Here is a 57671-nt window from a genome sequence, read left to right on the forward strand (position 1 = left end):
ACACCGTGTTGACCGGGCGCTTGTACGGCGGCAGCCCCGTCACGTCCGCACCACCGATCAGCACCTGACCCGACGACGGCTCCTCCAACCCCGCGATCATCCGCAGCGTCGTCGTCTTCCCGCACCCCGAAGCGCCCAGCAGCGCGAAGAACGAGCCTTCGGGGACGGTCAGATCCATCGGGTGGACGGCGGTGAACGCGCCGAACCGCTTGCTGAGGCCCGCGAGTTCGACCCTGCCCGCGTGCCGCGCCTGTTCGCTCATGCTGATCCTTGGCCTTGGTGGTCCGGGGAGCTGGGCGGGGGCCCGGGTGCGGGCCCCCGCGTGCGTGGTCGGCTCAGGCGCCGGTGAGCTTGCTGAACATCGCCTCGTACCGGCTCTCCTCCTCCTCGGTGAGCGACCGGAAAGCGTGCGCCTTCGCCGTAGTCTCCGCGGAGGGCAGCACGAGCTGGTTGTCCGCCATCGTCGGGTCCAGCTTGAGGAGTTCGTCCCGGACACCGGAGACCGGCGAGATGTAGTTGATCGACGCGGTCAGCTGCGCGGCGATGGCCGGCTGGTAGTAGAAGTTGATGAGCTTCTCGGCGTTCGCCTTGTGCTGCGCCTTGATCGGCACCAGCATCTCGTCGGTCCCGGTGGCGTAACCGTGGTCCGGGATCACGAACTTCACATCCGGCGAGTCCTTGCGGATCTGGATCAGGTCGCCCGACCAGGCCAGGCACGCGGCGATGTCACCGGACTGCAGCTCCTGCGCGTAGTCGTTGCCGGTGAAGCGGCGGATCTGCTGGTTGTCGACGGCCTTCTGGATCTTGTCGATGGCCGCCTTGTAGTCGTCGTCGTTGAACGACTCGGTCTTCTTGCCCATCGAGAGCATCACCATGCCGACGGTGTCGCGCATTTCGGTGAGCAGCGCGACCTTGCCCTTGAGCTGCGGGGCGGTCAGCAGGTCCTCGACCGACTTGGGCTCGTAGCCGTTGGTGGCCTTGGCGTTGTACGCGATCAGGGTGGCGAGCTGCGTCCACGGGTAGGCGTACGACCGGGTCGGGTCCCATGTGTTGCCCATGAACCGCTTGTCGAGGTTCTTCTGCGCGTCGGGCAGGTTGGTGGGGTCGAGCTTCTGCACGTACGCGAGGCGGATCATCTTCGCGGCCAGCCAGTCGGTGAGCACGATCAGGTCGCGCTTGGTGTCCTGGCCCTTGGCCAGCTGCGGCTGGATCTTCGCGAAGAACTCGTTGTTGTCGTTGATGTCTTCGGTGTACTTGACGCTCAGGCCGGTGGCCTTCGTGAACGCGTCGAGGGTCGGGTGCTTGTTCTCGTCCTTCTCGTCGACGTCGATGTAGAGCGGCCAGTTGGAGAAGACGACGTCCGAACCGCCGCCCCCGCCGCTGTCGTCGCCGCACGCCGTCAAAAGCCCGCCGCCCGCGACGACGAGGCCGGCCGCGGCGGTGCCGCGGAGCATCGTGCGGCGCGATATCGCGGACGCCTGCTCCGCCCTCGCCGTGCGGGCGCGGCGCAGCGCGGCACCGCGCCCGGTGGTCATGGTGCGGATCGCGGCGGCGCGTACGTGCGACGGCATCCGCTCCAGGGCGGCCGCGAACTCCGGGCCGAGGTCGGGCGCTTGCCCGCCGGAAAGTGGGCGCTGGAACGGGGAACCGGAGCTGAAGTCCTGGGAGTTCATGCGGCGGACCTCCTGGAAAGCGCGATGCGAGCGCGCGGCGGGGCACAGGGGTGCTGGGCGAAGGGCGTGCGCGGGCGAGACGGGCGAGCGCGGGCAAGGCGGAGGAACGGGAACCGGGTTCGCGGGCCCGACGTCTCGGAAGTGCGGGCCCGGTTCCGCTAGGGCATGAACGATTCCGGCACGGGATCGCACGGGCAATGGACACCTTGTCAATTTCGATCAGGGAAATTGACGATGTGTCACATAAGTCGGCGCAGGTCAGCGCCCATGTAGGGATACATCAGGAAATTCCGACGCCGCTGAAACGGCCTGGTGGGTTGGCCGGCCGCCGGATCGTTATATGACTGATTCGCGTGCGCGTGGGCCCCGCCGGACGACCAAACGGCCGGGCGGGCTAGCCGAGTTCGGCGAGCACGGCGTCGCTGAACGGCGGCCAGTGCTCGACCGCCCACGGCCCGAAGTCGCGGTCGGCCAGCGCGACGGCCGCGGCGCCCGCCGCGGGGTCGACCCACAGGAACGTGCCGCGCTGCCCGAAGTGCCCGAAGGTCGCGGGGGAGTTCTTCAGGCCGGTCCAGTGCGGGGACTTGGTGCAGCGGATCTCGAAGCCGAGGCCCCAGTCGTTGGGGCGCTGCAGCCCGTACCCCGGCACGACGCCGTCGAGACCGGGGAACGCCACCGAGGTCGCCTCCGCGACGGTCTCCGGGGCGAGCAGCTTCGGCGCCATCAGCTCGGCGGCGAACCGGGCGAGGTCGGCGACGGTCGACACGGCGCCGGCGGCGGGCGACTCGTCCCGGTCCAGGCGGGTGTCGGCCATGCCGAGCGGCCGGAAGACCGCCTCGTTGAGGTAGACCGGGAAGGGGATGCCGCAGTTCTCCTCGACGTGCCGGGCGAGCACCTCGAACCCGGCGTTCGAGTAGATGCGCCTCTCGCCCGGACGGGCCATCACCCGCTCGTGGTCGAACGCGTACCCGGCGGTGTGCGCCAGCAGGTGCCGCACCGTCGCGCCCTCGGGCCCGGCCGGCTCGTCGAGCTCGACCCCGCCCTCCTCGACCGCGACCAGCACCGCGTACGCCGTCAGCGGCTTGGTCACGGACGCCAGCCGGAACGGGTGGTCGACCGGCCCCCGGGTGCCGAGGACGGTCCCGTCGGCGCGCACCACCGCGGCGGCGGCGTTCGGGACGGGCCAGGAGTCGATCAGGCGCAGGCTTTCCACGGTGTCGAGCCTACGTGGCGGAGCGGGACGCCTTCCGCCCGGGCCGCGGCCACCGTCTAGCCTTCGGCTATGCCCACCTCGCCGCCCTCGCTGCTGTTCATCTGCACCGGCAACGCCACCCGCTCGGTGCTCGCCGGGGCGCTCGCGTCCGCCGCGCGGCCGGAGTGGCGGGTCCGGACGGCCGGCACCTTCGTCGTCGAGGGGCAGCCGGTCAGCTGGCGCACCCGGGAGGCGTTCACCGCGCTGGGCCTGACGGCGAACGGGCACCGCAGCACCCAGATGACCGCCGACCACGTCGCGGAGGCGGACGTGGTCGTGGCGCTGGCGTGCGAGCACGTCGCGTACGTCCGCCGGAACCACCCCGAGGCCGCCGCGAAGACCGTGACGCTGCACCGGCTCGCGGCGCACCTCCCGCCCGGGCCGCAGCCGCTGGCCGCCCGCGTCGCGGCCCTCGGCCCGGCCGGGGCCGACCTCGACCCGGGCTGGGAGGACGTCGAGGACCCCGGAGGCCACGAGGTCGACGCGTACCTGCGCTGCGCCGACGAGATCGCCGCGCTGATGCTGGTGGCCGTACCGCTGCTGGCCGGCTGAGCGACCTTCCCGGCCCGGCCCGACCGGCCCGACCGGCGCGGGGCATGGAAAACGGGCGTTCTCCCAGGGGGGAACGCCCGCGCCGGCGGTGCGGCGCCGCCGGCTACTTCCAGTCCTTGTCCTCCAGCAGGCAGTCGTTGCTGCCGTCGCAGTACGGCTGGTTACCGCTGCGCCCGCACCGGCACAGCGCCGCACGGATCTCGTGCTTGTGCTTGCCGTCCGGCGTCCGCAGCACCAGGTGCCCGCGGACCACGAACGGTCCGCCCGGCACCGCGGTGACCGTGGTCGGGTGCGTCGGGTCCTCGGGAGGACCGCCGGTCAGGGTGTAGTGCAGCGCCCCGCTGGGGCAGCGTGAGATCACCTCGGCGATCTCCTCCGGCGTGGCGCCCTGCGGGTCCACCCACGGCTTGCGGCTGGTGTCGAACACCTTGGGCAGCCCGCGGACGCACTCGCCGGAGTGCATGCAGCGGTGCGCGTCGAACGTCACGGTGACGTCCGTCGACTCGTAGACCTTGGGGTGCGATTCGCTCATGGCCGTGTCTCCGTCCTCGGCATCCCGTCGTCCGCGGTGCCTCCGGGGGCGCCGCCGGGCGGCCGGTCCGCGAACCGGCTGGGTTCGTCCGTGTGGGTGAACGCGGTCACCTGTTCGCCGACCATGTACTCGGCGTACCCGGACGTCCCGCCGTCCATTCGACCCCACCGGTCCGGTCCGCGCACCCCGACGCTTGACCTCGCAGGCCCCTCCGATAAACATGCCTGTATCTGACGGGTCGTCATATTCGGAGGCGATGGAGAGTGCTGAACCCGGAACCGCTGGCCGGCCGTGTCGCGATCGTCACGGGGGGTGGCGCGGGCATCGGGGGCGGCGTCTCCCGGCTGCTGGCCCGCGCGGGAGCGGTCGTCGTCCTCAACGACATCGACGCGGGATACGCCGAGGCCGCCGCGAAGGACATCGCCGAGGCGGGCGGCCGCGCGGTCACCGTGGTCGGCGACATCCGCGAGCCCGAGACCGTCGCCCGGCTGCGTGACGCGGCGCTCGCCGCCACCCCCGAGGGGCGCGTCGACGTGCTGGTCAACAACGTCGGCGACTACCGGCCCTCGTCGACCTTCCTGCGCAGCACCGAGGAGGACTGGGCCGCGTCGCACGCGATCAACTTCGAGCACGTGCTGCGCGTGACCCACGCGATCCTGCCGACCATGATCGAGGGAGGGGCCGGCAGCATCGTCAACGTCTCGACGGTCGAGGCGCTGCGCGGCATCCCCGGCTGCCCGGTGTACTCGGCGTACAACGCGGCGATCATCGCGTTCACCAAGAGCCTCGCCGTCGACGTCGGCCGCAAGGGCGTCCGGGTCAACTGCATCGCCCCGGACCTGGCGCAGACCCTCCAGACCCCGTACGAGGCCATGCTGCGCGGCCGCGACCCGAAGCTGATCGGCTCCTGGGTGCCGCTCGGCCGGTTCGGGGAGCCTGAGGACTACGCGCGCGTCGTGCTGTTCCTGGCCTCCGACGACTCGGCGTTCGTCACCGGGCACCTGATCCCCGTCGACGGCGGCACCACTGCGGCGAGCGGCTGGTACGGCAAGGCCGACGGGCGCGGGTGGACGAACCTGCCCGACCAGGCGTGAGCCCGCCCACGTTCCGGAAGTAAGGGAACCACCGGGCGATTTCGATCGTCAGGGCGGGTACAGACGGCGGTGACGGGCGCCGGCGCGGACGGGCCGTGCCGTCGGGCTCCCGCCGAAGGCGCGACCTAGGGGGCGGCAGGCATGGCACGGGGTGGCGACGGCACAGCGCGCGACGCGAGCGGGCGGTGGCGGTCGCCGGCCGGGCTGGTCCTGCTCGTGGCCGGCGTCGAGTTGCTCGTGTACGGCCTGTGGGCGGTGCTCAAGGGCGCCAAGGTGTCGCAGGACCCGTACGACCTCCGGCTGTGCGCAGGCGGCGGCGTGCTGCTCGCGGTGCTCGTGTGGTGGCTCGTGTACCGCCGGCCGCGCGGCGCGGCCCGCCCGTCGCGCGCGGTCGGCGACCGGGCGGCCCGGGTCGCGCTCCAGCGCCTCGACCGCATGGACCCGGCGCGGCTCGCCGAGCACGTCGCCGAGCTGTGCCGGCGGGACGCGGCGAGCGAGGTGGCCACCTCCCGCGTCCAGGACGACGCCTACTCCGTCGACGTCACGGCCTCGTCGGCGACCGGCACCCGCCTGGTCGTGCGCTGCCGGAGCGTGTCCGGCGCCTCGACGGTCACCGGCGACGCCGTCGAGCGCTTCGCCGAGGCGGAGGAGCACGCCGACCGGGTCCGCATACTGGCGACCACCGGAGGCACGTTCTCGCCGCGGGCCCGCGACCGCGCCGCCGACGCGGTGACGCTGCTCGACCGCCGCGCGCTGGCCCGCTGGGACCTGGCGGAGGAGATCCCGGACGCGCTGGCCGCCGAGGCCGTGGACTCGGCCGCCCGCTGACGTCGGCCGAGCGGGCCCCGGTGCGGAACCGCCGTTAACCCTTGCTTCTGTCAAGCACATCGGTAGGGTGTGCGGCGGAACCGGCGATCGTGGGGAAGCCAGGGGGTGGGCATGACGGCCGACACGCTCGAGGGCGCGACGGACGGCACCGTCGAACTCGACGCGATGCTGCAGGACTGCGTCGCCCAGGGCACCGCGTCCGCAGTGCGCGCGCGATACGCGGTCAACGCCCCCATGCTCGACATCTGGGCCGACGCGCTCGGCGACCCCAACCCGGTCTACCGCGACCCGGCCGCCGCCGAGGCGACCGGCCGCCCCGGCGTCGTCGCCCCGCCGACCATGGTGCAGGCCTGGACGATGCCGCAACTCCCGGCGCTGGCAGCCACGTTGCCCCAGGTGCCGGGGTACGCGCCGTACCTGGGCGGCGCCACGGCCTCCGCGAAGGACGGCGACGCGCCCGTCAACCCGGCTGCGGCCGTCCACCGCCTGCTCACCGCCCACGGCTACACGGCACGCGCGGCGACCCACTGCCGCCAGCAGTACCACCGCGAGGCCGTGCTCGGCGACACGCTCAGCTGCGAGACCGTGCTCAGTACGGTGTCCCCGTGCAAGCGGACCGCGCTGGGGTACGGCTACTTCGTCACCACCCGCATGACGTTCCGCGACCAGCACGAGCGGAACGTGGCGACCGTCGACTGGACGGTGCTCTGCTTCCGGACCCCGGAAGCGGCCGCGGCCCCGGACGCGCCCGCCGCGACGGCTTCCGCGCGCGCCCAGGCGGCGCCGACCCCCGCGAGCGGCCGGACCTGCGCCCCGCGCGCCGAGGCGCCGCGGGTGGGCGACCGTACGGACGTGACCACGATCCCGATCACGCCGACGTTCGTGATCGCCACGGCGTTCGCGACCCAGGACTTCTACGCCGCGCACCACGACGCGGACTGGACGCGGTCGTCGCTCGGCCGCCCCGGCATCTTCACCAACATCCTGGCCACCACCGGCCTCGTCGGCGGCGTGGTCACCGACTGGGGCGGCCCGGCGACCCGGCTGCTGGAGGTCGACCTGCGCCTCCTCGCGCCGAACCACACGGGGGACACGCTCACCCTCACGGGCGAGGTCACCGCGGTGGACGGCGACGAGGTCACGCTCTCGGTCACGGGGACCAACGCGCTCGGCCCGCACGTCATCGCGACGGCGCGTGCCCAGGTGCCGGCCGCCGGATAAGGAGCGCGCCGCCGCGCCTCAGCCCGTCTCGGCGGCGGTCAGCCGCAGCAGCCGCCCCCGCAGCATCCCCCGCCGCCGCCCGCGGCCGGGCGCGGCGCGCTGATCGGGGCGGCACCGCCCGCGCGGGCGATGCCCACGGCCGACAGGAGCTTGACCGTGTCCTCGTGCCCGGCCGGGCACACGGCCGGGGCACCCGACTCGGACATCGGGCGGGAGACCGTGAAGGTGTCGCCACAGGCGCGGCAGCGGAACTCGTAGTTGGGCATGTCGCGAAGCGTACCCAGCGCCCGACGCGGCCGACAGGCGCGGGGCGGGCGTGCCCGGGCGCGTGTCCCGCGGATCAGTGCGCCCCGACAGCTGGTGTGATCACGTGACTACTACTAGTTTCGAGCAGGTATCTGAGGGTCGGTCACCGCCCTTGTGCGGTACGGCCTTTCGTGCGCGCCGAGGAGGTCACATGGTGTACCAGCGGCCGGGTCAGCCCGGGAGCCTCGTCAACTTCCAGGACAGGTACGACAACTTCATCGGCGGCAAGCAGGTGCCGCCGGTGCGTGGGCAGTACTTCCCCAACGTCTCGCCGGTGACCGGCCAGGTCTACTGCGAGGTGGCGCGGTCCACCGCCGAGGACATCGAGCTGGCGCTGGACGCGGCGCACGCCGCCGCCGACGGCTGGGGCCGCACCAGCACCACCGAGCGCTCGAACATCCTGCTGAAGATCGCCGACCGGATCGAGCGCAACCTCGAGAAGCTCGCGGTCGTCGAGACGTGGGACAACGGCAAGCCGATCCGCGAGACGCTGGCCGCCGACCTGCCGCTCGCGGTCGACCACTTCCGCTACTTCGCGGGTGCGATCCGGGCGCAGGAGGGATCGATCGCGCAGATAGACGACGACACGGTCGCCTACCACTTCCACGAGCCGCTCGGCGTCGTCGGGCAGATCATCCCGTGGAACTTCCCGATCCTGATGGCGGTGTGGAAGCTCGCGCCCGCGCTGGCGGCCGGCAACTGCGTGGTCCTCAAGCCGGCCGAGCAGACGCCGGTGGGGATCCTCGTCCTCATGGAGATGATCGCCGACCTGCTGCCGCCGGGCGTCGTCAACATCGTCAACGGCTTCGGCTTCGAGGCCGGCAAGCCGCTGGCGAGCAGCAAGCGGGTCGCGAAGGTCGCGTTCACCGGCGAGACCACGACCGGCCGGCTGATCATGCAGTACGCGAGCGAGAACATCATCCCGGTGACGCTCGAACTCGGCGGCAAGAGCCCGAACATCTTCTGCTCCGACGTGCTCGCGGCCGACGACGACTTCCTGGACAAGGCGGTCGAGGGCTTCGTGATGTTCGCGCTCAACCAGGGCGAGGTGTGCACCTGCCCGTCGCGCGCGCTCATCCAGGAGTCGATCTACGACGCGTTCATCGAGAAGGCCGTCGCGCGCACGCGGGCGATCGTGCAGGGCGACCCGCTGGACCCGGCGACGATGGTCGGCGCCCAGGCGTCCAACGACCAGCTGGAGAAGATCCTCTCCTACCTCGACATCGGCCGGCAGGAAGGCGCCGAGGTGCTCGTCGGCGGCAACCGGAAGACCGTGCCGGGCCTGGAGGAGGGCTACTACGTCGAGCCGACGATCTTCCGGGGCACGAACGAGATGCGGATCTTCCAGGAGGAGATCTTCGGCCCCGTGGTGTCGGTGACGACGTTCCGGGACGACGCCGAGGCGCTGCGCATCGCCAACGACACGCTGTACGGGCTCGGCGCGGGCGTCTGGACGCGCGACGCCACGCGCGCGTACCGCATGGGCCGCGAGATCAAGGCCGGCCGCGTGTGGACGAACTGCTACCACGCGTACCCCGCGCACGCGGCGTTCGGCGGCTACAAGGCGTCGGGCATCGGGCGCGAGACGCACAAGATGATGCTCGACCACTACCAGCAGACCAAAAACCTGCTGGTGAGCTACAGCGCCAAGAAGCTCGGCTTCTTCTAGGCCGGGGAGCGCCGATGGTCGAGAAGGTCGCCATCACCGCGGGTGCCGCCCGACTGGTGGACGAACTGGCGGAGCAGCACGGGCCGCTGATGTTCCATCAGAGCGGCGGGTGCTGTGACGGGTCGTCGCCCATGTGCTACCCGCGCGGCGAGTTCCGGGTGTCGGACGCGGACGTCTACCTGGGCGACGTGGCCGGCACGCCGTTCTACATCAGTGCCGCGCAGTACGCGTACTGGCGGCACACGCACCTGACGGTGGACGTGGTACCGGGCCGCGGCGGCGGGTTCTCGGTCGAGGCGCCGACCGGGTTCCGGTTCCTGATCCGGTCGAGGGTCTTCACCGACGCGGAGGCCGAGGAACTGGAGCGCGAGCCGGTGCGGACCGGTCCCGCCGGGTGACAGAGGTCATAGCCGGTCCGACGAGGGGTCGGACGGGGGCGTCGCGCGGTGCCGCGCGGCGCCCCCGTCCGGGTGCGGACTCCGGTGCGGTGAAACGTTTCTGACGGTGGTTCACGCCGACTGTGAAATGCCGCAAAACATGTCTTAGGGTCGGCTGACAGTCCGAAATGTTCCGTTATGTACGTGACTGTTTGGAGCATGTCAACCTCTTGTGCGGGTCCTCGGCGCGGGGTTAGAAACCCTCCACGACGAAAGGACCTGTCATGGCTGAACCCGTCATCGTTGAGGCAGTGCGGACGCCGATCGGCAAGCGGGGCGGCGCGCTGTCGGAACTGCACCCGACCGAGCTGCTGGGACAGACCTACCGCGAGCTGCTGGACCGCTCCGGCGCCCACGACGACCTCGTCGAGCAGGTCGTCGGCGGCTGCGTCACCCAGGCGGGGGAGCAGGCCGCCAACGTCACGCGCACCGCGTGGCTGGCGGCGGGCCTGCCGTACGACACCGGCGCCACCACCGTCGACGCCCAGTGCGGCTCCGGCCAGCAGGCCGCGCATCTGGTCGCCGGGCTCGTCGCGGGCGGCACGATCGACGTCGGAATCTCGTGCGGCGTCGAGTCCATGAGCCGCGTCCCGCTCGGCTCCGCGACGCAGGGGCCCGGCAGCCCCTACCCCGCGACGTGGGACATCGACCTGCCGACGCAGTACGAGGCCGCCGAGCGCATCGCCCGCAAGTACGGCGTCTCCCGCGAGGCCGCCGACGGGCTCGGCCTGCTCTCCCAGGAGCGGGCCCGCCAGGCCTGGAACAACCACCGCTTCAAGCACGAGACGTTCGGTGTCAAGGTCCCGGCCGGCGACGACGCCTTCCGCCTGGTCGAGGAGGACGAGGGGGTGCGCGGCACCTCCTTCGAGGCCCTCGCCGCGCTGCGCCCGGTCCTGCCCGGCGGCATCCACACGGCCGGCACCACGTCGCAGGTCTCCGACGGCGCGGCGGCGATCCTGTGGGCGTCGAAGAAGTCGGCGACGGCACTCGGCATGAGGCCGCGCGCCCGCGTCGTCGCCCAGGCCCTGGTCGGCTCCGACCCGTCCCTCAACCTGGACGGAGCCATTACGGCCACCCGCGCGGTCCTCGGCCGTGCGGGCATGAGCCTCGACGACATCGACCTGGTCGAGGTCAACGAGGCCTTCGCCGCGGTGGTGCTGGCCTGGACGAAGGCGTTCGCCGCGGACATGTCGAAGGTGAACGTCAACGGCGGCGCGCTGTCCCTCGGCCACCCGGTCGGCGCGACCGGCACCCGCCTGCTGGTCTCCGCGCTCCACGAACTCGAACGCAGCGACAAGGAGTTCGCCCTCATCGCCATGTGCGGCGGAGGCGGCCAGGCCACGGGCACGATCATCCAACGCCTGTAACCGAGCCGCGGGAGCGGACCCCAGGGCAGGCCCGCTCCCGCGCTCCCGCGCTCCCGCGCTCCCGCGCTCCCGCGCTCCCGCGCTCCCGCGCTCCCGCGCTCCCGCGCTCCCGCGCTCCCGCGCTCCCGCGCTCCCGCGCTCCCGCGCTCCCGCGCTCCCGCGCGGAGCGCGGGAGGCGGGGCCGCAGCGTGCTTTTGGCGGTGGGTAGTTGCGCTTTCGGGGTGGTGCGCGGCGCGCTGGCGCGCTCGCGCACTGTCGTTCCCCTCGCGGAGTGCGCCCTCGCTATGCCGTCGCGCCGTAGCGGATCGGGTCGTCGGTCGAGACCGCTCCCGCCTGGCCGCGTTTGACCAGGTGTCGGAGGTGGGCGGCGGCTTCGCTCAGGGCTATTTGGCGGTTCTGGACGCCCAGTTCGGACCAGGGGCGGTTCCAGTCCATGCCGACGGCGATCTCCCACAGCGTCAGCGGGGTCGCGGCCAGGCGTGCGTGGAGGGCGACGAGGCGCTCCTCGTGCAGTGCGGTGATCTCGGCGACGCGGGTGGGGGCGTCGGTGAAGATGTGCTGGTGGGCCGGCAGTACCTCGGTGATCGGCATCGCGGCGACCTTGGCCAGGGAGGCGAGGAAGTCGCCGAGCGGGTCGGCCTCGTCGGTGTCGTCGTACAGGCCGATGTGCGGTGTGATGCCGGGCAGCAGGTGGTCGCCGGACAGCAGACGTCCGGCGCGGTCGGGGCCGGTGCCGACGCCTTCCTCGAGGAACAGGCAGACGTGGCCCGGGGTGTGCCCGGGCGTCCACACGATCCGTACGTCGCGCCCGGCCACGTCGGCGAGTTCGCCGTGGACGAGGTTCCGGTCGGGGGTGGCCAGCCGGAACCGCGGCGAGACGACGCCGGAGGCCTTGCGGGTCGAGGTGAGCGCGTCCAGCGCCTCCTGCGGCGCGCCGGCCGCGCGCAGGACCTCGAGGTGGTGCTCCAGCCACCGCGACCGCGGCGAGGTGTTGATGAGCTCGACGTGCGCCGCGTCGGCCTCGTGCATCGCGACCCACGCGCCCGACGCCTCCACGACGGCGTAGGTGAGCCCGTGGTGGTCGGGGTGGTTGTGCGTCGCGATGACGCCGTGCACGTCGGCGAGCGAGGTGCCCATCGCGGTGAGCCCGGAGGTCAGCGCGGCGAGCGAGCGCGGGTCGTCCCAGCCGGCGTCGACCAGGACGGGGCCGCGGTCGCTCTCCAGGACGTAGACGAGCGTGTTCCCGAGCGGGTTGTCGGGGATCGGTACGGGGATCGTCCACACCCCGCCGCCGAGGTCCGTGACGGCGCTGTCGATTGACGTCTCGTCAGGTTCCGTGGCCGTCATCGCGCCCTCCCGGATCGGTGCACTGTGCACGGTTCGCCCTCGCAATATAATTGACGAGGTCTAGTAAAAGTCGACGGGGTGTCGGGCGTCATTCTCCCGGGACGTCCGTCCGGAGCGGGACTCCGGGTGAGACTCCAGTCTCATCCGGGGCCCGAATCCGTTGTTCCCGCACTCCGGAACTGATATCTGTTCTACTGCGGAGGCGTGGTCGGAAACGCCCGGCGGACAACGAGGAGGACCAGGTGACGGACGTCCTGGAGTACGGCCAACTGTTCATCGACGGGCACCTCGTCGACCCGGCCGGGTCGGACGTGATCGAGGTCGTCTCGCCCCACACCGAGCAGGTCATCGGGCGCGTGCCGCACGCCGCCAAGGAAGACGTCGACCGCGCCGTCGCCGCCGCGCGCCGCGCCTTCGACGAGGGCCCCTGGCCGCGCATGGCGCTCGAGGAGCGCCTGGAGATCGTCGGGCGCATCAAGGACGCGTTCATGACGCGTTACGACGAGATCGCGCGCCTGATCAGCTCCGAGAACGGCTCGCCGTACTCGTGGAGCATCTTCGCCCAGTCGATGGGCGCCGGCATGCTGTACGACTCGGCCATCAACGCGGCCCGCGCCTTCCCGTTCGAGGAGAAGCGCGCCGGCGTGCTCAACCCGCTGCTGGTCCGCAAGGAGGCGGTCGGCGTCGTCGCGGCCGTCGTGCCGTGGAACGTCCCGCAGTTCGTGACGGCCGCCAAGCTCGGCCCGGCGTTCGCGTCCGGCTGCACCGTGGTGCTCAAGCCGTCCCCCGAGACGCCGCTCGACGCCTACCTCCTCGCGGACATATGCAAGGAGGCCGGCCTCCCGGACGGCGTCCTCAACATCGTCCCGGCCGACCGCGAGGTCAGCGAGTACCTCGTCGGCCACCCGGACATCGACAAGGTCGCGTTCACCGGCTCGGTCAACGCCGGCAAGCGCATCATGGAGGTCGCGGCCCGCAACCTCACGCGCGTCACGCTCGAACTCGGCGGCAAGTCCGCGGCGATCATCCTCCCGGACGCCGACCTCGAGCACACCGTCACGACGCTCATGCCGAACTCGTTCATGAACAACGGCCAGGCGTGCGTCGCGCAGACCCGCATCCTGGTGCCGCGCGGCCGCTACGACGAGATCTCCGAGCGCATCGCCGCCTGGGTCTCCGAACTGGTCGTCGGCGACCCGCTGGACGCCGCCACCCAGGTCGGCCCGCTGGTCGCGCGCCGCCAGCAGCAGCGCTCGCTCGACTACATCCGCATCGGCCAGGACGAGGGCGCCAAGGTGCTCACCGGCGGCGGCCGCCCCGAGTCGCAGCCCACCGGCTGGTACGTCGAGCCCACGCTGTTCGGCGACGTCGACAACTCCATGCGGATCGCGCAGGAGGAGATCTTCGGCCCGGTCGTGTGCCTGCTGCCGTACGGCGACGAGGCGGACGCCGTGAAGATCGCCAACGACTCGGAGTTCGGCCTGTCCGGCAGCGTCTGGACGCAGGACGTCGAGCGCGGCATCGACATCGCGCGCCAGGTCCGCACCGGCACGTACTCGGTCAACACGTACGGTGTGGACTTCAACGGCCCGTTCGGCGGGTTCAAGAACTCCGGCATCGGCCGCGAGTTCGGCCCCGAGGGCCTGGCCGCCTACCTGGAGAGCAAGTCGATCGCGCTCCCGAAGGACTACCAGGCCTGACCGCGGGCAGCCCGCACCCGTACGGCACGATCCGCACGACCGGAACGACGGCATCGCGCAAGAACGAGCATGACGACCCAGAACGAAGAGGTGGCAACTCCCATGGCCGACAAGTGGCGCGTCGAGGTCGACCGCAGCGTCTGCATCGGATCGGGCATGTGCATCGGCAGCGCGCCCGATGACTTCAAGCTCGACGCCGCCCGGCAGTCGCACCCGCGCCTGGAGATCCTGGACGCGTCCGACGGCATCATGGAGGCCGCCGAGAGCTGCCCCGTCGAGGCGATCAGCATCGTGAACGCGGAGACCGGCGAGACGCTGTTCCCGCCCGCCTGACGGCCCCCGCGGCCGTGCAACGGCGCTGAACGAGGGGCGGGTTCCGGGCTGTGGTCGCCCGGGGCCCGCCTCCGCCGTGTGCCCGCCGGGGCGCCTGGCCGCGCCCCGGTCGACACGTGTCACTCGCCGCGCGTGTCCTCCGCGGCGGCCCGCGCCGCGGCCGCGGCCGGCTCCTCGTCGGGGATCAGCCGGGCGACGGTCTCGATGTCCAGGCGCACCTGGGCGATCGACGCGCGGCCGTTGAGCCACGAGATCAGCGACGAGTGCCAGGTGTGCGTGATCACCCGGATCACCGCCAGCTCCTCGGTGCTGGGCTCGACCGACAGGTCCTCGTGGATGGCGTCGAGGATCATCTCGGTGGTGATCCGGCTCACCCCGTCGACCTCGGCGGACACCGAGCGGTCGGCGAACTGCAGCGCGCGCATCATCGCCTCGGTCAGGTGCGGCTCGCGCTGCATGCCGCGGAACGCGCGCAGCAGCGTGTCGACGACGCGGTCGCGCGGCGGCAGGCCCTTGTTGGGCTTGCGGCGCAGCTGGCCGCCGAGTTGCTCGAGCTGGTCGTACATCGTCGCGACCAGCAGGTGCACCTTCGAGGGGAAGTACCGGTACAGCGTTCCGAGGGCGACCTCGGACAGCTCGGCGACCTCCCGCATCTGCACCGCGTCGTAGCCGCCCTGCGCGGCGAGCCGGGTCGTGGCGCGCAGGATCCTGCGTCTGCGGGCCTCCTGGCGCTCGGTGAGCGGCGCGCCCGCTGCCTTCGTGTACGTCGTCATCATCCGCCCGTCTGTCGTCGTCCTGGGCATGCCGGACACTGGTGTTCACCTGACTGCACTTCAGATACGGCCGTGGCGTGTGTTACGGGTCACGCCGTGGCCTGTGTGGCCGGTGCCCGGCGGTATCTTGCAGGTTCCGACGGGCCAATATTGAAACTCGTTCTAGATTACGCGACTACTATGCTCCGCCAAGAGCGTCGAAGGGGGCCATTCGTGATACGGGAGACCGTGGCGGCCGCGCAGACCCCGGCCACCGCCGTGCCTTCCGCAGCGGATCGGCCGCTCAGAATCGCCCTTCTGGCGTACCGGGGCGACCCGTTCTGCGGCGGCCAGGGCGTGTACGTGCGCCACCTGTCGCGGGAGCTCGCCCGGCTCGGCCACCACGTCGAGGTGATCACCGGACCGCCGTACGCCGTCGTCGACGACGTCCCCGGCAACCCGGTCAAGCTCACCAAGCTGCCGAGCCTGGACCTGTACCGCGAGCCCGACCCGTTCCGGATGCCCGCGCTGCGCGAGTACCGCGACTGGATCGACGTCCTCGAGGTCGGCGGCATGCTCGCGGCCGGCTTCCCCGAGCCGCTGACGTTCTCCCTGCGCGCCGCCCGCCACCTGCGCGGCCGCCGCGACGAGTTCGACGTCGTGCACGACAACCAGACCCTCGGCTACGGCCAGCTGGCGCTGCCCCGCATGGGCTTCCCGCTCGTCACCACGATCCACCACCCCATCACCGTGGACCGCGGCCTCGAACTCGCCGAGGCCACCACGCTGCGCCGCAAGATCACGCTGCGCCGCTGGTACGGCTTCACCACGATGCAGAAGCGCGTCTCGGCCCGCCTCCCCGAGGTGGTCACCGTCTCCGGCTCCTCGAAGGCCGAGATCGTCGAGCACCTGGGCGTCTCGCCGTCCCGGGTCAAGGTCATCCACGTCGGCGCCGACACCGAGCTGTTCTCGCCGAGCGACGCGGTCGCCAAGGTGCCCGGCCGCATCGTCACCACGGCGAGCGCCGACGTGCCGCTCAAGGGCCTCATCTACCTCGTCGAGGCACTCGCCAAGCTGCGCACCGAGCGCGACGCCGAACTGGTCGTCGTCGGCAAGCCGCGCCCGGACGGGCCGGTCATGAAGGCCATCGACCGGCTCGGCCTCACCGGCGCCGTGCGCTTTGTGAGCGACCTCACCGACGCCGAACTGGTCGACCTGGTCCGCAGCGCCGAGGTGGCGTGCGTACCCTCGCTGTACGAAGGCTTCTCGCTGCCCGCCGCCGAGGCCATGAGCTGCGGCACCGCGCTGGTGGCCAGCACCGGCGGGGCGATCCCCGAGGTGGCCGGCCCGGACGGCGAGACGTGTCTCGCGGTGCCGCCCGGCGACGCCGAGGCACTGCGCGTCGCGCTCGGCCGGCTGCTCGACGACGCCGACCTGAGAGCCCGGCTGGCCGCCGCCGGCCGCGCCCGCGTCCTCGAGCACTTCACGTGGCGCAACGCGGCCGCCAGGACCGCAGAGCGCTACCGCGCGGCCATCGAGGCGGCCGGCGCCAAGCGCGGCGCCTGACCGGCCGGCACCGCCGACCCCCACCGCATCGCACCACCCGCAGCAGCACGCGCTGTACCCCCGCAGTACCGCAGCAGTACCGCACAGGAGACGGAGCCGCCGACTTGCTCACCGTGGATTTCTCACGCTTTCCGCTAGCGCCGGGGGACCGGGTCCTGGACCTCGGCGCCGGCGGCGGCCGTCACTCCTTCGAGGCGTTCCGGCGCGGCGCCGACGTCGTCGCGCTGGACCGCAACCAGAAGGACGTGCGCGAGGTCAACGCGCTGTTCGCGGCCATGGCCGAGGCGGGCGAGGCGCCCGAGGGCGCCAACGCGATCGCGATAGAGGGCGACGCCCTCGCGCTGCCGTTCCCGGACGACAGCTTCGACCGCGTCATCATCTCCGAGGTCCTCGAGCACATCCCCGACGACAAGGGCGTGCTCGCCGAGATCTTCCGGGTCCTCAAGCCCGGCGGGCTCGCCGCGATGACCGTGCCGCGCTACGGGCCCGAGAAGGTGTGCTGGGCGCTCTCCGACGCCTACCACGAGGTCGAGGGCGGCCACATCCGCATCTACCGCGGCCACGAGCTCGTCGAGCGCGTCGAGGCGGCCGGCTTCGAGCAGTACGCGGAGCACTTCACGCACGCGCTGCACTCGCCGTACTGGTGGATCAAGTGCGCGGTGGGCGTCGACAACGACAAGGCGCTGCCGGTGCGGGCGTACCACAAGCTCCTGGTGTGGGACATCATGAAGGCTCCCAAGGCCACCCGCTGGGCCGAGAAGGCGCTCAACCCGCTCATCGGCAAGAGCTACGTCGTGTACGCCGTCAAGCCGCGCGACCGTGCGGACGCCAAGTCAGAGGTGGCGGCGTGAGCCGCCGCGGGGCCCACGGGGGCACGGGCCGGGAGTCACTCGAACTCCTCGCCCTGGACGGGGTCCTGACGGTTGATCAGATCGCCCGCACGGTCGACGGCATCGCCTCGGTCCAGCGGCCGGACGGATCGATCCCGTGGTTCGTCGGCGGGCACCTGGACCCGTGGGACCACACCGAGGCGGCGATGGCCCTCGACCTGGCCGGGCGCCACGACCTCGCCGAACGCGCGTACCGCTGGCTGGCGTCGCGGCAGAACCCCGACGGGTCCTGGTACGCCGCGTACACCGACGGCCTGGTGACGGACCACAACAAGGAGGCCAACTTCACCGCGTACCTCGCGGTCGGCCTGTGGCACCACCATCTGCTCACCGGCGACGAGGAGTTCCTCGTTCGCATGTGGCCGCACCTGAAGTCGGCCACCCAGTTCATCCTCGACCTCCAGGCGCCCGGCGGCGAGATCCGCTGGAAGCGCGAGGCCGACGGCACGCCGGTCAACGACGCGCTGCTGACCGGCTCGTCGAGCATGTACCAGGCGCTGCGCTGCGCGCTGGCGGTCGCCGACCACCTCGGCGAACCGCAGCCCGACTGGGAGCTCGCCACCGGCCGGCTCGGCCACGCCGTCGTCGCGCACCCGGAGCGGTTCCTCGACAAGAACCGCTACTCGATGGACTGGTACTACCCGGTCCTCGGCACCGCGCTGCGCGGCGAGGCCGCCGAGGCGCGCATCGCCGAGCACTGGGACACCTTCGTCGTCCCGGGCCTCGGCGCGCGGTGCGTCTCCGACCGCCCGTGGGTCACCGGTGCCGAGAGCTGCGAACTGGCCATCGCCCTGTGGGCGTTGGGGCAGAGCGACCGCGCCGTCGAGATCGTCTCGTGGATGCAGCGGCTGCGGCACGAGGACGGCCTCTACTGGACGGGCTACGTCTTCGAGGACGACGCGATCTGGCCCGAGGAGCGCACCGCGTGGACGGCCGGCGCGATGATCCTGGCCACCGCCGTCCTGGGCGGCGAGCCGGCCACCACCACGGTGTTCGGCGGCGAGGACGGCGGCTACGGCGAGACGGGCCTGCCGATCGGCCTCGCCCCGGGCGAGGTGCGCTGCGGTTCGGAGCTGTGCGTCGAGTCGGGCTGACGCCGACGCCGGCGTGAACGGGTGGGGCGGGCCGTGCGGCCCGCCCTTTTCCGTCGGCGCGGCACACGGAGACCTCGCAGGTGGGGGCGGGTCGGATTGTGCGTATCCCACGTTTGCGAACCGGTCGGTGGTGATCGTTCGCACGGGGTCGGAATCCGCGTTTCCTGGCGCTACGGTGATCGGGCCCTGCCGGTTCGTCCGGCTCACACGGAGGACGGGGACACGCCATGGCCGACCCGCATTACGCGTGGGACCACGCGACGTACTGCGGCCTGTTCGTCGAACAGGCCGCCCGCATCGCCGAGATCGCGGCGGACACCGACCTCGACACACCCGTGCCCAGCTGTCCGGGATGGACGCTCGCCAAGCTGGTGAAGCACGTCGCCATCGCACACGCGTGGGCGGCCGCCAACGCCGTCGCCGCCTCGCCGGCCGCGCCCGTCGACCCCCGTTCCGTGGATATCGGGCTGCCTGCCGACCGGGCCGAGTACCCGGCGTGGCTCGTCGCGGGCGCGGAGCGCGCCGCCAAGACGCTGTGGGAGGCCGGGGCGGACGCGGAGGCGTGGACGTTCGGGGGAGCGCCGCACGTGCGCTTCTGGAGCCGCCGGATGTTCCACGAGACGCTGATGCACCGCGTCGACGCCGAACTCGCGGCCGGCGTCGAGCCGGAGATCACGCCGGCCGCCGCCGTGGACTGCATCGACGAGCTGTTCGCCGTCATGCCCGGCGCGGGGCCGCGCCCGGTCGACCAGCGGCCGCACGGCAACGGCGAGACCCTGCACTTCCACACCTCCGGCGGGGTCGCGGGGGAGTGGACGGTGACGCTCACGCCGGACGGCTACACCTGGGAGCGCGGGCACGCCAAGGGCGACGTCGCGCTGCGCGGCGACAGCCGGGCGGTGCTCGAAGTGCTGTACCGGCGCGGCGGACTGGACGGCGCGTTGGCGGACGCGAAGGTCGAGGTGTTCGGCGACCGGGCCCTGCTCGACCGGTGGTTGGCGTTGTCGGCGCTCTAGTCACGGGCGCCCCGGAAGACGCGCGAGGGGCGGGCCGCCGCGGGCGGCCCCCCCCTCGTCGTCCGCGTCCTGCCGGACCGCCGTGCCGCGGTCAGCCGTTCGCGAGGTCCGCGAGCAGCTTGAGCGCGGCCGGGTCGCGCGTCGTCACGATCATGTCGGTGACGTGCTCGTCGGCCTCCCACGCCGCGAACCGCTCGCGGATCCGGTCCGCCGGCCCGACGAGCGCGATCTCGTCGACGAACGCGCTCGGCACCGCGGCGATCGCCTCGTCGCGCCGGCCCTCGAAGAACAGCTCCTGGATGCGGTCGGCCTCCTCCGCGTATCCGAAGCGGCGCATCAGGTCGGCGTGGAAGTTCTTGGACTTCGCGCCCATGCCGCCGACGTAGAAGCCCATCGCGGCCTTGATCGGGAACATCGCCTGCTCGACGTCGTCGGCCATCGACACCTGCACCATGGGCGCGATGCGGAAGCCCTCGGGCTTGTCGCGCAGCGACTCGCCGTACACGGCGGGGTTGTAGGGCGACCAGTGCAGCGGCAGCCAGCCGTCCGCGATCTGGGTCGTCAGGTGGACGTTCTTCGGGCCCTCGGCGCCGAGGAACACCGGCAGGTCGGCGCGCAGCGGGTGGGTGATGGGCTTGAGCGGCTTGCCGAGGCCGGAGCCGTCCTCGCCGCGGTACGGGTGCTGCGCGTAGCGGCCCTCGAGCGCGACGGGGCCCTCGCGGCGCAGCACCTGGCGGATCACGTCGACGTACTCGCGCGTGAAGGTGAGCGGGCTCTTGGGGAACGGCCGCCCGTACCAGCCCTCGACGACCTGCGGGCCGGACAGCCCGAGGCCGAGGATCACACGGCCGCCGGAGAGGTGGTCGAGGGTGAGCGCGTGCATCGCGGTCGCGGTGGGCGTGCGCGCGGTCATCTGCGTGACGGCGGTGCCGAGCTGGATGCGCGAGGTGTTGGCGGCGATCCAGGTGAGCGGGGTGAACGCGTCCGAGCCCCACGACTCCGCCGTCCACACCGAGTCGAAGCCGAGCCGCTCGGCCTCCTGGGCGAGTTCGACGAATCCCGCCGAGGGGCCTCGGCCCCAGTATCCGAAGGTCAGACCGAGCCGCATCGCGTATCTCCTCGTGGCCGGGGACGGACCTGACGGGCCGTCGGCTTCCGTTGCGCACTGTAGAACACGTTTTAGTTTGATGGCCATGGGGGTGCCGAAACGCCCGGAGGGGCGTCCCCCGCGATCACGCGGCGGACGCCCCTCCGGGTCCCAGGAACAGCCGGGTCAGCCGGCCTTCTGCACGCCCTGCAGGTTCCACAGCACGCCGCGCACGCCGTCGACCTCGACGAGGAGGCCGGCACCGTGCTGCGACACCGCGAGGTACCACACGCCGGGGTTGAGCGACCCCGTCGGCGCGTTGGTCGTCGCGTCCACCAGCTGGCGCTGGTCGGGCACCGAGAACCAGTACGGCTGGAACGACGGGTCCGCGGCGGGAGCGGCGGCGGCGGCCGGAGCCGCGTAGCCGCCCGGGGCCGGGGCGCCGCCGTACGGGGCACCGGCGGCCTGCGGCGCCGGCTGGCCGTACGCGGGCGGCTGGCCGTACGCGTTGGCCGGAGCGCCGCCACCGGCGGTCAGCGGGGCCTTCAGCGCGGGCACGAGCGGCGTCGCGATGACCGCGGCGGAGCCGACGATCACGAAGATCAGCACGAAGATGCCGCCGACCTTCAGCTCCAGACCGTCCTTGCCGGCCAGCGACCACAGGGCGTTGATCGGCGCGACGATCGCGAGCGGGACACCGAACTGCGACAGCGGGATGCCGAGCGGGCGGGGCTCCGACGGCAGCAGCCGGCCGAGGACCACGCACGCGGCCGCGGCGATCGAGGTCAGGACGACGGCGGAGATCACCGGAGCGAGGTCACCGGACCAGGCGTTGACGCTCGGGCCGCTGTAGGTCTCGCCGCCGTAGCTCTGGCTCTTCGCGCCCATGTAGTCCATGAACGAGAAGATGAGCACCAGCAGCGCCGAGGCGGCGATGACCGCGTCGCCGCGGGTGAGCTTCTTGATATCCACTTAAGGGGTCTCCTCCCGAGGGGGATTGGGCGCCGCCTGAGTTGATCCGGGGGCGACCCGATTGCCGCGCCGGCCGCGCCCCCGCGCGCTGCCGACGCCCTTTTCCGATGTTGTCTTTCGGTCGGACACTGTGCCAGATCCGGCACGGGGCGGGTGGGCCGCCGGTCGGGGGGCGACACGGCGGGACCCGATTTGCCGGAAAAGTTCCACTGCTGTCCGGGGGTTCGTCACGCTGCGTTCGTGTTCACTCGCCGCGCTGGATCCCGGCCGTGTTCCACAGCACGCCGCGCTTGCCCTCCACCTCGACGACGAGGCCGTCGCCCGCGGGCTCCACGGCGAGGTACCACGTACCCGGCACCAGGGTGGCGACGGGGGTCTTGTCCAGGCCGCCCTGCGGGAGCAGCGGGCGCTCCTCGGGGACGGCCAGCCAGAACTGCTCGAACTCCGCCGCGGCCGCGGGGGCCTCGGCCGAGCCCGCTGCGGGAGTGGGCGCCGGTGCGGGCGCCTGGGTCGCGGCGGGCGCCGCGGGCGGCGGCATCTGCGCGACCGGGGCGACCGGCACGCCCTGCGGCGCCATCGGTGGCGCGTAGCCCCCGGTGTAGCCCGGCTGCCCCGGCTGCTGCGGGATGTAGCCCGGCGGGTACGCCGGCGGGCTCACGAACAGCGGGTACGTCAGCCCCGGCACACGGTCGATCACGAGCAGCAGCAGCGCCAGCACGAGCGTGGCCGGCATGATCACGAACGCGCCGAACTCGTGCCCGGAGTCCACGTTCGAGTTGCCCCCGCCCGCGGCGTCCGCCAGCGACTTGTAGAAGTCGCCGCCCAGCGACCACGTCGCGCCCCACGCCGCCGTCACGCCGAACGCCGTGGCCCACTGGCGGAACGTCAGCCCGCCCGCGGTGCGCTCCTGGGCACCCTGCATGTACCGGTACGCGACCAGCGACACGAACGCCAGCAGCGGCAGCAGGACGACCACCGCCATGACGGGCCACAGGCCCTGCGTCCACGCGTTGAAGTCGAACGACTCCAGCGCGGCCTTGCGGCTGCTGCTTTTGCTGCTGCTCGAGCTGCCGAAGTCGTCGTTGCTGGAGGACGTTTCGCCGACCTTGTAGAAGGGCGCGAACGACATGCCGAAGATGAGGGCCACACAGGCGAAGACCAGGCCGTCTCCCCGTGTCAGGCCTTTCTGGTTCACGATTCTCCTCTGGGTCGCGATGGGGACGTGCGCGCGACCGGTCCCGGCGACCCGCCCGCTCACGGCGTTCGTAGTGCGGCCGAACGCCCGACGGACGGGTGCGGGGGAGCCGGTGCTCCCGCGGTGGCGCGGAACGGTGCTGTCGTGCGTTGCGTACGGGGTGCCGCACGGGCAGGGGCCCGGCGGCGTCAGGGCGTCGAGGTCACGTCCCCTTCATCAGGTAGTCGCGGATGCCGTTCGCGACTCCCTCCGCCGCGGTCTGCCGCCACGTCGGATCGGTCATCCGCTGGGCGTCGCCCGCGTTGCGCATGTTGCCGCATTCGATGAAGACCTTGGGAACCTTTGACAGATTCAGTCCGCCCAGGTCGGAGCGCACGTCGATGCCGGCCGTCCCGATGTAGTCGGCCGCGTGCGAGTGCGTCGCCTGGGTGAAGGCGCCGACCAGCGCGTCGCCGAGCGCGCGCGAGGGGGCGATGATCGGGCCGGTGTCCGCGGTGCCCGCCTTCACGGTGGCCGGGACGATGACGTGGAAGCCCGAGCCCGTTGAGGGCGCGCCGTCGCCGTGGATGGACACCACCGCGTCGGCGTGTGCGTCGTTGCCGATCCGCGCGCGCTCGTCTACGCACGGGCCCCACGCGCGGTCGTTGTCCCAGGTGAACACGACCTTCGCGCCCATGTCGGTCAGGACCCTGCGGGCCCGCTGCGCGACGTCGAGGGTGAACTGAGCCTCGGTGTAGCCCGCGTTCGTCTCGGTGCCGGTCTCGTCGCAGTTCTTGCGGAAACCGCCGGCGTCGACCTGCCTGCCGATCTCGGACGTGTGGCGCGCGTTCCCGGGGTTGTGGCCCGGGTCGATGACGATCGTCTTGCCGGCCAGCGGCTTGCCCGGATTCGCGGGCGTGGCGGGCGGGTTCGGGGCCGTGGAGTCGGCGGGCGGGCCCGGGACCGACGCGCTGGAGGACGTCGGCGGCTGCGCGGCCTGGTTGTTGGGCTGCGCGCCCGAGCCGCTCGGAACTCCCGTACCGGACGAATCGGTGGAAACTCCGACAGCGGTCGGGTCCGTGGCCCCGCCGACGACCTGCGTCGGCGAACCGTCGTCCCCCGTCCAGGCCATCGCGAGCGCACCGCCGCCGACCAGCACCAGGGCGGCCACCGCGGCGCCGACCACGACGCGGGTGCGCCGCGGCTCGGCCGCCTGCGGCGCCTGCGGACGCCGCCGGGGTGCCGGAGGGCTGTCCCATTGCTCCCACGGATCAGATGGCAAGATCGGTCCTCGTCGGGAGGGAGTACCGGGTCGCGATCGGGTTCCACGCCGCGACGAACGCCTGCTTCGCGGTGGTGGCCCGGCCGCTCGCCGCGTCCGCGGCCGCCTTCTGCGACTCGCCCGCGCCGCAGCCGTTGTCGGACTGGGCCTGGGCCCACGACGCGTACTGCGCGTCGGCGGTCGCGGACTCCTGCCACGCCACCCGCAGTTGCGAGATCGCGCTCTGCGCGTCCGGGAGCGCGTCGAACTTCAGGCCGTCCAGCTCGCGGAGCAGGCCGTTGCGCGCGTCGGCGGCGCGCTGGAGGTCCGAGACCGCGCTGCCCAGGGCCGTGCAACTGTCGGCGTTGCGGACGGCGTCGACCACCGACTGACGCGAACTGCCGCTGCGGTCCAACAGGCCGCTGAGCGCCGACGCCTGCGAGGCGGCGTCCGCAGTGGGCGAGGTGGACGGCGACGGGCTCGCCGAGGCCGATGCGGACCCGCTCGCCGACGGGCTCCCGCCGCCGGACGGGCTGACGCGCGGCGACCGGCTGGTCGCGCCGGATCCCTGCGGGCCGGCCGACGGGGTCTCGCTGACCGACGCGGTGTCGTTCTTGTGCCACGGCTGCAACGCGACCACCGTGACCGCGGCGGCGAGCAGGATGACGATCACGGTGATGACCGCGAGTGTGCGCAGGCGGCCGTCGCCGTCGGGCGCACCTGGACCGGGTCCGGGCCCGCCGGGCTGCGGCGGTCCGGGGATGCGCGGGCCGGGCGGCTGCGGGGCGGACGGTATACGCGCCCAGGCGCCTCCGGCCGCGGTCGGCATGTTGGCCGCGGTCACCGGCCCCGGCGTGCCGTGCGCGGGCGTGGCGGGACTCGGCCCGAACGGCCCGGGCGCCCCACCCGGCGGCGGAATCATCGGCGTCCCGCGAGGCGGCGTCCGCGTCCCGGCCGCGGCATCCGCGAACGTCGCCCCGCGCGGCATGCGCGGCGGCTCCTGACTACGCGCGAACCACCCCGGAGCGACCTGGTCGCCGTCCTGGGTCGCGTCACCGCCGTTCCCGGGCGCGACGGGCCCACGCGTCCCGGTGAGGTGGACGTCAGGCGCCCGACTGGGCATAGGCGGCGGCCCCCCGGCGGAGGTACCGGGGCTCGCCCCAGGCGCCGCCGGCCCTGGCACCGCAGGCCCGGCCCCTATCGCGCGCGGCGGGTGCGGCTGATGCGTCGTCGGCTGGTCCGGTATCGGGCCCGCCGGTTGCTGTCGGGCGGCGCCGGGGGTCCAGTTGCCCGGTATCGCCGCGCCCTGGGCCGGTCGGGCCGTGCCCGGTCGGTCCACGGTGGGGCGGCCCTCCGTCGGCTGTGCCGCGATGTCCGAACCCCCGCCTGTGGCCGTGCCGGGGGCATCGCCCCGGGCTGTCCCGCTGTCGTCGTCCGGCCCGCTGCCCGGGCCCGGACGGGTCACCCAGCGCCGCTGCGCCGGGTCCCACACCCGCTCGTCGTGCTCGCCCTCGGCCATCTCGGATCCCGTCACGTGCGAACCTCGTCGGGGCACTTAGTTTCCCGTCTCGGACACGGCCGTGTCACTGGCTTAGTTGATGTTTGCCGGACTTCCCTCATCGCTCGTCGACATAGCGTCAGGCGGCGTACCGCGCGTGTGCCGTGCTTTGTCGATGAGGCGACGGAAACCTTTCCGCCAGGCACCGCGCATGACCGGTCAGCCTCGCGCGGCGCCTGCACAAGACCTTGTCAGATCCCGTCACCGGTGCGTCGCAGCACCCTCAGCGACCCGAGCCCCGGCTGCTCCGTGAACGCCCCCGACGCCAGTGCCCGCAGGTACACCCGGTACGGCGCCTGGCCGCCGTCCTCCGGGTTAGGGAACACGTCGTGGATCACCAGCAGCCCGCCCTTGGCGACGTGCGGCGCCCACCCCTCGTAGTCGCCGCTCGCGTGCTCGTCGGTGTGCCCGCCGTCGATGAACACCATCCCGACCGGGGTGTTCCACAGCGGCGCGATCGTCCGCGACCGCCCGACCAGCGCCACGACGTGGTCCTCGAGCCCGGCCTTGTAGAGGGTGCGTCGGAAAGTCGGCAGGGTGTCCATCGCCCCGACCTCCGGGTCGACCAGCGTCGGGTCGTGGTACTCCCAGCCCGGCTGCTGCTCCTCGGACCCGCGGTGGTGGTCCAACGTCACGACGACGGTCCCGGTGTCCCGCGCCGCCGCGGCGAGCAGGATCGTCGAGCGCCCGCAGTAGGTGCCGAGTTCGAGGAGCGGCCCGACCTTCGCGGCTTCGACGGCCGCCGCGTACAGGGCCGCGCCCTCGTCGGCGGGCATGAACCCGACGGCCGAGTGGAAGGCGTCCAGCACGCGCGGATCGATGCCATAGGCGTCGGTGGTCATGCGTCCCCTGCTCTGCACGGTCGTCGCCCCTGTCTTCTTCGGGGCGTGTCGGCGATCATCCTGCCTCAACGCGGGCTGCCACGGCCGTGTCGAGGGCCACATCCGCCGCCGTACGGCGTTCCGGCCCTCCCGATTAACTGAAACGCGTTCTACTATCGCCGCAGCATGCGGGCAGGACAAGGCATCGCAGGTACACCGCGTACAGCGAGAGCAGTGGAGAGGGCACATGGCGATCGGGATCACGGAGGAGCACCGCTCACTCGAGGAGTCGGTGCGCGGCTGGGTGCAACGCGTTGCACCGATCGCCGAAGTGCGGCGCGCGCTGGAGGCGGACGCCGAGGAGCGCCCCGCGCACTGGGCGGGCCTGGCCGAGCAGGGCCTGCTCGGCATGCACATCGCCGAGGAGCACGGCGGCGCCGGCTACGGCCTCGTCGAGGCGGCGGTCGCCCTGGAGCAGGCCGGCCACGCCGCGCTGCCCGGCCCGTTCCTGCCCACGGTGCTCGCCTCGGCCGTGATCGGCGCGTCGTCGGCCGCCGAGCTCGCGAAGGAGCTGCTGCCCGGTATCGCGGAGGGCGAGACGGTCGCCGCGATCGCGCTCCAGCCGTCCGGCCTGACCGCGACCGCGGCGGACGGCGGTTTCACGGTCACCGGCACCGCGAAGCCGGTGCTCGGTGCCGCGGCGGCCGACCTGCTGGTCCTGGCGGCCCGCCAGGACGGCGGCGCGGTGGTGTGGTTCGTGCTGGACGCGGCCTCCGCCGAGGTCAAGGAGCTGAAGAGCGTCGACCCGACGCGCCGCAGCGCCGAGGTCGTGCTCGACGACGTCACCGTGCCCGCGTCGCGCGTGCTGGCCGGCGTCGACGACGACCTCGTGCGCGACTACGCCGCGGTCCTGCTGTCGGCCGAGGCGTGCGGCGTCGCTGCCTGGGCGCTCGAGTGCGCGACCGAGTACGCCAAGGTCCGCGAGCAGTTCGGCCGTCCGATCGGCCAGTTCCAGGCCGTCAAGCACCTGTGCGCCGACATGCTCGTGCGCGTCGAGCAGTCCCGCGCCGTGACGTGGGACGCCGCGCGGGCCGTGACCGAGGACGCCGCCACCCGCGGTCTGGCCTCCGCGATCGCCGCGACGTACGCGATCGAGGCGGCCTTCACCACCACCAAGGACTGCGTGCAGATCCTCGGCGGCATCGGCTTCACGTGGGAGCACGACGCGCACATCTACCTGCGCCGTGCGCTCACGCTGCGGCAGTACGCGGGTCCGGGCGCGGCGCACAAGCTGCGCGTGACCGAGCTTGCGGCCGCGGGTGCGCGCCGCGAACTGGTCCTCGACCTGCCCGAGGGGGCGGACGAGCTGCGCGAGCGGGTGCGTGAGGGTCTGGCGCCCGCGGTCGGGAAGGGCCCCGACGAGGCGCGGATCGCGCTGGCGCCGACCGGGTACGCCGCGCCCTACCTCCCCGCGCCGTACGGCCTCGGGGCCGGCCCGATCGAGCAGCTCGTCATCCAGCAGGAGATGAAGGCCGCCGGGGTCCGCCTCAAGGACATCACCATGGGCAACTGGGTGCTGCCCTCGGTCCTGGCGTACGGGACCCCCGAGCAGCAGGAGAAGTTCGCCCTCACCACGCTCCGCGGCGACTTCCAGTGGTGCCAGATGTTCTCGGAGCCCGGCGCGGGCTCGGACCTGGCGTCGCTGACCACCCGCGCGACCAAGGTCGAGGGCGGCTGGCTGATCAACGGCCAGAAGGTGTGGACGTCGCGGGCCAAGGAGTCGGAGTGGGGCATCCTGCTCGCCCGCACCTCGCCCGAGAAGGCGAAGCACGACGGTCTGACGTACTTCATCGTCGACATGTCCTCGCCGGGTCTGGACATCCGTCCGCTGAAGGAGATCAGCGGCCTGGCGATGTTCAACGAGATCTTCATCGAGGACCTGTTCGTGCCGGACTCGATGGTGGTCGGTGAGGTCGACGGCGGCTGGCAGGTGGCGCGCAACACGCTCGGCAACGAGCGCGTGCACATGGGCGCGGACTCGTCCTTCGGCGCCGGCATCGAGAACCTGGTCGCGGCGGTCGCGGGCCCGGCGGGCGAGTTCGTCGACGGCGGCTACCGCGAGCGGCTCGGCGCGCTGATCGCCGAGGCGTCCTCGCTGGCGCTGATCGGCCTGCGGACGACGATGGCGCAGATCTCCGGCCTTGAGGCCGGCCCGGGCGCCTCCGTGCGCAAGCTGGTCGGCACGCCGCACCAGCAGCGCGAGTCGGAGCTGAGCCTGGAGATCCTCGGCGCGCTCGGCGCGGTCGACGAAGGGGCGGGCGCGAAGGCGTCGTTCGGCTTCCTGATGAGCCGCTGCCTGACCATCGCGGGCGGGACCACGCAGGTCCAGCTGAACGTGGTCGGCGAGCGGATTCTGGGACTGCCGCGTGACCCCGCGCCGTCCGAGAAGTAACTTGATCGTGTCCAGCATTTTCTGGGAGGGCGGAAGCCATGGGTAACAAGGCGTTCATCGTCGGCGTCGGCATGACCAAGTTCGAGAAGCCGGAGACGCGCGACTGGCAGTACTACGACATGGCCAAGGAAGCGGGCGAGAAGGCGCTCGCCGACGCGGGCATCGCGTACGACCTCGTCGAGCAGGCCCCGGTCGGCTACTGCTTCGGCGCGTCGACGCAGGGCCAGCGCGCCGTGTACGAGCTGGGCCTGACCGGCATCCCGGTGTACAACGTCAACAACAACTGCGCGACGGGCTCCTCCGCGCTCATGATGGCGCGTCAGTTCGTCGAGGGCGGCCTGAACGACTGCGTCCTGGCCATCGGCTTCGAGAAGATGTCCAAGGGCTCGATGGGCGGCGACGCGGGCGCCGGCGGCTTCGCCACCAGCCCGGTCGGCCGGCACTACGGGATCATGGCCAAGGCCTACCCGTTCGAGATGACGCCGCCCACCGCGCAGATCTTCGGCAACGCGGCGCGCGAGCACATGGCGCGCTACGGCACCACCGTGGAGCAGATCGCCGCTGTCGCGGTGAAGAACCACAAGCACTCGGTGAACAACCCGTACGCGCAGTTCCAGGTCGAGTACAGCCTCGAAGAGGTGCTCGCGGCCAAGGAGATCCACACCCCGCTCACCCGCCTGCAGTGCTCGCCGACCTCGGACGGCGCGGCCGCCGCGCTGGTCGTCAGCGAGCGCTTCGTGATCGAGCACGGCCTGCAGGACAAGGCCGTCGAGATCGTCGCCCAGACGATGACCACCGACACCGCCGAGGCGTTCGACGGCTCGGTCATCAACGTCGTCGGCAAGCCGATGTCGGCGCTCGCCGCGCGGCAGGTCTTCGAGAAGTCCGGGCTCGGCATCGAGGACGTCGACGTCATCGAACTGCACGACTGCTTCTCGATCAACGAGATCATCACCTACGAGGCGCTCGGCATGGCGGCCGAGGGCAAGGGCGGCCAGCTCGTCGCGGACGGCGGCACCACGTACGGCGGCCAGTGGGTCGTCAACCCGTCGGGCGGCCTGATCTCCAAGGGCCACCCGCTCGGTGCCACCGGCCTCGCGCAGGCCACCGAGATCACCTGGCAGCTGCGCGGCCAGGCCGAGGGCCGCCAGGTCGCGGACGCCAAGATCGGCATGACGCACAACATCGGCCTCGGCGGCGCCGCGGTCGTGGGGCTGTACCGCAAGGCGCAGTTCTGACGGTCTGAGCTCGGTGGAGGGGCGTGCGGCATGTGCCGTACGCCCCTTCGGCGTTCCCGCGCACCCGGGACGTCCGTCCCGGTCCCGGGACCGGGACGGATGGCTCAGGACGACGGGACACCGGGTGCGGAAGGGTCGACGTCGTTCGCCGCGGCGCGCGGCCGTCGAACCCCCGGTTGCCGGCCGCGCCCGCCCCCGAAGACCAGGAGACAGCCATGTCCCGCAGGATCCGCCGCGCCCTCGTCGGCGCGACGCTGTCCGTCGCCGCCACCGCCGGCCTCGTCGCCGGCACGGCCGGCACCGCCCACGCCGCGGGCCCCGTGTACTCGGTGCAGCTCAACTGGCTGAACATCGCCGACAACCAGGACAACAACAGCGTCGACGAGGTGTACATCAAGGTCAACGGCAGCACCGTGTGGGGCCCGCGGGACATCCACTGGAACACGCCGGAGAACCTCAACATCTCGCTGCCGCGCACGTTCTACTTCGACGGCACCGCGCCGATGAAGATCGAGTTCTGGGACCGCGACCCGGGCCGCGACGACCGCGTCGGCACCATCACGCTGTCCGCCGCCGCGCCCAACGTCGGCCCGAACGCGGCCGACCTCAAGGGCAACGACGGCGAGTACTGGGTGTACTACACCGTCACGCAGATCGCGTGAGGCAGGCGATGAAGTCGCCCCTGCGCCGCGGCCTGGTCGGGGCCGCGGTCTCCCTGGCCGCGACGGCCGGACTCGTCGCCGGAACCGCGGGCACCGCGAACGCGGACACGCTTCCGGTCAAGGTCTACTCCGTGCGACTGACCGGCCTCATGGTCGTCGACAACCAGGACAACAACAGCGTCGACGAGGTGTACATCAAGGTCGACGGCAGGACCGTGTGGGGGCCGTGGGACATGCACCGGGGCAATCCGGTGGACCTGTCCATGCAGCTGCCGGTGTACTACACCGACTCCGTGGGCACCCCGCTGTCGATCGAGGCGTTCGACCGCGACCCGGGCCGTGACGACCGCGTCGGCGGCTTCGTGGTCGGCGGCTACTACACCCCGCTCGGCCCGCAGACCCGCGTGCTCAGCGGCAACGGCGGCGTCTACGAGGTGTACCTGACGGTCACCCAGATTGCCTGACACATCGTCAGCCCCCTTGAAGAAAGCCACCGTTCGTCCAGGACAATGACCCCCGAAGGGTGACTCCCGCGCGTGCCGCGCGGGAGCGGACTCCGGGGGGAGAGCTTGGCCTCGACCGAGCAGGCGGCGGACGCCGCGAGACCAACCGTCGCGGTGGGCGCGGCTGATGACCGCGTGCCCGTCGGACGCACGTCGGACCCGCGCATGTCCGACGAACGCACATCCGACGGGCACGCGCCCGGTGGCGGAGCAACTCCTCGCCCGGGGCCGGTGCATCTGCACCCGCCCCGGGCGATCGCCTTGGCCGGCGGCTGCCTCGCGCTCGCCGCACTGGCGCTCGAACACGCGGCGCCGGGACGCAGCACACTCGACGCCGCGGCTCCGGTGGTGGAACTCTGCGCGCTCGCGGGAGCCGTCATCACTCTGGCGCCGCGCCGCGGGCCCTGGGTGGTACTGGCGCTGCCCGTTCTCACCATGGTCGAACTCCCGGTCTCCGTCGACGTGATCACGGCACTCGGGCTGGCGATCGCGGTCGCCGTCCTGGGTGTCGCCGTGCTGCGCGCGGCGCCGTGGCAGTGGCGCGACGTTCCCGTGGCGGCGCTGGCCGGAGTCGCCGGGGCGGCCCTCTATGCCGTCCCCAGCGTGTGGATACCGACGGCGGTCGTGCTCGCGGTGACCGTACTGGTGCTGCTGACACCGCCCCTCGCCGTGCTGATTGCGGTCACGAGCGGACGTACGGACGAGCTCGAACGCCTGACCAGGCGGCTGTCCTGGCGTGTGCCGGTCGCGGCCCTGGGGGTGGCGGCGTGCCTGGTGCTGGCGATCCTCCTGCGCCCCGTCCTGCCCGCCTCGGGCCTGCTCGTCGTCTATGCGGCCGGAGCGACCCACGTGGCGATCGCCGTGTGGTCGCACTCCCGCGGACGCCGGCTGGCGGAACAGGCGGCGCGGCACGAGGCGGTGCTCGAAGCGGCCATCCTCGTGCTGTCGGACGAGACCGCCGACCCGACCGACGCGCTGTGCCAGGTGGCCGAGTTGGCCGCCCGGGAACTGGGAGTCGACGGCGTCTCCGTGGAACTCGACACCGTGGCCGGGGAGTACGGGCGTACCGTCGAGCCGCCGATCGACGTGGCCCTGGTGTGCCGCGGACAGGACCTGGGACGGCTGCACATCTATGCCGACGCGCCGCTGGACACGCGGACGTTGTCGACGGTCGACCGCCTGGCACGGCAACTGGCGGCGTTTGCCTATGCGGTGCTCCGGCTGGAAGAGGCCAGGGCCGCAGAACGGGAGCTCCTGCGCCGCGAACTCCACGACGGCGTGGGGCATGCCCTGGCGGCGGCCGTCATGAGGCTCGACCCCGACCGCAACCCCGAGGCGCTGCGGTCGGTGCTGGAGCCCGCACACGCCCAGGTGCGCGCCGCACTCGACGACCTGCGCGCCGTCGTACGCGGAGCCGCACCACCGCCGTTGGTCCGCGACGGCCTCGCGGACGCGCTGCGCGCGCTCACCCGCGACCTGGACAGCCCTGCGGTGCTGCTGACCTTCCACGGCGACTGCGGGGCGGTGACCGAGCCGGTGCAGCGCGACGTCTACCGGATCGTGCAGGAGGCGCTCACCAACGCACGCCGCCATGCGCACGCCACACGGGTGTTCGTCTCCGTACGCACCACCGACCGCCTGAACGTCGAGATCGTGGACGACGGCCGCGGCCTGCCATCCGTGCTCGTGCCGGGTACGGGCCTGGCGTCGATCCGCGGCCGTGTCCACGGGATGGGCGGCACATGCAGCATCGGCCGCGCGCCGGGCGGCGGGACGCGGGTGGCGTTCAGCGTCCCGCTGCGCGACGGGGCGGGGGCGTCATGACCACGCCGATCCGAGCCGTGATCGTCGACGACCACCCCACGTTCCGCGCCGGTCTGCGCACACTGCTGGCGGACATCCCGGAGCCCGGCGTGGAGATCGTCGCCGAGGCCTCCGGCGGGGACGATGCTGTCGCGAAAGCGGAGTCACTGCGTCCACAACTGGTCCTGATGGACCTTCAGATGCACGGCCCGGACGGCCGGGACGGGATCGAAGCGACGCGCCGGATAGCGGAGGCCTGCCCGGGGACGGGCGTCCTGGTGGTCAGCATGTTCTCCGACGCCGCGACCGTGCAGGCGGCCCTGGCGGCCGGGGCGCGGGGCTTCGTCCTCAAGGGCGCCTCCGCCGGCGAGATCACGGCCGCGGTGCGCGCGGTGGCCGCGGGATGCGCGTTCCTGGGAACGGGGGTCTCCGCCCTGCTGGCGGGCATGGCCTCCGGCTCCCGTCCCGCCCCGCGCCCGACGGGTCTGATGGGGCTCACCGATCGCGAGGCCGACGTCCTGAGGCTGCTGAACAGCGGTATGGGCACCGGCGACATGGCACGCGCACTGCGGTTGAGCCCGAAGACCGTGCGGAACCACATGTCGAACGTCTTCGCCAAGCTGGGCGTGGCCAATCGCGCCCAGGCGGTGATCCGCGCGCGCGAGGCGGGCCTGAACGCGGAGCCGTGACGGAACTTCCGCTCCGTCGCGGCGACGCGTCGTCGGCTTGCGAGCGTGCCGCCTGACTTCGGGAGGCCCGCTCGGTCCCGGCGTGGAAACCGCTGGGCTGCACCGGGGTTGGTCCGTCTGCCGGCGGTGTCCTGGCGCCCCTCCCGATTTTTGATGGTCCGCGCGGCCGACCGGCTGTCAAGCCGCGGTGGATCTTGTACGAACAGGCGGCCTGTGCCGGGGTCGTGGGGGCGGCTTGACAGCCGCCCGTCCGCGCAGACAACCCGGCAGCTATCGGGAGGGGCGCGGGGTGTGAAGGCGCTTTGACTGCGCTGGTCGTGCCGGGCTGCCGTCCCAGCGTGGTCGCCGCCGACTCCGTCGCCGGAAAGGCCCGCACCCCGCCCCTCCCGGTCGCCCCGCCACCCGCTTCACGACCCTGGGAACCAAATGGACGCTGAGCGTCCATTCCGTTCCCAAGACCAAAGACACCCCTGCCGAAACGCCGGATTCAGGGCCTTTGCGATCATCGGGAGTGCGGAATCGGCGCCAGCCGCCCTCCCACACCAAGATCATGAGAGGTTCGCCGCCACACATTTCCGCGAACCACTCATGAACAGGGAAAAACCGCGCCGCCCCGGCGCCCACCACGCTGGGACCGCAGGACGGCAACGCGAAGCGCGCACGGCGCCTCCACACCGCCTCCCCCTCCCGATAGTTGCCGCGGTTTTAAGCGCGGCCGGGGCGGGGTCAAGGCGCCCCCACGAGCACAGGTCAGGCCGCCGGTACTTCGATGATCCACCGCGCCTTGACGCCGACCCGGCCGCGCGGACAATCAAAATCGGGAGGGGGAGGTGGCCGCCGTCGGCGGACAGGCCGGGGGACCGTGCATGGCCGACGGTTTCCACGCCGCGACCGAACGGGCCGCCAACGCAGATGGCGGCCGGCTCGCAAGCCGACGACGCGCCGCCGCAGCGGATCGGAATCCTCCCCCTCAGCCGGCAGCGCAAAGAGCGCTGTGGCGCGGATCACGCGGAACGTCCGCCCTGTAAGCCTCCTCTTCCCGGCAGGTGTCCATCACTGGGAGGAGCGGCAGTGAGCGTGCGAGGCGGGGGCAGGGGCGGAGTGCGGCGGGCGGTCGGAGTCGTGGCGGCGGTGCTGGTGTTGGCGGCGCAGGCACCGACAGCGATGGCCCGGCCGGGAGCGGGCGACATGTCCGGGGTGCGCGAGACGTACGTGGCCGTGGACGGCGCGGATGCCCGCGTACGGGTGCTGAAGGTCGGGCCGAGCCGGGCCCGGAAGGTGCTCGTGCTCGTCGCGGGACAGTTCGGCGCTGCTGGCGGACTCGAGAAGCCGGCACAGGAGTTGGTGGCGCGGGCGCCTGACACTCAGGTGTGGGCCGTGGACCGCCGCGAGGCGGCGCTGTCCGACCTGCGGGGGTTCGCGGGGACGGCACAGGCGGCCGCCGACTACTACCTGGGCGGGCGCTACCGGGCGCAGACGCCCCAGTCGGCGCCCTATGTCGCCGACTGGGGCCTGGCGACGGAACTGGACGACCTGCGGCGGGTCGTGCTGGCCGCGCGGGACGGCGGGCGCCGGAAGGTGGTGCTCGGCGGGCACTCGTGGGGTGCCACGACCGCGCTGGCCTATGCCGGTTGGGACTGGAACGGGCGGGCCGGCTACCGGGACCTGAGCGGGCTCGTCCTGATCGACGGCGGGGTGCACGACGCGTTCGCGGGGGAGGGGTACACGTACCGCGTCACGCCGGAGGAGGCCCGGGCGCGGGTCGAACGCATACGCACGGGCGAGGTGTTCGACCCGTCGGTGACGTTCGACCGCGCGGAGACGTTCGCCGTGCTCCAGCAATTGGCCGGCAAGTACGCGGTCGAGGCCCCGGATGAGCCGTCGGCGCTCGCGCCCCTGCTGCCCACGGTGTTGCGGCCCACTGTGCCGGTGACCAACCTCGGGCTGGTGAAGTGGCTGTACGCCGATCACCCCCTGGTTCCCGACCTTGCGGTGAACCCGGCCTACACGGACGCGGAAGATGTCGCCCACTCCCTCGCGGGCCCGAAGCCCGGGATGTACGAGTGGTATTGGCCGAACCGCCTGACGTTGGACCTGGAGGCGGCGGACCCGTTCGCGGACACGCCGACGGCGAGGCAACTCGGACTGCGGCTGTGGCATACGAAGGAGATCGACGTGCCGCTCTACTCGTTCGCGACAGGCCTCACCCACGGAACGGCCGACGAAGCGGCCCACTGGGTCGTCACGAACTCGCAGGTGCGTCAGGCGGAGTACGCCCGTGACGACGCCATGACCCACCTGGACCCGCTGCTGGCCGACGCCGAACGCAACACCTTTGTGCGGACGGTCGTCCCGTTCCTGGCTAGGACTTGAGGCCCTGAACGAGGGCCGACCACGACGCGGTAGGGACAGTCAGCATGCCGCGGTGGATGTCCTTGGAGTCGCGAACGGGGATCAGTTGATCGATGACCGTTGCGACTTCAAGGCATTCGCCGCCGTCGGTGCTGCTGTACGAGCTCTTGCGCCACGTGCCCGGTGACGTCTCGGTCGTTGTGGGTCGCATCGGCGGTAGTCCTCCATGACCGAAGTGATGAACGCGGCGGATTCCGTCGGCGAGTAGGCGTAGGACCGGAGTCGCTCGTACGCGCGGATGCGCCGCGTGACCTCTTCCGACTCTTCGACGATCTGCCCCGACTGAATTCCTTCCAAGTAGACCACTGTTGTGTCGTCGGGCAAGGTGAGCGCCGTCATCGAGCCACCGAGTAGTCCGTGTCCTCCATGCGAGAACGGAAGAACCTGGATCATGGTCCGGCCGGTGTCCATCACTGGCAGCAGGGCGGCCAGTTGCCTGCGAATGGTCGAGACGCCGCCCAGCGGTCGTCGAAGCACGGCTTCGTCGAGGATGACTGACAGGTGCGGTGGGCATTCGGAGCGGAGCCGCTCTTGTCTGCCGAGGCGGATTGCCACCAGTTGTTCGATCTCGTCATCGTCGGCTTCAGGGTCGCCGATGTGTAGCGACGAGCGAGCGTAGGCCTCTGTCTGAAGCAGTCCAGGGAACAGGTGTCCCGAGTACTGGAGAATGCGCGACGCCTGCGCTTCAAGCTCCATAAACCGCCGGTACTTTCCAGGGTGTTGCTCGTGCCTCGCCAATCCGTACAGCCTCACGAAGTACCCATCCGTCCCGAACGCCGCGTCCAGCTTCGGCGACAGGTCCGGCGGAATCATCCTGTCCGCTGTCTCGATATTGCCCAAGTGCGTCTTGCTGTACCGCAGGATCTGCGCGAGGCGGGCCAGCGTCAGCCCGGCCCCTGTTCGATGCCTGCGCAGCTCTGACCCGTACAGGTCCCGGGCCGAACGATCCGGCCGCAACTCCCTCTCCACCTCGAACCTCCCCGTCCTCGGTACCGCTTGCGGACACAGGAACCTGTTCAGGCTAGCCACAGCGAGCGACGCTGAGTGTGCGAATCGTGACACTGGGGAGGCGGAGTCGTGCGCGAGACCTCCGGTATGACGCTCCGCGTCTACCGACTGTTTCCGGCCACCGGCCACATCGTCGAGGTATCCCGTTCCGTCATGGGACCGGTCGCGTTGGCCTGGGCCTACGCGGAGCCTTCGCCGACGCGTTGGCCCGACTGTGCGTGCCCCCGGTGCCGCCCGTCGGCCCGACCCGCCGGCCCGGCGACCCCGGGAGCACCGCGCCCTCGCGCTTGAACTGCCGGAAAGTCGTGGACGATTCGACCCACGCCACCTGCTCCAGCGCGGCGAGCTCGGTCGACATGTAGCGGAACAGGTCCCGTTCGTCGCGGCACACGACCGAGGCGACGACGTTCGTCTGGCCGGTCGTCGCGCCCACGAAGACGATCTCCGGGTGCTCGCTGAGCGCCGCCATCACGGCGGTCAGGTCCTTCGGCGGTACGGACATCCGCATCATGGCCGTCACATGGTGCCCGAACAGCGTGCAGTCCAGGTCGACTTCGAACACCACGCCCTTCTCCGCCCGCAGCTGGTCGAGCCGTCGCCGCACCGCCGTCTCGGACAGGCCTGTCGCGGCGGCCAGTTCCGCGAAGCCCGTCCGTCCGTCGACCGCCAGCGCGTTGAGCAGCCGCAGGTCGGTCTCCTCCAGCGGCACCGCCGGCCGGTCGGAGGGGATCGGCGCCCACGGACCGTACGACGCGCTGTGGCCCGCCCGCAGTTCGGCGACCTGGTCGTCCGTCAGGGCCATCCGCTTCCGCCGCCAGCTCAGGGCGAAGGCGACGTGCAGCACGCACTGGGCGGAGATGTCCACGACGTTCGGCGTGCGCGGCAGCGCGTGCCGCAGCAGCTCGTCGCCCGACTCGCCCGCGTGTGCCCGCACCAGGCAGCCGATCTCGGTTCCGCCAGCCGACAGCTCGACCCAGGACGTCTCGTCGCGCCGCGCCAGCGCCTCCGCGATCGCCCAGGCCGCGTCGGGCGTGCTGCGCAGCCGTACGAGCCACAGGACGGCCCCCAGGCGCGCCGGATTGACCACGCCCACCACCCGGATCGCCCCCGCGCCCCGCAGGCGGCGGTATCGGCGCGCGACGGTCTGCTCGGACACGTCCAGCACCCGCGCGATGCGCGCGAAGGAGGCCCGGCCGTCGACCTCCAGGGCATGGATCAGGGCCTTGTCGAGGTCGTCGAGCGTGATGACGGATTCCACCCGCACAACCGTAGTCGACGGCGGATTCCGCCGATTCCCGCCGCCCGGCTCTGTGTCTCGGGCGTCTGCTCCCAATGTGGTGATCGCGAATCCACGCGGCCCGGAGCGGCCGTTCCGGTCACGGAAGGAAGGACCTGGTCATGCGTAAGTGGGGGCCGTTGATCGCGGTGTGCCTGGGGGCGTTCATGCTCCTCATGGACACCACCGTCGTGCTCGTCGCACTGCCCGACATCGCCGACGCGAACGGGTCGACGTACGCCGACCTGCAGTGGGTCATGGACGGCTATGCGCTCGCCCTGGCCGCACTGCTCCTCGGCGGCGGCGCGCTGGCGGACATCGTCGGGCGCAAGCGGGTGTACATGGTGGGCCTCGGTCTGTTCACCGCCGCGTCGCTCCTGTGCGGTGTGGCGCCGGGAACGGGCACGCTCGTCGCGGCCCGCGTCCTCCAGGGTGTCGGCGGTGCCGCCATGCTGTCGACGGCCATCGCGCTCATCGGCAGCGCCTACGAAGGCCGCGACCGCGGGGTCGCGTTCGGCGTGTGGGGCGCCGTCTCCGGGGGCGCCGCCGCGCTGGGCCCGGTCGTCGGCGGGCTGCTGACCGAACACATCGGCTGGCGTTCGATCTTCCTGGTCAACCTGCCGGTCGGCGCGCTGACGCTCGTCCTCGCCGCGCGCTGGCTGCGCGAGTCCCACGGCGCCAAGGGGACCCGCGTCGACATCGCCGGTGCCGCGACCTTCACGGCGTCCGCCGCCGCGCTCACGTACGCCCTGATCCGCGCGGGCGAGCACGGCCTCGGCGAGACCGGCGTACTGCTGTCGTTCGCGGGTGCGGCGGTTGCCGCGGTGCTGTTCGTCGTCGTCGAACTGCGCAGCACCGCACCGATGCTCGACCTCGGGCTGCTGCGCAACGCGTCGTTCACCGGTGTGCTGATCGGCGGCCTGACCCTGCAGTTCGCCGCGTTCTCCTGGATGCCGCAGGTCTCCGTGTGGCTGCAAGGCGGACTCGGCCACAGCGCGGTCCAGGCGGGCCTGATGATCTCTCCGCTGGCCGCTGTCGCGTTCATCGTCGCGGCGCTCGCGGGACGCCTGATGCACAACGTCCCGCCGCGTTGGATGATCGGCGGCGGCCTGCTGTTCGTCGGCGCCGGCATGGTCATGCAGACGCGTGTCGACGCCGGCTCCGACTGGACGGTGCTCGTCCCGGGCCTGGTGACCGCGGGCGTCGGCGTCGGCCTCGGTATGCCTGCGCTCGCCACCGCGATGCTGTCGGTCGTCCCGCCGCAGCGCTCCGGCATGGCGGGCGGTGCGCTGAACACCTTCCGCCAGCTCGGCTTCGCGCTCGGCGTCGCGATGACAGGTGTGCTGTTCCGCGACCAGGCCGAGGCCTCGCTGAGCGACGCCGGAGTGCCGAACGCGCACGCCGCCACCGAGGCCCTCGCGGGCGGGCGTCCCGCGCCCGGTGCCTCTCCCGCGCAGAGTGCCGACGCGTTCGCCACCGGGCTGGACGCCGTCACGGTGATGTCCGCCGTCGTCGGCCTCGCGGCCGCTGTCCTCGTAGTGCTGCTCGTGCGCACACGCGGTGCGGCGGCCCGACCGGCTGCCGCACAGGCACCCGCCGACGCCGATCGGGCGCCTGCCGCGCAGACCACATCCGCATAGGGGCTCGTTTGTCCCATGCATCGTTGACGCTGGGGAAACTTGTGCTGCCGTGGAATGGCTCCTGCGTCCGGATCGGCCGGTCGAGAGCATCAGGAGGCATAGCGCATGGTGTTCGGCGGACAACCGCTGGTCCTCGATTACCAAAGCAGTCAACCGCATGGATGGCCTGGTGGTGACCAGCCGTCAGGGGTGACAGTCGGCGGGAACGTCGCGAGTAAGGACCTTGCGATCGACGGGCGTTCCTACCGTGTGAGCCTAGTGTCGCCGGGATCGGGCGGCGCAGGTGCGTCTGACCCGGCGTACGTGGACCTGCCGTCCGATACGGCACTGCGGTTCCGTGAAACGCTCGGTGCGGCGTTCGGCGCCCACTACGCGTTCCGGTTCGGCGCTCGTCGGCGCTACACGTTCAGCATCCAGTCGTACAGCGTGGTCGCCGTTCAAGGAACCGAGATGGAGCCCGTGCGGTTGGGGGCGGATCTCTACACGGTCTACGATCCCGACCCGCGGCCCGGTGGAGGCGCCCACGGCGCGATGCGCTGGCTTCAGGTAAGCCGCACCGCAGGCAGCCTGGACCCGGCCTCGGGGGCCGGTTCCACGCCGCGCCTGGACGGCACAGGCCCTGGCAATCCGTTCCATCCGACCGGCGGGTCCACGTCGGTGAACGGGCGGCGGGTCGGCAACTTCAGCTACCACGTGGAGATTCCATATATGCGGCTACCGGGCCAGGGCGACCAGGGGCCTCTGTCCCACCACTTCACGGCAGAGGCGTTCCTTGCCGAGGACACCGGGCGCAAGGACGCGTCCGGCAAGGACGTCGTCGAAGTCCACGGCGGCCTCAGTTTCGGCTGGCAGGTTGCGGAGGTTCGGCCATGACCGGGATGACGCGACGCGCAGCGCTGCGTGGCGGGATCGGTGTAGGGATCACGGTCGCGACCGGGCTCGGGTCGATCACGGTGGCGGACGCCGCCCGGCCGGCCCACACCGGTGGCGGGACGCATCTGCTGCCGGACTACCGGCCCAGCCAACCGACCGGGCTGCCCATGATCCCCGGTCAGTCGCTCGGGATGACCCTCGGCGGGCATACGCCTATGCGTGACTTCACGTACAACGGCAGGCCGCACCGCATCGGGGTCCTGGGAGCGAACAAGCCGGGCGACGCCCCGCACCCGATCTACGAGGACCTGCCGGAAGACCCCGACCTGCGCTTCCGCGAAACGCTCGAGGCCGCCTACGGCGCGCACTACAGCTTCCGCTACCTCGGGGGCCTGCGCGGACGCGACGAGTTCCGCGTGCAGTCGTACGGTGTCGTGGCCCGAGAGGCCACCGGGAACGATCCGACGACCTCGTTCGGCGGCGGCATGTACATCGTGTACGAGCCCGGTCGCGCCGGTCCGCCGATCACGGACACGCTGCACTGGATCCAGGTGGCCGCCTTCCTCGGTACCCCGAGTCGGCCCGCTGAAGTCGACACCATCGGCCGGGCCAATCCGTTCTACAACTACGGCGGGCTGACCCCCGTCAACGGGAAGCAGGTCTTCAACTACCACGACATGCCGCAGATCGGCGTGGACGGCATGGGCGCGGTGGACGCCCGCTTCGTCGGCGAGACGTTCCTGGCCGAAGACACGGGACGACGCGACGCGTCAGGGAAAACCGTCATCGACATCCACGGGGGCGTGAAGTTCGGCTGGCACGTCAACGAGATCCGCTGACGACCACGGCACCTCTCACCACGGACCCGTGACCGTCCACGCCCCACACGCCCGCAGGTCCGGCAGTGGACTCACCGGGCCCTCGGAAGGACGACGGCCTTTCAGACGTAGAGGCACCTCGATCGGGCGCGGGCTCAGACCTGCGCGAGGATCTCGCCCGCGGCGCGTTCACCCGTCTTCACGGCGGCGTTGAGCGTTGCGTCGCCGTCGCTCGTGTGCTCGCCCGCGAAGTGGACGCGGCCTTCCTGCACCTGCTCGTAGCCGCCGAACGCGGTGATCTGACCGACGCGGTAGTAGTGGTAGGCGCCGAAGTGCCATGGGTCGACCGACCAGTGGTCCTCGTACGCGCGCCCGTTGAAGGCCGCGCGGGTGCCCGGCAGCAGGTTCTCGATCTGGTCGAGGAAGAACGCCACGTCCGCCGAAGGGGCGGGCCCGTGGGCCGCGCCCGTGTACCGGTAGCGCGCGGTGTTGCCGCCGGGGAAGTTGACGAGGAGCGCGGGGCCGCCGTTCTCGCCGAGCTCGACCGAGCCGTCCCACGCGGTCTGGTAGCCGTCGGGCCCGGTGAGCGTGATGCCGTTGCTGCCCGCGGCCGGCCACGTCTTGCGGTCGAGCTGCAGGACCAGCTTGGCGTTCTGTCCCATGCCCTGCTGCGCGATCGCCCTGCGCTTGAGGGACGACAGGCCCGCGCCGTTGAGGTCCACGTTGCGCAGCGTCCGGAACGGCAGTGCGAGCACCACGTGGTCGGCCGTCACCTCGACGATCGTGCCGCAGCGGTCGAACGTACAGGTGTAGCTGCCGTTGCCGTTGAGCCGCACCGCGACGAGCTCATGGCCCTGCTTTACCGTGCCAGCGGGCAGTTCGCGAAGCATGCCGCTGACGACCTGGTCGTTGCCGCCCTTCAGGTGGAACATCTCGTCGAAGTAGCCGGCGTCGGGGCCGTTGCCGCCGCTGTTTCCCGGTGCGGGCGGCGCCGCGAAGAAGCCGACGAAGTCGATCGCGGAGACGTCCGACGGCTCGCCGCCGTTCTGGAGGATGCGGCTCTGCACGAACTGGCCGAGCCGGGACCGGGGATCGAGGCCGATCTCGGTCATGTAGTCGATGGCGGACATGCGGTCCAGGCGCAGGGCCTCGGGCGTGTAGTCGTTGTACCGGGGCCATCCCATGGCCTCGTAGGAGGCGTTGATCGCCGGGATGAACGCCTCCAGTTCCTCGTCGAAGCCGCTGTACCTCGTGTGGTTGATCCAGGCGAGGTAGTCGCCGCTGGTCAGCCCGCCGCCGTTGTGGACCTCGGTGGCGATGCCGAACCGCTTGGCGAGGGCGAGCATTTCCTTGTCGCCGGTGCTGATGAACGAGCCGCCGTGCTCGCTCACCTGGCCGTTGGCGAAGAAGTCGCGCAGCGACCAGCAGCGGCCGCCGATGTGCGTCGTGTCCGCCTCGTAGACGGTCGCGGCGATGCGGCGCGGGCTGGTCCACAGCTTGTGCGCGCAGCGCAGGCCGGCGAGGCCGGCGCCGACGACCACGACGCGCGGCGCGGTGGCGGCGTTCGCGGCGGACGGGGACAGCAGGCCGCCGGGCAGGGCCGACACCGCGGCCAACGCCCCTGCCGCGCCCAGGACCTGGCGGCGGCTGACGGTGGCCCGTCCGGCCTCGCGCTCGGCCGCGCGAGCGCGTCTGCGCTCGGTGTTCTCGGCGACGGCGCCCGCGACATCGGCGGTGGGCATGCCGAGCCGCCGGGCCTCGGCGTGCACCGACATGGCGGCGCGGAGCGGGTCGGGAATGCCCGCGCGGTTGGCGACGCGTAGCCGGGCGGCGGAAGGTCGTGGGGAGGAGGGCGCTGCTGGCTCCATGGGAAATGACCCCTCTCTGGGGATCGTGGCGCGACGGCCGACGCAGTGCGGATGGCTTGGAGTGAAGCGCGCGCGCATCGACGGTGTCAACGATGATGCGCCCACTTCGGAGGGAAAACTGTTCCCGCACCCGCGCGGGCTCGCCACAGCAAAACTCTTCCCGCACAAGGGTGTTCGTGGATCCACCCGGATATGCGCGGGCGCCGCGCTCCTGTCCGAACGCGGCGCCCGCCCACCCCCGTGGGCCGGGGATCACCTGTCCTGTGCACCTTGTGGCATCACGCTTCCCCGTCCGCCGGCATGGCCTCGAAGAACCACCGGTGGCCTTCAGGGTCCGCCGCGCGGTAGATCCTCCCGAAGGAGGTCTCCGTCGGCTCGGCGAGGATCGTCGCCCCTGCCGCCACGGCGCGGGCGAAATGCGCGTCCAGGTCCGGCACATAAACGTGCACGCCGTCGATCACGTACGGCACCTCCAGCCACGCGGCCGCGTCGGCGCAGGTCTCCGCGTGCCGCGTCGGACCGCGGTACGCGGGGGTCGGCTCGGCCAACATGACGAGCCCGCCGGCCTCCGACTCCAGCTCGGCGTGCCCGACCCTGCCGTCCGGCATGACGACTCTGGAGGTCTCCTTGAACCCGAACGCCTCCACCAACCACGCGCTTGCGGCGCCGGCGTCCTCGTAGGAGATCATCGGTGCGACGGTCTGCTGCATGGCGGCCATCCCCTTGGTCGTGCGCTGTGCTCTCCTTGTCCTGCTCTCGAGTCTGCGCCGGGGCGCGCCGGGCGTCTTGGACGAATGGGAAGTGCGGACCGGCCGGGCATTGAGCCTCGTCGGGGCGTGTCCTTGACCCTCACACCGTGTCAGGCGGTCGACTCGGAGACATCATGTTCACCATCGGAGACTTCGCCCGGCACGGGCGGGTGTCGGTCCGGATGCTGCGCCACTACGACGCCACCGGACTGCTGCACCCGGCCCACGTCGACCCCGCCACGGGCTACCGCTACTACACCGCCGACCAGATGGCCCGCCTCAACCGCCTCATCGCGCTCAAGGAACTCGGCTTCACCCTCCACCAGGTCCAGGTCATCCTGGACGACCGGGTGACCGCCGAGGAACTGCGCGACATGCTGCGGCTGCGGCGCGCCGAGCTGGAGGCCGCGGTGTCGGCGGCCACCGCGCGGCTGGTCCAGGTCGAGGCGCGGCTCCGATCGATCGAGAGCGAGGGGCGCATGCCCGTCAACGACGTCGTCCTGAAGACCGTGCCGTCGGTCCGCGTCGCGGAGATGACCGCCGTGGCGCCAGACTTCGGAACCGCCTCTGTCGGCCCCGTCATCCAGCCGCTGTACGACCGCCTGCTCAGCCGCCTGGAGGCCGACGGCATCGAGGTGACCGGCCCCGGCGTCGCCCGCTACGAGGACGCCTCCGAGGGCGGAGTGCTCATCCGCGCGGGTGTCGTGGTGGCCGCGCCGCTGGGGGAGAAGGACGGCCTGCGGGTCGTGGACCTGCCGCCGTTCGAGGCGGCGACGCTGGTGCACCGGGGCCGGATGGAGGAGATGCTGCCGGCGGAGCAGGCGCTCGCCCGGTGGATCGACGCCAACGGCTACCGGTCGACGGGGTACGTGCGCGAGGTCAACCTCGAGTGCCCCGAGGACCGTGACCAGTGGGTGACCGAGCTGCAGGAGCCGGTGGCCCGGGCCTGACCCGGCCGTACGTCCCGGCTCGGCCGAACGGGTGATGTCGGAGCGATCCGCCAACCCGGGGTCGGGCCGGGACGTTCTATTGGGTGAGAAGTGAGGTGCGGCTCGACCGGCCGGCGGCGGTGAGGGCCGCGGCCGGGTCGCCCGAGCCGAAGCGTCGACCACACACCCGCGACGGAGGGGGAATGCGGGTGCTGATAACCGGCCCGTGTGGGGAGGGCCTGACGGCGACGCCCGCGCCGTAGACTTGCGCCGGTGGCGGCCCTGTGCGGCCCGCCGCCGCCGAAGACTCTGAACCAAGAAAGCCCCCACTGTGCGCCCCGACGCTGCTGACCGCCGATCCCTGCCCCTGCTCGGACCGGAGTTGAGGGGCGACTGCGCGGCCTGCTTCGGGCTGTGCTGCGTCGCGCTGCCGTTCTCGGCCGGGAACGACTTCGCGGTCGACAAGCCCGCCGGCAAGCCGTGCGCCAACCTCACCGCCGAGCACCGGTGCGGAGTCCACGACCGGCTGCGGAACAAGGGCTTCCCGGGCTGCACGGTGTACGACTGCTTCGGCGCCGGCCAGAAGACGTCGCAGGTGACGTTCGGCGGCCGGGACTGGCGGGGCGACCAGAAGACCGCACGTGCGATGTTCGCGGCCTTCCCGGTCATGAAGCAGCTCCACGAGCTGCTGTGGTACCTCACGCAGGCCCTCGGCCTGAAGCCCGCCCGCGCGCTGTCGGGCGAGCTGCGGGCGCTCCGCGACGAGATCGCGGCACTGACCGACCTCGGCCCCGACGACCTGGCCCGGGTCGACGTCAACGCGCGCCGGGCGGCGGTCGGCGAACTGCTGCTCCAGGCCAGCGCGCTCGCCCGCGCCACGCACGGGCGCGGCAAGGGCAAGAACCGCCGCGGCGCCGACCTGATCGGCCGGAAGCTGGCGGGTGCCGACCTGCGCGAGGCGGATCTGCGCGGCGCGCTGCTGATAGCCGCGCAGCTGACGGGCGCCGACCTGCGGGGAGCGGACCTCCTCGGCGCCGACCTGCGTGACGCCGACCTGTCCGGCGCCGACCTCACCGGCGCGCTGTTCCTCACCCAGCCGCAGGTCAGCGCGGCGCGCGGCGACGCCAGGACCCGGCTGCCGCAGGGCTTCGACCGGCCCGCGCACTGGTCGGCCTGAGCCCTGCCCGCCCCGGCCCGAGGCCGGTGGTCCGTACCTGAGTACGTGTACTCTGCCGCGCCGCGGCAACCCTCCCTACGTTGGTCGCCCAGATCGCGCGACCGACGGGACGGGTAGGGAGCACGGGCATGACAGGTCGAAGAGGGGGAGCCGCCAGGACGGGCGCGGCCGCCGCGGCGCTCACGGTGGCACTGCTCGCCGCGGGCTGCGGTGACGGGTCCACGTCCACCGGCGGCACACCGGGGTCCTCGCCCGGGACCGGGAGCGGGGCCGCGAGCGGAGGCGCGCCCGGCGCCGGGTCCGGCGGGTTGACCGGCGCGGGCACGCACGAGATCAACGACTCCACAGCGCACGTGCGTTACTCGGTGCCCGGCGAGTGGACGCAGTCCAAGAACCTGCTCACGTACTTCACCTCGGGCGCGAGCACGGCCCCGGCGGAGTCGGACCCGAACGCGTCCGCGAAGCCCAAGCCGACCGCCTCCGGGTCCGAAGACGACCAGGCGATGTTCCTCGTCGGCGTCCTCGACGCGAAGATGTTCGCGTCCCAGGAGCGCGACACGAAGGCGGCCGCGCACGCGCTCGCCAAGCAGTACGCCGAGTTCTTCTACCCGGACGACGCCAAGGACCAGGTCAAGGACGACCACGCGGTCAAGGTCGACGGCCACGACGGCTGGTACACCGACCTCGAATGCGTCCCCGACGACGCCAAGGACACGCCGTTCCGGTTCCGCGTCACCGTCGTCACGGTGACCGGCGGCACGCCCGTCTACACACTCGGCGTCGCCAAGTCCGGGGCGGGCAAGCGGCTGGACGAGCTCGACAGGATCGGCCGCACGCTGCGGATCGGCTGAGCGGGTCGACGCAGGCTCGGCCTCCAACTCCGCCACGTCCTATGAACCAACGGCAGCCCCCTCGCCGCCCCCGCCCCGCGACGCGGCGGCGCCCGACGCGCACTAGTACGCGTCGCGGAGGACACGCGTCGAGGGGCCGCACGCTGTACGAGCGTTGGACAGGGCTTCGCGCGTTCTGCGGGGGTCTCGGCCGAGCACGTGGTCTCTTCCGCCGGGTCCTGCCGCTGGCTGGATATTGCCGCTGCGCCCGGGCGGCGCTCCCACACGCGCGTGATCGGGCGGCGTCCGGCCGGCGGGTCAGCGCCCGCCGCTGCCCGCGTCCCCGCGCGCGTGACCGTGCTCCCACGCCCACGCGGCGATGCCGACGCGGTTCCGGGCCGCGACCTTCGCCTGGATGTTCGCGACGTGCGTCTTCGCGGTGCCCGCGCTGATGAACAGCTCGGTGGCGATCTCGGCGTTGGTCAGCCCCTGCGCGACCAGCACCGCGATCTCCAACTCCCGCTCGGTGAGCGGGTGGGGCGGCCGTGTGCCGGGCGTGGCGGCCGGTGCGGGCGTCGGCGCGGGTGCCGAACCCGGGGCCGGGGTGGGGCCGTTCAGCGCGCTCAGCAGCCGTACGGTCAGCTGCGGGCTGATGAGCGTGTCGCCCGCCATCGCGGCGCGGACGCCCTCGATCAGCAGCGTCGGGCCCGAGCGCTTGAGCAGGAACCCGCAGGCGCCGGCGCGCAGCGCGGTGTGCACGTACTCGTCGAGGTCGAACGTCGTGACCACGACGACCCGCGTCGTCGGCGCGAGGACACGGGTGAGTTCGAGCCCGTCCATGCCCGGCATGCGGATGTCGGTGAGCACGACGTCGGGCCGGAGTTCGCGGGCGAGGGCGAGCGCGGTGGTGCCGTCCGGGGCCTCGCCGACGACGGTCATGTCCGGCTGCGAGTCGAGGATCAGCCGGAACCCGCCGCGGATCTCGGGCTGGTCGTCGGCGACGAGGATGCGCGTGGTCACCGCGGTCATCGTGCCACCACCGGGAACCGGGCGGTCACCCGCCATCCGCCGGGCGCGTGCGAAGCGTCGGAGAGGGCACCGCTGGAGAGCGTGCCGCCCGCGGCGGTGACCGCCTCGCGCAGCCCCGCGAGCCCGTGCCCGCCGGAGTGGCCGGTACTTCGTCGCAGGACCGGGTGCGCACGAACCACGGAAGCACTGCGCCTGTCTGTTCTGATCTTCCGCATATGAGCTGTCAACCAACTACATATGCTGACTGTCATGCAACTGCGTTACGCCTTCCGGATCGAGCCGACCCCAGGCCAACGCGATGCGCTGGCGCAGGCGTTCGGCTGCGCGCGGGTGGTGTTCAACGACGCGCTGCGCATCCGCGAGGAGGCATATGCGCAGGGGCTGCCGTACCCGACGTCAGCGGAGCTGTCCCGGCGGGTGATCACCGAGGCCAAGCGCACCCCGGAACGGGCGTGGCTGGCCGAGGTGTCGGCCGTGGTGTTGCAGCAGTCCCTGCGGGACCTGGATGCCGCGTACCGGAACTTCTTCGCCTCCGTCACCAGCACCCGCAAAGGCCCGAGGATCCGGCGCCCCCGCTTCAAGACCCGCCGGGACCACCGGCAGGCGGTCCGGTTCACCGCCAACGCCCACTGGAAGATCACCGGCGAGGGGCGGCTGCGGCTGCCGAAGATCGGCGACATCAAGGTCCGCTGGTCACGGGAACTGCCCTCCGTCCCGTCCACGGTGACCGTGGTCAAGGACACCGCCGGCCGGTACTTCGCCTCGTTCGTCGTGGAGACTGCCCCCGAGAGGGATGTGGCAGCCTGGCCCGTCGCGGACGGAGTCCAGGGCGTCGACCTGGGCCTTACCCACTTCGCCGTCCTGGCGGACGGGACGCGGGTCTCCTCGTCCCGGTTCCTGCGCCGGGCGGAGAAGAAGCTGCGGAAGCGGCAGCGCGAGCTGTCGCGCAAGGACAAGGGGTCGCGTAACCGGGACAAGGCCCGTGTCCGCGTGGCCCGCGCGCACGTGCGGGTGGCGGACGCGCGCAAGGACTTCCATCACCAGCTCTCGACGAAGATCACGCGCGAGAACCAAGCCGTGTTTGTCGAGACCCTGGCGGTGCAAGCACTTGCGCGCACCCGCCTGGCCAAGTCCGTGTACGACGCCGGGTGGTCGCAGTTCGTCGCGATGCTGGAGTACAAGGCCGGCCGGTACGGGCGTGCCTTCGGCCGCGTGGCCCGGGACTTCCCCTCCTCCCAGTTGTGCTCGGACTGCGGCCAGCGCGACGGCCCCAAGCCGCTGGACGTCCGGTCCTGGACCTGCCGCACCTGCGGCGGCGTCCACGACCGGGACGTGAACGCGGCGCGCAACATCAGGAACGAAGGCGTCCGCCTTGCGGCCGCCGCCTCCCAGACCGCACCACCCACCCCCGGACCGGGGGCCCCCGCACACGCGGGGTAAACGCCTGTGGAGCACCGGTAAGACCCCGGGTGATCAGGGCGCGGTGCGACGAAGCAGGAACCCGACCGAAGCCGGTGGCCGCCCCTGCACGGGGCGGCCACCGGCAGACGGAGAATCCCCGGGCTTCAGCCTGAGGAGGAGGTCAATACTGGCTGATGACGGCCGCCTATGCGCCGCTCCTGCTGTGGGGCCCGCTCCTGGGCGTCGCGACCGTGGCGTACTACCGACGGCGGCGTACGTCCAACGTGTGACGCCCTGTGCGCACCGGGCGCCCCCCGGCCAGGCGACGCCGCACACCGGCCCCACGGTGTGCGGCGTGCGCCGCCCCGGCTACCCGCCGTCGGCGCGACACCTACCGAGCGTCCGATTACATTGGGTTTGTTGTTATTCGCGCGATCTGCGTGCGTTCGCGCACGGGGAAGGACGCGCCATGCTCAGCGCGCGCGGCATTCTTCAGGACATCCACGCGGACGACGAGGCGTTCCGGCTCTTCTGCAGCATCGCCGCCAAGGGTGAGAGCCAGGGCGGCTGGGAGAACGCCCGGATCGCCGCACTCGTCGACGACCGGGAGCTCGCCCCGAAGATCGCCCGGCACGGCGCCGACGAGGACAAGCACGGCCGCATCTTCGCCGCCATGCTGCGGCGCCGCGGCCTGGAGGCCGCCGACGTCCCGCCCGAGACCGACTACTGCATGCTCCTCGAGCAGCAGGGCATCGGCCTCGCGCACGCCCGCCTGAGCCGCGACGAGCCCATGACGCGCGACGACATCGTGCGCTACCTCGTGCACAGCCGCGTCACCGAGCAGCGCGCCGCCGAGGACATGCGGCTGCTGCGCCGCTACCTGGGCGACGACCCGGACATCGGCCGCGGGATCAGCATGATCTGCGACGACGAGGAGAACCACCTCGCGTACTGCCACGAGGAGTTGCTCCGCCTGTCGGCCGACGACCCTGCGCGCGCCACGGAGATCCGCTCCGAACTGCGGCGCACCGCACGCGCCGAGATCAAGGTCAACCGCGACGTGAGCCTCGCCGTGATGCGCCGCATGGGCCGGATCCTCAGCTGGTCGCTGCCGCAGCGCGTGCTCATCGCGGCCGGCATCCACGGCGCCTACGCCTACGACCGGCTGTGGGGCACGCGCCGCATGGTCGTGCTGAAGCAGCCCGCGCGCCGCAACGCGATGGGGCCGCGCACCGGGCCGCAGGCGCGCGTCGCCTGACCGTCCGCGACCGCGCCGACGTCGAATCCGCTCCCGCGCGCTTGTTACGCGCGGGAGCGTTCGTCGCGTCTTCCGGACGACGGGGTGATCTCCACCCCGAGTCTGGAGACACCATCCATGACCATCGGATCCCGGCTGCGGCTGTCCCTGCTCGCCGCCGCGTCCGCGCTCGTCGTCGGGGCCGTCCCGGCCGGCGCCGCGACCGTCGCGCCGCCGCCCGCCGCGGGCGACCCCGCAGCCGTCTCGGACGCGGACCTCGCACGGGGCGGCTGGACCGGCGCCAAACTCCCCGAAGGCGCGTGCTCCCTGATGGGCTCGGTGAAGCTCGACGCGCACACCACGTGGGCGACCGGCTTCCGCATCAGCGCCGACGACCGCGGCGTGGACTTCACGCCGACGGTGTACACGCACGACGACCGGCAGGGCGCCGCGTGGCGGGAACTGCCCCTCGCCCCCGGCAGCAAGGGGCGGGCCAACGCGATCGCGGGGACGTCTCCACGGGACGTGTGGGTGGTCGGCGACAACGACCTGCCCGGCGGGCGGATCCAGACCCAGCACTGGAACGGCACCTCCTGGCAGGTGGTCCCGGCCGAACTGTCCGGGGACGCCCTCGGCGGCGGCCTCCTCAGCGTGGACGCGGTCAGCTCCGACGACGTGTGGGCGGCCGGCTGGGCGCAGGTCGTCGACCAGCGCATCCCGGACCCCGACGGCGGACCGACGCAGATCGTCGACCACGACGAGGGCATCGTCCGGCACTGGGACGGCCGCACCTGGACGCAGATGAACCTGCCCAAGCCGTACGCGAGTTGGGGGCTGAACGCGATCAGCGCGAGCGGTCCGAACGACGTGTGGGCGGTCGGCAACGGCTACGGCGATGACGACAAGCCCGTCGCCCTGCACTACGACGGGCACACCTGGCAGGCCTTGCCCACGCCCCGGTTCACCGGTCTGTGGGCCGAGTTCAACAGCGTCGTCGCGAACAGCCCGCGCGACGTCTGGGCCGTCGGCCGCACCGTCGTCGACGAAAAGGACCGCGGCCACGCCCTGGTCATGCACTGGGACGGTCGCACCTGGACCCAGGTCCAGGCCCCGGCCGACGCGGGCAAACTGACCGGCGTCGCAGCGGTTCCGGGCGGCGTGGTCGCCGTCGGCTCCACCCTGTCCCGCGACAGCGGCTACGCCCTCCGCGTCACCGGCACGCACGCCGCCTCGCTGAACTTCCCCGCAACCAGCGAAGGCACCGAGTACACCCCGTGGTCGGTGGCCGCCGACGGCCACGAGGTCCGCGTCTCGGGCGCGTACGGCCTCGCCAAGCAGGACGTCCCGATGCCGATGCTCCTGACCACCCGCGTGTAACCCGACGAGCAGGTCACGCGGGCGGCGGCTGGTGTCATCCGCCCGCCGCCCGCGTGACCGGTCCACAGTCCGCACCGCGGTGCTCACCCGCAGCCCGCTCGGGCAGCCCGACCCCCGACCCCCGGCCCGACATGCGCCTGCTGTGCGTGGGCCTCTGCGGGTTGAGGCGAGTGGCAGTCCCGCCCGTCAGTCGAACGGTTGCTCGACCTCGGCGGCGGCCTTCATCCGATTCAGGGGTCCAACTCTGCGGTATTCTGGGACAGTTCGCGCAGCCCTTCGGCGTCGGGTTGTGCGCCGATCAGGACGTCCCCGGCGGTGGTCCGGTAGTACAGGACCGAGCGGCCCGCGCGGCGGCGTTCTATGAGGCCTGCGTCCAGCAGGACCTTAAGGTGGCGGCCCACCGAGCCCAGGCCCTGGTCGGTCACGGCCACCAGCTGGGTCGTGCTCAGCGGGGTGGCGAGGAGTGCGAGGACGTCGGCGCGGGCGCGGCCGAGCAGGCGGCCGAGGCTTGCGGGTGCCCGGGCGTCGTCGACGTGCGCGAGGGGGCCCGCGCACGGGTAGAAGACCGCGTAGCGGCGCGCCGGGACGGCGTGGTCCCAGGCGACCCAGAACTGCCGCATGGTGACCGGCACGAAGAGCAGTTCGGCGCCCGGGTCGACCGCGCGCGGCGGGTAGTCGTACGCGTTGACCTGCAACCGGCCCGCCCCCAGCCACCGCATGCCGGGCCGCATGTCGGCGACGGCCGCCGCCCAGCCGCCGCGACCCAGCAGGTCGATGCGTCCGACCGCCTCGGCCTCGATCAGCCGCCTGCGGCGCGGCCAGTACGGCTCCACGGTGTGCGTCCACACCCACTGGAGCAGGTCCGCCGCGCGCCGGGCCAGGTCGTCGCGTCCGGCCAGCGGCGGGCGGAGCGGGCCGCCGTTCGACACCTCGAGGTCGGCCCGCGCCTCGGCCGGCGGAAGGGCCCGGACCCGCGCGAACTCGTCCGCGAGCGTGGCCTCGTCGTCGCCCCGCAGCGGCGGGCGGGTCAGGAAGTCCGCGATCCACCCGCGGCCCACCGCCGCGCGCATCATGGCGGCGGTGACCGGCTCGTCGGCGAGGAGCGCGTCGTAGGCGGGGGCGTGGGTGTCGAGCCAGCCCCGTTCGCCGGGGTGCGCCGGGTCGCGCTTGTGCAGCGCGAGCAGGCACGCGGTCGTCTCCGCGTACGCCGACACCACGAACCGGCTCCCGGCGAGCGTGTCCGTGTCGAGCTGCCACCACCCCATGTTTCGCCTCCCCGCGAAACATTATGGCGCTCGGATTCCGGGACCGAGACTCCCGGACATGCGCACCTATCGGGAACTGTTCACGACACCGGAGTTCAGACCGTTGTTCGGCGCGTCCGCGGCGCACAACGCGGCCGCGACGGTCGGCGGGCTCGCCATCGGCACGCTGGTCTTCGACTCGACCGGCTCGCCGCTGCTCGCCGCGCTGGCCATGTTCGGCCCGTCGCTCGCCCAGGTGCTGGGCGCGATGGTGCTGCTCTCGGCCGCCGACCGGATGCCCCCGCGTGGGGCGCTCACGGGGATCGCGGCCCTGTTCGCGGCGTCCCAGGTGGTGATCGCCCTGCCAGGGCTGCCCGTGGGCGCCGTGTTCGCGATCGTCGTCCTGCTCAGCCCGGTCGCGGCGCTCGGCGGCGGCGTGCGCTACGGGCTGATGACCGAGGTCCTGCCGCGCGACGGCTATCTGCTCGGGCGTTCGGTGCTCAACATGGCCAACGGCGTGATGCAGATCGTCGGCTTCGCGGTGGGCGGTGTCCTGGTGGCGGTGCTGTCGCCGCGCGGCACACTGCTGGTCGCCGCCGGGCTGTACGCGGTGTCCGCGCTCGCCTCCCGCTTCGGGCTCGCCGCGCGCCCCGCGCGGGCCTCGGGCCGCGCCTCGGCCGCGCAGACCTGGAGCGACAACCGCCGGCTGTGGGCGTCGCGCGAACGCCGCTATGTGTACCTGGCGTTGTGGGTGCCCAACGGCCTCATCGTCGGCTGCGAGGCACTGTTCATCCCGTACTCGGCGTCGGACGCCGGCCTGCTGTTCGCCTTCTGCGCTGTCGGAATGCTGGCCGGCGACACCGTGGCCGGGCGGTTCGTCCCGTCGTACTGGCGCGCCCGGTTGGAGGCGCCGATGCGGCTGCTTCTGGCCGTTCCGTACCTGGCGTTCGTCCTGCGGCCGCCGCTGCCCGTCGCGCTCGTACTGGTCGCCGTCGCGTCGGTGGGCTACTCGGCCACGCTGATGCTCCAGGAGCGCCTGATCGCCCTCACCCCCGACGAACTCAGCGGCCACGCCCTCGGACTGCACACGTCGGGCATGGTCACGATGCAGGGCGTGGGCGCCGCGCTCGCCGGCGGCGTCGCCCAGGTGACCTCGCCCGCGACCGGGATGACGGTGATGGCCGTCGCGTCGATCGCGGTCACCGCGGCCCTGGTCCCCGGACTGCGGCCGACGCGTACCGTGGTGTCCGAGAGCCGTCCCGCGGCGGCCGCCGAGGTCGTCGGGGACGCCGTGACCGGACCGGCGGAACGGCCGGAAACCGTCGACCGCTGAGCGCGTACCGTACCGTGCCCGGACATTCGGGAAACCGGCCGGATGTGCCCGGGCCGCGACTCGGCTAGCGTCTTCGCATGCGAGAGCTGGAACCGGGCGATCCACACCGGCTGGGCGACCACGAAGTGGTCGGGATACTCGGCACGGGAGGGTTCGGCCGGGTCTACGTCGCCCGCGCGCCGCACGACCGGCGGGTGACGATCAAGCTCGCGCACCCGCACCTGCTGCGCACGGACCCGCACTTCGCGGACCGGTTCGCCGACGCGATGACCGACCTGTCGCGGGTGCGCAACCTCGGCGCGGGCCGCATCGTGCAGTGGGACGCGCAGGACATCCGGCCCTGGTACGCGCGCCGCTACGTGCCGGGCGCGTCGCTGACCCAACTGTTGGCGGTCTGCGGCACGTTGCCGCTGGTGGCCGCGCTGCGCATCGTGGCCGGCGCGGCACGCGGCGTCGCGGCGATGCACGACGCCGAGCTGCCGCACGGGGGTGTCACGCCCGGGAACGTGCTCGTGACGGGAAGCAGCGCGCAGCTCGTCGACGGCGGTCTGGCACGCATGTTCACGCCGAAGCCCGCGGGCCTGGCGGAGGATCCGCCGGTCGGGGCGCTGTGGGTGCCGCTGGCCGGACCGGCGCTGCAGCCGCCCGAACGGGAGGACGGGACACGCCAGGCCGACCTGTACGGGCTCGGCGTGCTGCTAGTGCTCGCGTTGACCGGGCGCGTGCCGTCCGGCGCCGACGACCTCGACGGCGTGCCGTCCGTGATCGCGCCGCTGGCCGCCGCGCTCCTGGGGGCGGACGCGGCGGCGCGTCCCCAAGCGGCTGAGGTCGAGGCCGAGTTGGAGGCGGTGGCCGCGGCGGAGCGGCCGGACGTCGCGAGCCCGGACTTCGCCGCCGGGCTGCCCAAGCCGGCCCGCCGCGTGATCGCGCAGTACGCCCGTCCGCTGGCGGGCTACGGCGGCGACGTGCCGACCGACGCCGAAGTCGCCGCGTTCGGTGCCCGGGTGGTCGCGGCGCGCCGCACGCTGGACGCGCAGTCCGACGCGGAGCCGTCGCCCGCCCGGCAGTCCGTGCCCCGGGGGCGCGGTCGTGCGGCCGCGCAGGAGACGGTCGCCCGCACGCTGTGGAAGCAGCGGCTCCCCGGCGTGCGCGCGCTGTCGGCCGCCGAGGGACGGCTGTTCGCGGGCGGCGAGGCGCTCACCGCGCTCGACGGGCGGACCGGGCAGGTGCTGTGGAGCAAGCCCGGCTGGCGGCTGGTCGCCGAGCCCGCCGAGGGCCAGGCGTACTGCGCGCAGGGCACCCGCATCGCCCGGGTCGACGCCGCGACCGGTGCCGAGCTGTGGCGTGCCGACGTGGCCGCCGCACGCGGCCTGTGGGCGCGCGGCACGAGCCGGCTCTCGCGCGCCGAACGGGCGTTCCGCCTGCACGCGGTGAACGCGCCGGTGCCGGGCGGCCTGACCGCCGTCGGCGGGCACAGCGAGCTGTTCGGCCTCGACCCGGAGACCGGCGCCGTGCTGTGGCACCGCAGGGAGCCGCGCCGAAGCGTGTTCACGCGCGACGGGGCGGGGGCCGTGTACCTGAGCGGCGACGGGCGCGAGCCGGTGCGGGCGCTCGACCCCGAGACCGGCGAACTGATGTGGCGGGACGACGCGGAGGACTCGATCGTCACCTCCGTCGACCGCGGGTTCGTGCTGTGCGCCCGCTTCCGGGCGACGACGGCGGAGGTCGCGCACTACGTCGTGCGGGCGGCGGGCACCGGCAAGCTGCTGTGCCGCGACGAGCGCCCCGGCGACTTCGCCGTATTGGACGACAGCGTGCTGTACATCCTCGGCGGCGGCCAGCTGCGCTCGCTGTGCCCCGCCTCCGGCGCGGAACGCTGGGCGCTGCCGTGGCGCGGCGGACCGTCCGGCATGGCCGTGGCGTCCGCGGGCGGCGAGGCCTACCTGCGCGGCGACGACCGGCGGGTGCACGGAATCGACCTGGTCGACGGCACCGTGCGGTGGGTCAGCGACCCGGTTCCCGCCGAGCGGCAGCGCGACCCGGTCGGCGGCATGCTCGACCGGACGCTGCCGATCCTGGTCGGGGGCGACATGGTGTGCGTGCGCTCCCACGGCGACCCGGCGCTCACCGTCCTGGACCGCGCCACGGGCGCGGAACGGTGGCGCTGGCGCGGCGCGTTGAGCTCGCTGACGATGGTCGACCCGGCGATCGCGGCGCCGTACGTCTATGTGCCGGACGGCGACGAGGTGCGGGCGCTCACGCTGTAGCGGCGGGCCGCTCAGCGGGGCAGCGCCGCGTCCAGGCTCTTCGCCAGGTCGTGGAGCGCCTCGTCGGCCGCCGGGAGCCGGCCGGCGAGCACCTGGAAGTCGTGCCACAGGTCCGGGTATTCGGTGTGCTCGACGGTCACCCCGAACTCCCGGGCGCGTTCGGCGAACGCGGCGCCCTGCGGGGCGAGGATGTCGTCCGTGCCGTTCTGCACGATCGTCGTCGGCAGACCGGACAGGTCGGCGAAGCACGCGGGTGCGAGCTCCTCGCGGTCCGCGCCGCCCGCGTACCGGCCGGCGCAGCGGGTGAGCCACGCGGTCCGCAGCACCGGGTCGCGGTGGTAGATCGGCTCGTAC

General features: G+C 72.4%; 52 protein-coding genes and 1 pseudogene (1 of these 53 running past the window's edge). 31 read left to right on the forward strand and 22 right to left on the reverse strand.

The annotated features are described in order from the left end of the window. The 3 genes from QI554_RS20450 to QI554_RS20460 all read right to left on the reverse strand — a co-directional run. A partial coding sequence (locus QI554_RS20450) for an ATP-binding cassette domain-containing protein (protein WP_281471595.1) occupies positions 1-262 on the reverse strand: 262 nt, incomplete at its 3' end. 73 nt (positions 263-335) lie between these two features. Beyond that, the gene (locus QI554_RS20455) at positions 336-1535 is read right to left on the reverse strand and encodes a polyamine ABC transporter substrate-binding protein (protein ID WP_281471680.1); all 1200 of its coding nucleotides are present in this window, start codon (positions 1533-1535) and stop codon (positions 336-338) included. 532 nt (positions 1536-2067) lie between these two features. Further along, on the reverse strand, positions 2068-2886 hold the full coding sequence (locus tag QI554_RS20460) for a serine hydrolase domain-containing protein (RefSeq protein ID WP_281471596.1): 819 nt from the start codon (positions 2884-2886) through the stop codon (positions 2068-2070). 69 nt (positions 2887-2955) lie between these two features. Between QI554_RS20460 and QI554_RS20465 the strand changes: the two genes are divergently transcribed. Continuing rightward, the gene (locus QI554_RS20465; RefSeq protein WP_281471597.1) at positions 2956-3477 is read left to right on the forward strand and encodes an arsenate reductase/protein-tyrosine-phosphatase family protein; all 522 of its coding nucleotides are present in this window, start codon (positions 2956-2958) and stop codon (positions 3475-3477) included. Positions 3478-3580: 103 nt separating this feature from the next. Here QI554_RS20465 and QI554_RS20470 read toward each other — a convergent pair whose 3' ends face one another. Together QI554_RS20470 and QI554_RS20475 are read right to left on the reverse strand one after the other, a co-directional pair. Then, positions 3581-4009: a (4Fe-4S)-binding protein gene (locus QI554_RS20470; RefSeq protein WP_281471598.1), complete on the reverse strand. Its 429-nt coding sequence runs from the start codon at positions 4007-4009 to the stop codon at positions 3581-3583. After that, the gene (locus QI554_RS20475) at positions 4006-4167 is read right to left on the reverse strand and encodes a hypothetical protein (RefSeq protein WP_281471599.1); all 162 of its coding nucleotides are present in this window, start codon (positions 4165-4167) and stop codon (positions 4006-4008) included. Before QI554_RS20475 ends, QI554_RS20470 begins: the two co-directional genes overlap by 4 nt. Before the next feature lie 105 nt (positions 4168-4272). On the opposite strand from QI554_RS20475, the gene QI554_RS20480 reads away from it, so the two are divergent. From QI554_RS20480 to QI554_RS43400, 3 genes are all read left to right on the forward strand, one after another. Beyond that, complete coding sequence (locus QI554_RS20480; RefSeq protein WP_281471600.1) at positions 4273-5103, forward strand: SDR family NAD(P)-dependent oxidoreductase; 831 nt, start codon at positions 4273-4275, stop codon at positions 5101-5103. Positions 5104-5244: 141 nt separating this feature from the next. Beyond that, complete coding sequence (locus tag QI554_RS20485; RefSeq protein ID WP_281471601.1) at positions 5245-5931, forward strand: restriction endonuclease; 687 nt, start codon at positions 5245-5247, stop codon at positions 5929-5931. Positions 5932-6042: 111 nt separating this feature from the next. Beyond that, the gene (locus QI554_RS43400) at positions 6043-7152 is read left to right on the forward strand and encodes an FAS1-like dehydratase domain-containing protein (RefSeq protein ID WP_343230799.1); all 1110 of its coding nucleotides are present in this window, start codon (positions 6043-6045) and stop codon (positions 7150-7152) included. 38 nt (positions 7153-7190) lie between these two features. On the opposite strand, the gene QI554_RS20500 is transcribed toward QI554_RS43400, so the two are convergent. Then, complete coding sequence (locus QI554_RS20500; protein WP_281471602.1) at positions 7191-7418, reverse strand: FmdB family zinc ribbon protein; 228 nt, start codon at positions 7416-7418, stop codon at positions 7191-7193. A 191-nt stretch (positions 7419-7609) separates the two neighbouring features. Here QI554_RS20500 and adh point away from each other — a divergent pair, with 191 nt between their 5' ends. From adh to QI554_RS20515, 3 genes are all read left to right on the forward strand, one after another. Beyond that, positions 7610-9127: an aldehyde dehydrogenase gene (adh, locus tag QI554_RS20505; protein WP_281471603.1), complete on the forward strand. Its 1518-nt coding sequence runs from the start codon at positions 7610-7612 to the stop codon at positions 9125-9127. A 14-nt stretch (positions 9128-9141) separates the two neighbouring features. Continuing rightward, entirely contained in the window at positions 9142-9525 is a 384-nt protein-coding gene (locus QI554_RS20510; RefSeq protein ID WP_281471604.1) for a DUF779 domain-containing protein, read from the forward strand. Between the two features lie 263 nt (positions 9526-9788). Further along, the gene (locus QI554_RS20515) at positions 9789-10931 is read left to right on the forward strand and encodes a steroid 3-ketoacyl-CoA thiolase (RefSeq protein WP_281471605.1); all 1143 of its coding nucleotides are present in this window, start codon (positions 9789-9791) and stop codon (positions 10929-10931) included. A gap of 282 nt (positions 10932-11213) precedes the next feature. Here the strand turns inward: QI554_RS20515 and QI554_RS20520 are convergent, their stop codons facing one another. After that, positions 11214-12278, reverse strand: coding sequence for an MBL fold metallo-hydrolase (locus QI554_RS20520; RefSeq protein WP_281471606.1), 1065 nt, complete (start codon positions 12276-12278; stop codon positions 11214-11216). A gap of 242 nt (positions 12279-12520) precedes the next feature. On the opposite strand from QI554_RS20520, the gene QI554_RS20525 reads away from it, so the two are divergent. Both QI554_RS20525 and QI554_RS20530 read left to right on the forward strand, forming a co-directional pair. Further along, on the forward strand, positions 12521-13978 hold the full coding sequence (locus tag QI554_RS20525; RefSeq protein WP_281471607.1) for an aldehyde dehydrogenase: 1458 nt from the start codon (positions 12521-12523) through the stop codon (positions 13976-13978). Positions 13979-14080: 102 nt separating this feature from the next. Further along, positions 14081-14311 (forward strand): ferredoxin, encoded by a 231-nt coding sequence (locus QI554_RS20530; RefSeq protein WP_281471682.1) that lies wholly within the window; start codon positions 14081-14083, stop codon positions 14309-14311. Between the two features lie 119 nt (positions 14312-14430). Here the strand turns inward: QI554_RS20530 and QI554_RS20535 are convergent, their stop codons facing one another. Beyond that, positions 14431-15114 (reverse strand): TetR family transcriptional regulator, encoded by a 684-nt coding sequence (locus tag QI554_RS20535; RefSeq protein WP_281471608.1) that lies wholly within the window; start codon positions 15112-15114, stop codon positions 14431-14433. A 183-nt stretch (positions 15115-15297) separates the two neighbouring features. Here QI554_RS20535 and QI554_RS20540 point away from each other — a divergent pair, with 183 nt between their 5' ends. From QI554_RS20540 to QI554_RS20555, 4 genes are all read left to right on the forward strand, one after another. After that, the gene (locus QI554_RS20540; protein ID WP_281471609.1) at positions 15298-16629 is read left to right on the forward strand and encodes a glycosyltransferase family 4 protein; all 1332 of its coding nucleotides are present in this window, start codon (positions 15298-15300) and stop codon (positions 16627-16629) included. A 104-nt stretch (positions 16630-16733) separates the two neighbouring features. Further along, positions 16734-17480 (forward strand): class I SAM-dependent methyltransferase, encoded by a 747-nt coding sequence (locus tag QI554_RS20545; RefSeq protein ID WP_281471610.1) that lies wholly within the window; start codon positions 16734-16736, stop codon positions 17478-17480. Positions 17481-17533: 53 nt separating this feature from the next. Continuing rightward, the gene (locus QI554_RS20550; protein ID WP_281471683.1) at positions 17534-18613 is read left to right on the forward strand and encodes a prenyltransferase/squalene oxidase repeat-containing protein; all 1080 of its coding nucleotides are present in this window, start codon (positions 17534-17536) and stop codon (positions 18611-18613) included. A gap of 227 nt (positions 18614-18840) precedes the next feature. Continuing rightward, positions 18841-19629: a maleylpyruvate isomerase family mycothiol-dependent enzyme gene (locus tag QI554_RS20555; protein ID WP_281471611.1), complete on the forward strand. Its 789-nt coding sequence runs from the start codon at positions 18841-18843 to the stop codon at positions 19627-19629. Positions 19630-19720: 91 nt separating this feature from the next. Here QI554_RS20555 and QI554_RS20560 read toward each other — a convergent pair whose 3' ends face one another. From QI554_RS20560 to QI554_RS20585, 6 genes are all read right to left on the reverse strand, one after another. Further along, complete coding sequence (locus QI554_RS20560) at positions 19721-20737, reverse strand: LLM class F420-dependent oxidoreductase (protein WP_281471612.1); 1017 nt, start codon at positions 20735-20737, stop codon at positions 19721-19723. 165 nt (positions 20738-20902) lie between these two features. Further along, complete coding sequence (locus QI554_RS20565) at positions 20903-21688, reverse strand: DUF5336 domain-containing protein (protein WP_281471613.1); 786 nt, start codon at positions 21686-21688, stop codon at positions 20903-20905. A 244-nt stretch (positions 21689-21932) separates the two neighbouring features. Next, positions 21933-22883, reverse strand: coding sequence for a hypothetical protein (locus QI554_RS20570; RefSeq protein ID WP_281471614.1), 951 nt, complete (start codon positions 22881-22883; stop codon positions 21933-21935). A gap of 202 nt (positions 22884-23085) precedes the next feature. After that, positions 23086-24144: an N-acetylmuramoyl-L-alanine amidase gene (locus QI554_RS20575; protein WP_281471615.1), complete on the reverse strand. Its 1059-nt coding sequence runs from the start codon at positions 24142-24144 to the stop codon at positions 23086-23088. After that, a complete protein-coding gene (locus QI554_RS20580) occupies positions 24134-24967 on the reverse strand; it encodes a hypothetical protein (RefSeq protein ID WP_281471616.1) in 834 nt (277 codons plus the stop codon). Before QI554_RS20580 ends, QI554_RS20575 begins: the two co-directional genes overlap by 11 nt. Before the next feature lie 905 nt (positions 24968-25872). Then, positions 25873-26523 carry a class I SAM-dependent methyltransferase gene (locus tag QI554_RS20585; protein WP_281471617.1) on the reverse strand — a complete coding sequence of 217 codons (651 nt, stop codon included), beginning with the start codon at positions 26521-26523 and terminating at the stop codon, positions 25873-25875. A 226-nt stretch (positions 26524-26749) separates the two neighbouring features. On the opposite strand from QI554_RS20585, the gene QI554_RS20590 reads away from it, so the two are divergent. From QI554_RS20590 to QI554_RS20620, 7 genes are all read left to right on the forward strand, one after another. Beyond that, the gene (locus tag QI554_RS20590; RefSeq protein WP_281471618.1) at positions 26750-28954 is read left to right on the forward strand and encodes an acyl-CoA dehydrogenase family protein; all 2205 of its coding nucleotides are present in this window, start codon (positions 26750-26752) and stop codon (positions 28952-28954) included. Between the two features lie 38 nt (positions 28955-28992). Next, entirely contained in the window at positions 28993-30192 is a 1200-nt protein-coding gene (locus tag QI554_RS20595) for a lipid-transfer protein (protein WP_281471619.1), read from the forward strand. Positions 30193-30407: 215 nt separating this feature from the next. Continuing rightward, entirely contained in the window at positions 30408-30854 is a 447-nt protein-coding gene (locus QI554_RS20600; protein ID WP_281471620.1) for a hypothetical protein, read from the forward strand. An 8-nt stretch (positions 30855-30862) separates the two neighbouring features. Further along, a complete protein-coding gene (locus QI554_RS20605; RefSeq protein WP_281471621.1) occupies positions 30863-31318 on the forward strand; it encodes a hypothetical protein in 456 nt (151 codons plus the stop codon). 270 nt (positions 31319-31588) lie between these two features. Then, positions 31589-33181: a sensor histidine kinase gene (locus QI554_RS20610; protein WP_281471622.1), complete on the forward strand. Its 1593-nt coding sequence runs from the start codon at positions 31589-31591 to the stop codon at positions 33179-33181. Then, complete coding sequence (locus QI554_RS20615; protein ID WP_281471623.1) at positions 33178-33849, forward strand: response regulator transcription factor; 672 nt, start codon at positions 33178-33180, stop codon at positions 33847-33849. Before QI554_RS20610 ends, QI554_RS20615 begins: the two co-directional genes overlap by 4 nt. A gap of 1071 nt (positions 33850-34920) precedes the next feature. Further along, complete coding sequence (locus QI554_RS20620; protein WP_281471624.1) at positions 34921-36222, forward strand: alpha/beta fold hydrolase; 1302 nt, start codon at positions 34921-34923, stop codon at positions 36220-36222. On the opposite strand, the pseudogene QI554_RS20625 reads toward QI554_RS20620, so the two are convergent. The 3 genes and pseudogenes from QI554_RS20625 to QI554_RS20635 form a co-directional block, all read right to left on the reverse strand. Beyond that, a pseudogene (locus QI554_RS20625) lies at positions 36212-36319 on the reverse strand (DUF397 domain-containing protein); the annotation flags it as partial. The gene QI554_RS20620 and the pseudogene QI554_RS20625 sit on opposite strands and share 11 nt — an antisense overlap. Beyond that, on the reverse strand, positions 36304-37230 hold the full coding sequence (locus QI554_RS20630) for a helix-turn-helix domain-containing protein (RefSeq protein WP_281471626.1): 927 nt from the start codon (positions 37228-37230) through the stop codon (positions 36304-36306). The gene QI554_RS20630 and the pseudogene QI554_RS20625, both read right to left, overlap by 16 nt. A gap of 190 nt (positions 37231-37420) precedes the next feature. Continuing rightward, complete coding sequence (locus QI554_RS20635; RefSeq protein WP_281471627.1) at positions 37421-38527, reverse strand: Lrp/AsnC family transcriptional regulator; 1107 nt, start codon at positions 38525-38527, stop codon at positions 37421-37423. Positions 38528-38667: 140 nt separating this feature from the next. Here QI554_RS20635 and QI554_RS20640 point away from each other — a divergent pair, with 140 nt between their 5' ends. From QI554_RS20640 to QI554_RS20650, 3 genes are all read left to right on the forward strand, one after another. After that, positions 38668-40185 (forward strand): MFS transporter, encoded by a 1518-nt coding sequence (locus tag QI554_RS20640; protein WP_281471628.1) that lies wholly within the window; start codon positions 38668-38670, stop codon positions 40183-40185. 303 nt (positions 40186-40488) lie between these two features. Then, complete coding sequence (locus QI554_RS20645) at positions 40489-41058, forward strand: hypothetical protein (protein WP_281471629.1); 570 nt, start codon at positions 40489-40491, stop codon at positions 41056-41058. Then, entirely contained in the window at positions 41055-41897 is an 843-nt protein-coding gene (locus tag QI554_RS20650) for a hypothetical protein (RefSeq protein WP_281471630.1), read from the forward strand. Before QI554_RS20645 ends, QI554_RS20650 begins: the two co-directional genes overlap by 4 nt. A gap of 134 nt (positions 41898-42031) precedes the next feature. Here QI554_RS20650 and QI554_RS20655 read toward each other — a convergent pair whose 3' ends face one another. Together QI554_RS20655 and QI554_RS20660 are read right to left on the reverse strand one after the other, a co-directional pair. Beyond that, the gene (locus QI554_RS20655; protein WP_281471631.1) at positions 42032-43744 is read right to left on the reverse strand and encodes a flavin monoamine oxidase family protein; all 1713 of its coding nucleotides are present in this window, start codon (positions 43742-43744) and stop codon (positions 42032-42034) included. A gap of 278 nt (positions 43745-44022) precedes the next feature. Then, positions 44023-44454, reverse strand: a complete 432-nt coding sequence (locus QI554_RS20660; protein ID WP_281471632.1) for a VOC family protein — start codon at positions 44452-44454, stop codon at positions 44023-44025. 173 nt (positions 44455-44627) lie between these two features. On the opposite strand from QI554_RS20660, the gene QI554_RS20665 reads away from it, so the two are divergent. The 3 genes from QI554_RS20665 (at position 44628) to QI554_RS20675 (ending at position 47450) form a co-directional block, all read left to right on the forward strand. Continuing rightward, the gene (locus tag QI554_RS20665; RefSeq protein WP_281471633.1) at positions 44628-45443 is read left to right on the forward strand and encodes a MerR family transcriptional regulator; all 816 of its coding nucleotides are present in this window, start codon (positions 44628-44630) and stop codon (positions 45441-45443) included. Positions 45444-45804: 361 nt separating this feature from the next. Then, entirely contained in the window at positions 45805-46599 is a 795-nt protein-coding gene (locus tag QI554_RS20670; RefSeq protein ID WP_281471634.1) for a pentapeptide repeat-containing protein, read from the forward strand. A 128-nt stretch (positions 46600-46727) separates the two neighbouring features. Beyond that, complete coding sequence (locus QI554_RS20675) at positions 46728-47450, forward strand: APA family fibronectin-binding glycoprotein (protein ID WP_281471635.1); 723 nt, start codon at positions 46728-46730, stop codon at positions 47448-47450. A 297-nt stretch (positions 47451-47747) separates the two neighbouring features. Here the strand turns inward: QI554_RS20675 and QI554_RS20680 are convergent, their stop codons facing one another. Beyond that, entirely contained in the window at positions 47748-48458 is a 711-nt protein-coding gene (locus QI554_RS20680) for a response regulator (protein WP_281471636.1), read from the reverse strand. A 249-nt stretch (positions 48459-48707) separates the two neighbouring features. On the opposite strand from QI554_RS20680, the gene QI554_RS20685 reads away from it, so the two are divergent. From QI554_RS20685 to QI554_RS20695, 3 genes are all read left to right on the forward strand, one after another. After that, positions 48708-49898: an RNA-guided endonuclease InsQ/TnpB family protein gene (locus QI554_RS20685; RefSeq protein ID WP_425528015.1), complete on the forward strand. Its 1191-nt coding sequence runs from the start codon at positions 48708-48710 to the stop codon at positions 49896-49898. A 430-nt stretch (positions 49899-50328) separates the two neighbouring features. After that, complete coding sequence (locus tag QI554_RS20690; protein ID WP_281471637.1) at positions 50329-51117, forward strand: ferritin-like domain-containing protein; 789 nt, start codon at positions 50329-50331, stop codon at positions 51115-51117. A gap of 117 nt (positions 51118-51234) precedes the next feature. Further along, the gene (locus QI554_RS20695) at positions 51235-52473 is read left to right on the forward strand and encodes a beta propeller repeat protein (RefSeq protein ID WP_281471638.1); all 1239 of its coding nucleotides are present in this window, start codon (positions 51235-51237) and stop codon (positions 52471-52473) included. Positions 52474-52703: 230 nt separating this feature from the next. Here the strand turns inward: QI554_RS20695 and QI554_RS20700 are convergent, their stop codons facing one another. Continuing rightward, on the reverse strand, positions 52704-53738 hold the full coding sequence (locus QI554_RS20700; RefSeq protein WP_281471640.1) for a helix-turn-helix domain-containing protein: 1035 nt from the start codon (positions 53736-53738) through the stop codon (positions 52704-52706). Between the two features lie 58 nt (positions 53739-53796). On the opposite strand from QI554_RS20700, the gene QI554_RS20705 reads away from it, so the two are divergent. Both QI554_RS20705 and QI554_RS20710 read left to right on the forward strand, forming a co-directional pair. Next, a complete protein-coding gene (locus QI554_RS20705) occupies positions 53797-55050 on the forward strand; it encodes an MFS transporter (RefSeq protein WP_281471642.1) in 1254 nt (417 codons plus the stop codon). 77 nt (positions 55051-55127) lie between these two features. Further along, complete coding sequence (locus QI554_RS20710; RefSeq protein WP_281471643.1) at positions 55128-57317, forward strand: outer membrane protein assembly factor BamB family protein; 2190 nt, start codon at positions 55128-55130, stop codon at positions 57315-57317. Between the two features lie 11 nt (positions 57318-57328). Here the strand turns inward: QI554_RS20710 and QI554_RS20715 are convergent, their stop codons facing one another. Beyond that, positions 57329-57671 carry the final stretch of an alpha/beta hydrolase gene (locus tag QI554_RS20715; protein ID WP_281471644.1) on the reverse strand. 554 nt of this gene lie beyond the right edge of the window, so only the last 343 of its 897 coding nucleotides appear in the window; its start codon lies off the right edge, out of view — the gene reads right to left on this strand; it ends in the stop codon at positions 57329-57331.

The organism is Yinghuangia seranimata (assembly GCF_029953285.1).
Taxonomy (GTDB): Bacteria; Actinomycetota; Actinomycetes; order Streptomycetales; family Streptomycetaceae; genus Yinghuangia; species Yinghuangia seranimata.

Coding starts and splice junctions, on each gene's coding strand:
- QI554_RS20705 (WP_281471642.1), top strand. CDS start 53,797: ATGCGCACCTATCGGGAACTGTTCACGACACCGGAGTTCAGACCGTTG.
- QI554_RS20615 (WP_281471623.1), top strand. CDS start 33,178: ATGACCACGCCGATCCGAGCCGTGATCGTCGACGACCACCCCACGTTC.
- QI554_RS20520 (WP_281471606.1), bottom strand. CDS start 12,278: ATGACGGCCACGGAACCTGACGAGACGTCAATCGACAGCGCCGTCACG.
- QI554_RS20600 (WP_281471620.1), top strand. CDS start 30,408: ATGTCCCGCAGGATCCGCCGCGCCCTCGTCGGCGCGACGCTGTCCGTC.
- QI554_RS20650 (WP_281471630.1), top strand. CDS start 41,055: ATGACCGGGATGACGCGACGCGCAGCGCTGCGTGGCGGGATCGGTGTA.
- QI554_RS20515 (WP_281471605.1), top strand. CDS start 9,789: ATGGCTGAACCCGTCATCGTTGAGGCAGTGCGGACGCCGATCGGCAAG.
- QI554_RS20590 (WP_281471618.1), top strand. CDS start 26,750: ATGGCGATCGGGATCACGGAGGAGCACCGCTCACTCGAGGAGTCGGTG.
- QI554_RS20455 (WP_281471680.1), bottom strand. CDS start 1,535: ATGACCACCGGGCGCGGTGCCGCGCTGCGCCGCGCCCGCACGGCGAGG.
- QI554_RS20690 (WP_281471637.1), top strand. CDS start 50,329: ATGCTCAGCGCGCGCGGCATTCTTCAGGACATCCACGCGGACGACGAG.
- adh (WP_281471603.1), top strand. CDS start 7,610: ATGGTGTACCAGCGGCCGGGTCAGCCCGGGAGCCTCGTCAACTTCCAG.
- QI554_RS20595 (WP_281471619.1), top strand. CDS start 28,993: ATGGGTAACAAGGCGTTCATCGTCGGCGTCGGCATGACCAAGTTCGAG.
- QI554_RS20700 (WP_281471640.1), bottom strand. CDS start 53,738: ATGGGGTGGTGGCAGCTCGACACGGACACGCTCGCCGGGAGCCGGTTC.
- QI554_RS20560 (WP_281471612.1), bottom strand. CDS start 20,737: ATGCGGCTCGGTCTGACCTTCGGATACTGGGGCCGAGGCCCCTCGGCG.
- QI554_RS20710 (WP_281471643.1), top strand. CDS start 55,128: ATGCGAGAGCTGGAACCGGGCGATCCACACCGGCTGGGCGACCACGAA.
- QI554_RS20500 (WP_281471602.1), bottom strand. CDS start 7,418: ATGCCCAACTACGAGTTCCGCTGCCGCGCCTGTGGCGACACCTTCACG.
- QI554_RS20605 (WP_281471621.1), top strand. CDS start 30,863: ATGAAGTCGCCCCTGCGCCGCGGCCTGGTCGGGGCCGCGGTCTCCCTG.
- QI554_RS20510 (WP_281471604.1), top strand. CDS start 9,142: ATGGTCGAGAAGGTCGCCATCACCGCGGGTGCCGCCCGACTGGTGGAC.
- QI554_RS20655 (WP_281471631.1), bottom strand. CDS start 43,744: ATGGAGCCAGCAGCGCCCTCCTCCCCACGACCTTCCGCCGCCCGGCTA.
- QI554_RS20475 (WP_281471599.1), bottom strand. CDS start 4,167: ATGGACGGCGGGACGTCCGGGTACGCCGAGTACATGGTCGGCGAACAG.
- QI554_RS43400 (WP_343230799.1), top strand. CDS start 6,043: ATGACGGCCGACACGCTCGAGGGCGCGACGGACGGCACCGTCGAACTC.
- QI554_RS20585 (WP_281471617.1), bottom strand. CDS start 26,523: ATGACCACCGACGCCTATGGCATCGATCCGCGCGTGCTGGACGCCTTC.
- QI554_RS20485 (WP_281471601.1), top strand. CDS start 5,245: ATGGCACGGGGTGGCGACGGCACAGCGCGCGACGCGAGCGGGCGGTGG.
- QI554_RS20680 (WP_281471636.1), bottom strand. CDS start 48,458: ATGACCGCGGTGACCACGCGCATCCTCGTCGCCGACGACCAGCCCGAG.
- QI554_RS20465 (WP_281471597.1), top strand. CDS start 2,956: ATGCCCACCTCGCCGCCCTCGCTGCTGTTCATCTGCACCGGCAACGCC.
- QI554_RS20660 (WP_281471632.1), bottom strand. CDS start 44,454: ATGCAGCAGACCGTCGCACCGATGATCTCCTACGAGGACGCCGGCGCC.
- QI554_RS20665 (WP_281471633.1), top strand. CDS start 44,628: ATGTTCACCATCGGAGACTTCGCCCGGCACGGGCGGGTGTCGGTCCGG.
- QI554_RS20640 (WP_281471628.1), top strand. CDS start 38,668: ATGCGTAAGTGGGGGCCGTTGATCGCGGTGTGCCTGGGGGCGTTCATG.
- QI554_RS20555 (WP_281471611.1), top strand. CDS start 18,841: ATGGCCGACCCGCATTACGCGTGGGACCACGCGACGTACTGCGGCCTG.
- QI554_RS20470 (WP_281471598.1), bottom strand. CDS start 4,009: ATGAGCGAATCGCACCCCAAGGTCTACGAGTCGACGGACGTCACCGTG.
- QI554_RS20695 (WP_281471638.1), top strand. CDS start 51,235: ATGACCATCGGATCCCGGCTGCGGCTGTCCCTGCTCGCCGCCGCGTCC.
- QI554_RS20535 (WP_281471608.1), bottom strand. CDS start 15,114: ATGCCCAGGACGACGACAGACGGGCGGATGATGACGACGTACACGAAG.
- QI554_RS20530 (WP_281471682.1), top strand. CDS start 14,081: ATGGCCGACAAGTGGCGCGTCGAGGTCGACCGCAGCGTCTGCATCGGA.
- QI554_RS20685 (WP_425528015.1), top strand. CDS start 48,708: ATGCAACTGCGTTACGCCTTCCGGATCGAGCCGACCCCAGGCCAACGC.
- QI554_RS20675 (WP_281471635.1), top strand. CDS start 46,728: ATGACAGGTCGAAGAGGGGGAGCCGCCAGGACGGGCGCGGCCGCCGCG.